We start from the raw sequence: 56,173 nt of genomic DNA on the forward strand, positions 1-56,173 counted from the left end.
GTCGCCGGCGGTCCTTGCCCGCCGTCCGCTGTGCGGCAATAATCGACGGCGTTTTACCCCCATACCGACAACAACATCCGGAGACTGCTTTCATGAACGCCCCGCAAGCGCCCTTCCCGCACCTGTTCGCCCCGCTCGACCTCGGTTTCACGACGCTGAAGAACCGCGTGCTGATGGGCTCGATGCATACCGGCATCGGCGAAGGTAGCGCCGGGTTTGCGCGGCTCGCCGCCTTCTATGCCGAGCGCGCGCGCGGCGGCGTCGCGCTGATCGTCACCGGCGGCATCGCGCCGAATGCCGAAGGCTCGATCATGGCCGGCGCGGCCGTGCTCGACAGCGAAGCACAGCTGGCCGAGCACCGCCTGCTCACCGACGCGGTGCACGCCGAGGGCGGCAAGATCGCGCTGCAGATCCTGCACGTCGGCCGTTACGCGACGCATCGCGGCGCGGTCGCGCCCTCCCCCCTGCAGGCACCGATCTCGCCGGTACGACCACGCGAACTGTCGGCCGACGACATCGAGCGCACGCTCGCCGACTACGCGCGCTGCGCCGCGCTGGCCCGCAGCGCGGGTTACGACGGGGTCGAGGTGATGGGCTCGGAAGGCTACCTGATCAACGAGTTCATCGCGCCGCAGACCAACCGGCGCGAGGACGAATGGGGCGGATCGTTCGAGAAGCGCATCCGCTTCGCGGTCGAAGCCGTGCGCCGCGTGCGCGAAGCCACAGGCCCCGACTTCATCCTCATCTTCCGCCTGTCGATGATCGACCTCGTCGAAGGCGGCAGCAGCGCCGACGAGGTCGTCGCGCTGGCGCAGGCGATCGAGGCCGCCGGCGCGAGCATGATCAACAGCGGCATCGGCTGGCACGAGGCACGCATCCCGACCATCGCGACGATGGTGCCGCGCGCAGCCTTCGCCTGGGCGACCGAGCGCGTCAAGCGCGCGACAGGCATCCCGGTGATCGCCAGCAACCGCATCAACACGCCGGAAACCGCCGAGGCCTTGCTCGCTACCGGGAGCGCCGACCTGGTGGCGATGGCGCGTCCCTTCCTCGCCGACCCCGAGTTCGTGAACAAGGCTGCCGCCGGCCGCGCCGACGAGATCAACACCTGCATCGCCTGCAACCAGGCCTGCCTCGACCATATCTTCTCGGGCAAGGTGGCCTCCTGTCTCGTCAATCCGCGCGCCTGCCACGAGACCGAGCTTGCGATCGCGCTGGCCGCCACGCCGAAGCGCATCGCCGTCGTCGGCGCCGGACCGGCGGGAATGGCCTGCGCCGCGACCGCCGCCGAGCGCGGGCACCGCGTCACCCTGTTCGAAGCCGCGGCGAAGATCGGCGGCCAGTTCAGGCTGGCGTGCCGGATACCGGGCAAGGAGGAGTTCGCCGAGACCCTGCGCTACTTCGACCGTCGCCTGGCCAAGGCGGGCGTCGAGCTGCGCCTCGGCACGCGCGCCGAGGCAGCGGCGCTCGCCGGCTTCGACCACGTCGTCCTCGCCAGCGGCATCGTCCCGCGCCGCCTGTCGATTCCGGGCAGCGAGCACCCGTCGGTCATCTCCTACATCGACCTGATCGAGGGGCGCCGGCAGGCGGGCTGTCGCGTCGCGATCATCGGCGCCGGCGGCATCGGCTTCGACGTTGCCGAACTGCTCACCCACGCGCCTGCCGAAGACGACGCGATCGCGCATTTCCAGCGTGAATGGGGGATCGATCCGGACTTCTCGGGCCGCGGCGGACTGGCGCCGGTACAGGCACCCGCCTCGCCACGCACGGTCTGGCTGCTGCAGCGCAAGGCCGCGCGCCCGGGGGCGGGACTGGCCAAGACCACCGGCTGGATCCGCCGCACCGTGCTCGCCAGGCGCGGCGTGCACATGTTCTCGGGGGTGAGCTACGAGCGCATCGACGATGGCGGCCTGCACATCGTCCGCGACGGCAAATCCGAATGCCTGCCGGTCGATACGGTGGTCGTCTGCGCCGGACAGGAGCCCTGTCGCGAGCTCGAAGCGGAACTGCGCGCGGCCGGCGTTCCGCTATCGCTGATCGGCGGCGCCGACGTCGCGGCCGAACTCGACGCCAGGCGCGCGATCGATCAGGGAACGCGGCTCGGCGCGGCGCTGTGAGCGTTGTTTGCGTGAAACTTCCCGGGCCAAAACGAAGTCACTGTCCCGTATCAGCAGCCCGTCATCGCGAGCCCGCAGGGCGTGACGATCCAGAGCGTAGGGCTCGAATCGGATGGCGAAGACGGAACAACGAACTGGATTGCCACGGCGCTGCGCGCCTCGCAATGACGTCAAAGTGGGGCGCTCAGCGCGTCACGGGACGCAGCGGCCGGCCTTCGCCGTCGGGAGTACACCACTCGCTCCACGAACCCGGATAGAGGCGTGCTCCGGAAAGGCCGGCGATTTCCATCGCCAGCAGGTTGTGACAGGCCGAGACGCCCGAGCCGCAGTACATGACGCAGGACTCGACCGGGGCGCCGTCGAGCACGGCGAGGAAATCGACGCGCAGTTCGGCCGCCGGGCGGAAGCGGCCCTCAGCGTCCAGGTTGTCGCCGAAGAAGCGGTTGCGCGCGCCCGGGATGTGGCCGCCGACCGGGTCGATCGTCTCGTTCTCGCCGCGGAAACGGTCGGGCGAACGCGCGTCGATGAGGCGCAGCGTGGGCGCTGCGAGGCCGGTATCGATCGTCACTGCATCGACAACCGCAGCTGCCAGTTCGGCGGGCGGCGGCAACTGCAAGTCGGCGGCCGCTGCCGGCAACGCAGGCGGCAGGCTCGACAGCGGCCCGCGCCAGGCGGCGAAACCGCCGTCGAGGAGCGCGACGCGCCGGTGGCCGAGCCAGCGCAGCAGCCACCACAGACGCGCCGCGATCATGCCGCCGGCGTCGTCTTAGGCGACCACCTGCGTGCGCTCGCCGAGCAGTCCGAGCCGGCCGAGCTTCTCGGCCAGGACGAGCGGGTCGGGCAAGGGATGGCGGCCGTTGCTGCCGTTCAGCGGGCCCGACAGGTCACGGTCGAGATGCAGGAAGAGCGCACCCGGCAGGTGCGCTGCCGCGTAGGCACGCTCGCCGTAATCGGGATCGGCGAGCCGATGCCGGCAATCGACGACCATCCAGTCCGCGTCACCGAGATGCGCGGCGAGCGTCTCTGCGTCGACCAGCGTCGAGAATGCGGACGGCGCGTGCATCGACGCTGTACCGATTGCGCTCAGGAGCCCAGTTCGCTGGCGAGCCACTCGCGCGCCGCGTCGGCGTCGGGGAAGACGCGCAGTTCGGCGTTCGCCGACAGCTTGGTCAGCCAGACGCCCCACACTTCCCAGCGGTGCTCGGAGACGACCGCGATGCGGCGGAAGTCCTTGCCGTGCTGGCGCGAGAAGACGATTTCTTCCCAGGCGACGTCGACGGTGAAGCCGGTCATCCCGCGCAGGTCGAAGTAGAGGTCGACAGGGACCTCGGTGGTGAGCGCCTCGTCGAAGATCGCCTCGAACTGCTTGAAATCGGCGAGTTCGAATTCGCCGAGGACGGTCACTTCAACGCGATGCGGCTGGCGGTCGGTCAGGATCATCATGCTTCTCCACGCAGGTTGATGAGCAAGTGTAGCACCGGCGCGCGCGCCGGGTCCCGGCCCGCCCGCGCTCAGCCCAGCGCGCGCTTCAGCTCGCGGCGGTAGAAGTCGTGGAAGTGCTCCATCCCGTCTTCAAGCGGCGACTGGTAGGGGCCGACCTCGTTCTTGCCGGCCTGCATCAGCGCGCGCCGGCCGCGGTCCATGCGCTCGCCGATCTCGTCGTCCTCGATCGCGGTCTCCATGTACGCAGCCTGCTGCGCCTCGACGAACTCGCGGTTGTTGGCGACGATCTCTTCCGGATAGTAGAACTCGACGATGTTGAGCGTGCGCTCGGGCGACTGCGGGATCAGCGACGAGACCACCAGCGTCTTCGGGTACCACTCGACCATCACGTTCGGGAACAGCGTCAGCCACACCGCGCCCTGCTCGGGCAGTCCTTCCGGGTGCGCGTTGCGCACCGCCTGCTGCCAGCGCTCATAGACCGGAGAACCGGTGCGCTCAAAGCGCGTCAGCCCGACCCGCTGCACCGAGAAGCGCTCGGCGAACTGCCAGCTCAGGTCGTCGCAGGTGACGAAGTTGCCGAGGCCGGGGTGGAAGGGCGCGACGTGGTAGTCCTCGAGGTAGACCTCGATGAAGGTCTTCCAGTTGTAATTGCACTCGTGGGCGACGACGCGGTCGAGCTTGTAGCCCGAGAAATCGAAGGCGTCGGTGCCGAGCGCAGCGAGGTCCTCGGCCGGCGAACGCGGGCCGGTGAACAGCAGGCCGTTCCAGCTCTGCAGGGGCTGCCGGTCGAGCGACAGGCAGGGCTTTTCCTTGAAGCGCGGCGCGCCGACGAGTTCGCCGTCGGTGCCATAGACCCAGCGGTGCACCGGGCAGACGATGCGCTTCATCTTGCCGGCGCCCTGCAGCATGATCGCCTGCCGGTGGCGGCAGACGTTCGACATCTGCCAGATGCCGTCCTCGCGGCGCAGGATCAGGCGTGCGTGGTCGACCGCCTCCAGCGAGCGGTAGTCGCCGCACTCGGGAACCATCAGTTCGTGGCCGACGTAACCGGGGCCGCCGGCGAAGAAGGCTTGCTGCTCAAGCGCCAGGATGTCGGCGTCGAAATACCAGCCCGCGGGCAGCGGACCACTGGCTGCCGCCAGTTCGGCGGCAACGGCGTTGTCGGACATGCAACTTCTCCATCAATGAAAACGCCCGTAAGTCGCGCAGCGGGAAGGGAGCAGGCGGCTTGCGGGCGCAAATCCGGCGCGCGCGATGCGCGCGGAACGGCGCGATTTTAGCCCCCTTTGCATTTGACCAGAAGCCCCCTTTCCGCTATTTTGTCGCGTTTCTTCCGATTGTTCAGCCATGTCGCAATCCGCATCCGCCGCCACGGCAGTCGCCGACGACGGTCCCAGCTTCGAGGCGGCACTCGCCGAGCTCGAGGCGATCGTCGAACGCATGGAAGGCGGTCAATTGCCGCTTGAAGAATCCCTGACCGCCTACCGGCGCGGTGCCGAACTGCTGCAGCGCTGCCAGCGCCAGCTCGCCGACGCCGAGCGGCGCATCCAGATCCTCGACAACGGTACGCTGCGCGAATTCGGCGCGGCGACGGGAGACGCCTGATGAGCACCCACACCGCGGCCACTGCCGCCCCACCCGCAGCCATTCCCTTCGGCGAGTGGATGCACGATGTCCAGGCGCGCATCGAAGTCGCGCTCGACCGCTTCCTGCCCGCGGCCGACGCGATTCCCGATCGCCTGCACCAGGCCATGCGCTACGTCACCCTCGGTGGCGGCAAGCGCGTGCGGCCGCTGCTCGCCTTCGCCGCCGGCGAACTCACCGGTGCGGCGCCCGAACAGCTCGAGGTCGCCGCTGCTGCGGTCGAGCTGATCCACGTCTATTCGCTGGTCCATGACGACCTGCCGTGCATGGACGACGACGTGCTGCGCCGCGGCCGTCCGACCTGCCACGTCGAGTTCGACGAACCGACTGCACTGCTGGTCGGCGACAGCCTGCAAACCCTCGCCTTCGGCCTCTTGGCCGGCGAATCGACCGGCGGCGCAAGTTCGCCGCTGCTCGCGCTCGCGCCCGCGCGCCAGCTCGAGATGGTCCGCCTGCTGGCGCACGCCAGCGGCTCGCTCGGCATGGCCGGCGGCCAGGCAATCGACCTCGCCTCGGTCGGCAAGCCCTTGAACCAGCCCGAGCTCGAACTGATGCACGCCTTGAAGACCGGCGCGCTGATCCGCGCCGCGACCCTGCTCGGCGCGCTCTGCGGCGAAGCGATGGACGACACGGCGCGCGCCGCGCTCGACCGCTTTGCACGTCGCGCCGGCCTGCTCTTCCAGGTCGTAGACGACATCCTCGACTGCACCGCGAGCACCGCGACGCTCGGCAAGACTGCCGGCAAGGACGCCGCCGCCGACAAGCCGACCTACGTCAGCCTGCTCGGCCTCAATGGCGCGCGCGAGTTCGCCGAGCGTCTGCGCAATGAGGCCCTCGAGGCGCTGTCGATGTTCGGCAGCCGCGCCGACCGCCTGATCGCACTCACCGATTTCATCACCCACCGCAAGTTTTAGCCTGCAAGGGCGATGCCCCCGGGAACTGCCATGTCCAACACGACGAACCCCTATCCGCTGCTCGACGCCATCGACGACCCGTCCGCACTGCGCAAGCTCGACCGGCGAGCCTTGCCGCAACTGGCCAACGAGTTGCGCACCTTCCTCATCAACTCGGTCTCCAAGACCGGCGGTCACCTCTCGTCGAACCTCGGCACCGTCGAACTGACGATCGCGCTGCATTACGTCTTCGACACCCCCTACGACCGCATCGTCTGGGACGTCGGTCACCAGACCTACGCGCACAAGACGCTGACCGGCCGCCGCGAGCGCATGGACACCCTGCGCATCCACCGCGGCATCTCCGGCTTCCCCAAGCGCAGCGAGAGCGAGTACGACACATTCGGCGTCGGCCACTCCTCGACTTCGATCTCGGCCGCCGTCGGCATGGCCGTCGCCGCGCGCATGAAGGGCGAGTCCAGGAAGACCGTCGCCGTCATCGGTGACGGCGCGATGTCGGCCGGCCAGCCGTTCGAGGCGCTGAACAATGGCGGCGTGCACGACGCCGACCTGCTCGTCGTCCTCAACGACAACGACATGTCGATCTCGCCACCGGTCGGTGCGCTCAACCGCTACCTCGCGCGCCTCTTCTCCGGCAGCACCTTCAACGCGGCGCGCCGCGCCGGCGAGAAGATGCTCGGCGTCGCCCCGTCGCTGCTCGAATTCGCGCGCCGCGCCGAGGAGCACGTCAAGGGCATGCTCACACCCGGCACGCTGTTCGAGGAATTCGGCTTCAACTACATTGGCCCGATCGACGGTCACGACCTCGACTCGCTGATCCCGACCCTGCAGAACCTGAAGAACCTGCGCGGGCCGCAGTTCCTGCACATCATCACCAAGAAGGGACAGGGCTACCAGCAGGCCGAGGCCAACCCGATCCTCTACCACGGCGTGTCGAAGTTCGAGCCTGCCGTCGGCATCCAGCAGGGCAAGGGCGGTGGCAAGCTGACCTACACGCAGGTCTTCGGCGACTGGCTGTGCGACATGGCTGCCGCCGACCCGCGCCTCGTCGCGATCACGCCGGCGATGGGTGAAGGTTCGGGCATGATCCGCTTCTCCGAACGCTACCCGGAGCGCTACTTCGACGTCGGCATCGCCGAGCAGCACGCCGCCACCTTCGCCGCCGGCCTCGCCTGCGAAGGTCTGAAGCCGGTGCTCGCGATCTACTCGACCTTCCTGCAACGTGCCTACGACCAGGTGCTGCACGACATCGCGCTGCAAAACCTGCCGGTGGTGATGGCGCTCGACCGCGGCGGCCTGGTCGGCGCCGACGGCCCGACGCACCACGGCTCGTTCGACCTGTCCTTCCTCACCTGCATCCCGAACATGGTGATCATGGCGCCGGCCGACGAGAACGAATGCCGGCAGATGCTCTCCACCGCCTTCGCCTATGACGGCCCGACCGCGGTCCGCTACCCGCGTGGCTCGGGCATGGGCGTCGCCGTCGCCAAGGAACTGACGACGCTGCCGATCGGCAAGGGCGAGATCCGCCGCCGCGGCAGCAAGGTCGCGCTGCTCGCCTTCGGCAGCATGCTGAAGCCGGCGCTCGACGCCGGCGCCGAACTCGACGCGACGGTCGCCAACATGCGCTTCGTCAAGCCGATCGACCGCGAACTGATCCTCGAACTCGCTGCCCAACACACGCTGCTGGTGAGCATCGAGGAAAACGCGCTGGTCGGCGGTGCCGGCTCTGAAGTCGCGCGCGTGCTCGAGGAAGCCGGCAGCCAGACCCCGTTGCTGCGTCTCGGCCTGCCCGACCGCTTCATCGACCACGGCGAACAGGCGATCCTGCTCGCCGAACTCGGCCTCGACGGCGCCGGAATCGCTGCCTCGGTGCGCGAGCGCCTCGGCGCCGTGCTGCGCGCGGTGGCCTGAGCAGCGCGCCTCATCCAACAGGAAAAACCATGACCAAAGACGCGAACCAAGCTGTACCGCCCGGCGCTCCCGCCATGCCCGATGTCCAGAGTTCGGCCGACACGCGGCAGATCGCGATCAACAAGGTCGGCATCAAGTCGATCCGCCACCCGGTCAAGGTTCAGGACAAGTCCGGTGGCGTGCAGCACACCATCGCCGTGTTCAACATGTACGTCGGCCTGCCGCACAACTTCAAGGGAACGCACATGTCGCGTTTCGTCGAGATCCTCAACACGCACGAGCGTGAGATCTCGGTCGAAAGCTTCCCGTCGATGCTGCGCAACATGGTCGAGCGCCTCGAAGCCGAGAGCGGCCACATCGAGATGAGCTTCCCGTACTTCATCAACAAGGCCGCGCCGGTCTCCGGCGTCGAGAGCCTGATGGACTACGACGTGACCTTGATCGGCGACATCTGCGACGGCGAGATCACCTCGACCATCCGCGTCGTCGTCCCGGTGACCAGCCTGTGCCCGTGCTCGAAGAAGATCTCGGAGCGTGGCGCGCACAACCAGCGCTCGCACGTCACCGTCACGCTGACCGCCCGCGACCATGTCTGGATCGAGGAGATCGTCGCCCTGGTCGAAAGCGAGGCCTCGTGCGAACTGTTCGGCCTCCTGAAGCGCCCCGACGAGAAATACGTCACCGAACGCGCCTACGACAACCCGAAGTTCGTCGAAGACATGGTCCGCGACGTCGCCGCCCGCCTCAACGCCGAGCCGCGCGTGAAGACCTACGTCGTCGAGTCGGAGAACTTCGAGTCGATCCACAACCACTCGGCGTACGCGCTGATCGAGAAGACGGCCTGATCACCCTGACGACCTGAGCTTCAGCCGGCCCCTGCATGGCCGGCTTGAAAACTGTTTCAGCTCTCGCTGGCACCCACTGCCAGCAGAAGGCGTCATCAGCTTCCCGCGACGTCAGCCGCCGCAGCCGCGCCGATGCAGCGCTGGCTTCAGCGAACAGCGACCCGCAATCGCTCGGTGGCTGCCCCTGCTAAGCCCTTGCGCCCCTCTCTGGGGCGGGATTCACGATCTTTGCAAAGTCGAGCTTGTAGCGCGCCACCTCGTAGGTTTTGCCATCGGCCGCAGTTGTTCGGAAAAACCGAACAACTGAATCCTTGGACCTTGCGGACGACGAGCTTTCCCTTGATGCGCGCGGACTTGCCGGAATGCTCGCGTGGCAACGTCCGGCAAAGATAATTTTACGCTTGAATCACAAAGCTTTCGCCAGCGGCAGTTCAGCCTGGTGCGCCTCGATTTTCCGAATCAGTGCCTCGGGCACGCCGGCGGCTACAAACTGGCCGTGCCAGACTTCCAGGACCCGCCTTCCGGTGCTCCGCACCTCCTCGATCACGTCCTCGCGCACTCGATCGACGAGGCCGATTCGGGCGAATAGCGTAGCGAAGGTGTCGAGCGTGATCACCTTGAAGAGCTTCGCTCCGGCCATGTTGAGCGCCACGGAAATGTCATGCGACGTATAGGCCACCGTCGACACCAGATCGTAGGCAGGCGCCAGGCGGGGGCGCAGTGGATTGTCGTAGATCAGCGACCAGTTCTTGATGTGGGCGTCGCCGTTGCCCATCAAAACGTTGAGCACCAGCCGCCGCGCCATCTCCTTTACATCGGGCAGCCCGCCGGCGTAGAGGAGCAGGGTCCGTCCAATCATTTCGTAATTGACCCTTCCGTACTTCTGATGGGTACGCAGATTGAACACCTGGGCGAAGTCTTCGACGTGGATGCGCCCATGGTTCGCTCGGTCGAAGCGGCGGATCGCGTAGAACGGCTCTCCCTGTCGATAGCCCGCCATGTCGGGCAAGCCATGAATCCTGTCCGGCAGCAGTAGTTGGACCTCGGGCACGTCGATCCCGGCGGCGCGGGCGGTTTCCATGGTGGCCGCCTCGACCATCGGCAAGGCTGGAAAGTCGTTCGACGGCGGTTTGACGATGTAGTTGCCGAGCATCTTGCCCCCGGCCACGGTGAAGCGCTCGCCTTGGCGCAGCATAGAAAACTTCATCTGCATTCCGCCCAAGGAGAACTTCAGCTCATGAAGGTCTTCAGCGGTCGGTGCCACGGCGGCGCTCCGACGACGCTTAAGGCGCTCGGGAGTATCGGCCGAACTCAGGATGACGGCACCGGGTAGATCATGCCCAAGCGCGGAGAGCAGCAGAAACTCTCGGTCCTCATGCACCTTGAGACGCTGGGCGATGCTCCGGCGCAGGGCGCCCTCGGGAAGAAGATTGGAGAAGAACGAGGGTACCTTTACCGACGCAGACTTGTGCCGGTCGTCCAGGAGAAGCGCACGCGTTGCCTCTTCATCGCCGGGTCGCGCCAGCGACAGGGAAAGAAGCGGGCGTTCCTCGCCGTATTCGATGTAGCCTTCGTCGATGACGAAAAAGGTCTTCTCGTCCGGGTAGTGCGTCAGATAGCCGACCAGCACATCGTTCAGCAAGACCTCGAGGGTGCTCACCCTGTTCATCGCTCGTCGATCAGATCGCTGAACTCGGTGAGCAGATCGACGGGCTTGGCCACCGTCGGCAGCGACGCACTCCTCGCCATCGCCTGTCCGATCGGGACGAGGGCGACTTCCAGGCCAAGAGACGCCGCGTAGGAGACGAAGGTATCGAGCGTGACGTCGCCGCCGTTCTCGATCTTCGAGACGGTCGCCTGGCGCATGCCAAAGACATTCCCCTGAGCGATGCCGGACTGCTCGCGCCGACGCCGCAACTGCTTGCCGAGACGCGCCAGACTCTCCGGGTTTTTGATTCGTTTTTGTGTATCGCTCATAGCCGACTATTCGCTATCGAGTATAAACTTTCAGTACCGAATACTACTCTGAAATATACGCCACTACGTATGAAATTCACAATGTTATGCGCGAGACGTGCGGACTCCGGGCTGGATCGTCGACTTCCGGACGAAAAAAAGGCAGCGCCCGAAGACGCTGCCCTTCCTCATCCCTTGCCGCCGCAGGCGGCGGCAAGTGCCGGTCAAGCCTTGCGGGCGACCAGCTTTTCCTTGATGCGCGCGGACTTGCCCGAACGCTCGCGGAGGTAGTACAGCTTGGCGCGACGGACGTCGCCACGACGCTTGACTTCGATCGCTGCGAGCAGCGGCGAGTAGGTCTGGAAGGTTCGCTCGACGCCTTCGCCCGAGGAGATCTTGCGGACGATGAAGCTCGAGTTGAGGCCGCGGTTGCGCTTGGCGATGACGACGCCTTCGTAGGCCTGCAGACGCTCGCGCGTGCCTTCCTTGACCTTCACCTGGACGACGACGGTGTCGCCGGGGGCGAATTCGGGGATCGTCTTGCCCAGGCGGGCGATTTCTTCCTGTTCGAGTTGCTGGATCAGATTCATTGGTGATGCTCCTTTATGGTTGTCTGACCGCATTGCTCCCGCCACTGCACCGGGAGTTGCGAAATCTCCTGAAAAGGCCAGGAGTTACTCACTGCGCTCCCGGAAAACCGGGAGGTGCTGCTTCACGACTGCTCCTGAAAGCGTCTCAGGAGCTGCGTTTCCTCTTTCGACAGCGCACGCCCAGCCAGCAGCTCGGGACGACGTTGCCAGGTACGCCCCAGCGCCTGTTGCAGGCGCCAGCGGCGGATTTCTTCATGGTGCCCCGACAGCAACACGTCGGGGACGCGCATTCCTGCATATTCCTCTGGCCGCGTGTAGTGCGGACAGTCGAGCAAGCCCGTGACGAACGAATCCTGCTGCGCCGAACCGGCGTCGTTCAAGGCGCCAGGCAGCTGCCGGACCATCGCGTCGATCAGCGCCATCGCCGGGATTTCGCCCCCGGAAAGGACGAAATCGCCGATCGAGATTTCCTCATCGACGCAGCGCGCCAGCAGGCGCTCGTCGATTCCTTCGTAACGCCCGCACAACAACACCAGCCCCACCCCTGCCTGCGCCGTCTCCGTCAGTTCGACGACCCGACGATGCGTCAGCGGCGCGCCCTGCGGTGACAGGTAGATCACCCGGCTGCCGGCAAAACCTGCCGCGGCCTGCCCCGCCTTGGCCGCGCCGATCGAAGCTTCCAGCGGCGCCGGCAACATCACCATCCCCGGACCACCGCCGTACGGCCGGTCATCGACCGTGCGCCGCTCGTCGCTGGTGAAATCGCGCGGATTCCACGGGGAGAACTGCCACAGCCCCTGCTCGTACGCCCGCCGCGTCACGCCGTACTGGGTGAGCGAGGCGAACATTTCGGGGAACAGCGTCACCACATCGACGCGCAAGGGCGTCCGTACGACTGCTTCCTCCATCTGCTGCGCCGCGGGCGCTAGCGTCACCAGTCGGCTTCCCAGTCGACCACGATCCGTCCCGCGGCGACATCGACGTCGAGGACGACGGCGGCGACGAAGGGCAGCAGGCGTTCGGGCGCATCACCGTCACCGACGCGCAGGACGTCGTTGGCACCGGTTTCGATCAGACCGAGGACCCGACCGAGCACCTCGTCGTGCGTGTTCACCACCTGCAGGCCGACCAGGTCGGCCCAGTAATACTCGTTGGTACGCGCTGCCGGCATCGCCGAACGCGGCACGCCGACCAGCATCCCCTTCATCGCTTCGGCCGCAGTGCGGTCGCCGACACCGTCGAGCTGGGCCACCAGCGAGTCGCCCTGCAGGCGCCCCTTCACCAGCTTCGCCTCGCGCCAGGATGCGTGGGGCTCGCCTTCGCGGCCGACCCACCAGGCGGGCAGCTTCGCCCAGGCCGCGGGATCGTCGGCGAACGGGTGGATGCGCAGCGAACCGGCGATCCCCCAGGCGTCGACGACCTTGCCGAGGACGATGAAGCGCTCGGCCTCTTCGCTGGCGGGATTGTCTAGCGACGACATGAGCAAGCCGACCTGGGCAACAGGCACGACGAGTTGGTGCGTGAGGACGCGAGAATGGACGCTAATCGACGCAAAACGCGGACGATCAGGCGGCAGCCTTGGCGCCGGCTTGCTTGACCAGACGGGCAACCGTCGGCGACAGTTGTGCGCCCTGTCCGACCCAGTAGTTCAGGCGGTCGGCGGCGATGCGCAGGCTTTCCTCGGAGGCGGCAGCGACCGGGTTGTAGAAGCCGATGCGCTCGATGAAGCGGCCATCGCGGCGGGTACGCGAATCCGCAACCACGAGGTTATAGAACGGGCGCTTCTTGGCGCCGCCGCGAGCCAGTCGAATGACTACCATGACACTCTCTTCCGGGATAAGAAAAAGGGCAAGATTATAACAAGAAACCACGGGAAAACAAGCCGATATTCCGTGCCCGACGCGGGCGGCGGGGTGCGGCGCGATGCCGGGGCTGCCGCGCTGCGGCAAAGCCGCCCACCGGCGCCGCTATAATTCGCCCTGCCCGAGTTCCTGCTGCGGCAAGTCGTCGCGCGCTGCGTCCACAGGTGGCCGGAACCAAGGCCCGACGACGGACTCTCAGTGCCTTGCCCTTGCGGCGAACGTCGCGCCTCCCCCAACACTCCCTGCCTTCACCGGACACTTCCCCGATGACCCGATTCGCTTCCTACGCGTCTTCCTTCAGCCTGATCGCGCTGATCTTCCTCTGCCTAGCCTGGGAGTTGCGCCTGGCGCCGCTGGCCCCGGGAGGCACCTGGATGGCCCTGAAGGCCTTGCCGCTGCTGCTGCCGCTGTTCGGAATCCTGAAGGGGCGCCGCTACACCTACCAGTGGTCGACCATGCTGATCCTCGCCTACTTCGCCGAAGGCATCGTGCGCGCGACGACCGAGCACGGCCTGTCGCAGGCACTGGCGGTCGCCGAGACGCTGCTCTCGCTTGTATTCTTCGTTGCCGCGGTCGCCTACGCCTACCGCACCCGGCCGTCGCGGCAGACGGCATGAATCATGCCGTCCCCGGCTGTCAGACGCCCTGCGGGTTCACGCGTTCGAGCGACGAGCGCAGCTTGTTCAACGCGTTCAGGTAGGACTTGGCCGAGGCGATGACGATGTCGGTGTCGGCACCGGCACCGTTGACGATGCGGCCGTCCTTTGCCAGGCGGACGGTGACTTCGCCCTGCGCGTCGGTGCCGGTGGTGATCGCATTGACCGAGTAGAGCAGCAGTTGCGCGCCGCTGCCGGCGACCTGCTCGATCGCGCGGAAAGTGGCGTCGACCGGACCGCTGCCGGTGGACTGCGCCTTCCTCTCGACGCCGTCGACGGTGAGCGTGATCTGCGCCAGCGGCGTCTCGCCGGTTTCGGAGCAGACGTGCGAGTAGACGAGCTTGTAGTGCTCGTTCTCGGCGGTGACACCCTCGTCGGAGACGAGTGCCTGCAGGTCCTCGTCGAAGATCTCGGTCTTCTTGTCGGCGAGTTCCTTGAAGCGCGCGAAGGCGGCGTTGAGCGCCTCGTCGCCGGCCAGCTCGATGCCGAGTTCGGCGAGCCGCGTCTTGAACGCGTTGCGCCCGGAGAGCTTGCCGAGCACCAGCTTGTTCTGCGCCCAGCCGACGTCCTGCGCGCGCATGATCTCGTAGGTCTCGCGGTGCTTCAAGACGCCGTCCTGGTGGATCCCCGACTCGTGCGCGAAGGCGTTGGCGCCGACGATCGCCTTGTTCGGCTGGACCGGGTAGCCGGTGATCTGCGAGACCAGCTTCGACGCCGGGACGATCTGCGTCGTGTCGATGCGCGTGTCGACGGTGAATACGTCGGGTCGCGTCTTCACCGCCATCACCACTTCCTCGAGCGCGGCGTTCCCGGCGCGCTCGCCGAGACCGTTGATCGTGCATTCGACCTGGCGCGCGCCGGCCATCACCGCGGCCAGCGAGTTGGCCACCGCCATGCCGAGGTCGTTGTGGCAGTGGGTCGACCAGATCACCTTGTCGGCGCCGGGAACGCGCTCGATCAGCGTGCGCATGCGCTCGCCCCACAGCGCCGGGATCATGTAGCCGACCGTGTCGGGGACGTTGAGCGTGGTGGCGCCGGCCTTGATCACCGCCTCGAACACGCGGCAGAGGAAATCGATCTCGGAACGGCCCGCGTCCTCGGCCGAGAACTCGACGTCGTCGGTGTATTCGCGCGCAAACCTGATCGCCCGTACCGCCGCCTCGACCACCTCGTCGGGGCTCATGCGCAGCTTCTTCTCCATGTGGATCGGGCTGGTCGCGATGAAGGTGTGGATGCGCTTCCTCGGCGCCGGCTGGATCGCCTCGCCGGCACGGCGGATGTCGTTCTCGTTGGCGCGCGCCAGCGAACAGACGGTCGAATCCTTGATCACCTCGGCGATGCCGCGGATCGCCGCGAAGTCGCCGGGCGATGCTGCCGCGAAGCCGGCTTCGATCACGTCGACGCGCATGCGCTCGAGCTGGCGGGCGACGCGCAGCTTCTCGTCGCGGGTCATCGATGCCCCCGGGCTCTGCTCGCCGTCGCGTAAGGTGGTATCGAAAATGACCAGACGTTCTTTCATGGCGGACTCCGCAAGGCTGAATCGCCCGACTATAAACAGTTCGCAATCGCAGTGTCAATTTACGACGGGGACGCGCAGCTCAACGCAGGTCCTGGTCGTCGGCGTCCTTGCCCACGGGGCCCGAGCGGCACACCAGGGGGAAGAGCAAGGGCAGCAGCAGCAGCGTGAATACCGTCGCCGAGACGATGCCGCCGACGATGACGACGGCGAAGGGTCGCTGCGTCTCCGAGCCGATTCCGTGCGACAGCGCCGCCGGCAGCAGGCCGAGACCGGCCATCAGCGCGGTCATCAGGATCGGCCGCAGGCGGGTGACGGCGCCCTCGCGCACGGCCTCGGCGAGCGGCTTGCCGTCGCGCACGCCTTCGAGGAACTGCTCGACCATGATCACGCCGTTCTGCACCGAGATCCCGGCGACGGCGATGAAGCCCACCGCGGCCGACACCGACAGGTGCAGGCCGGCCAAGGCCAGCCCGGCGATGCCGCCGATCCAGGTGAAGGGCGCCATGAACAGCACCAGCAGCGCGAAGCGCATCGACTTGAAGGCCCAGAAGAGCAGCACGAAGATGCCGAGCGTCGATAGCGGGACGATCACCATCAGCCGCTTCAAGGCGCGCTGCTGGTTCTCGAACTGGCCGCCCCAGGTCATGCGGTAGCCGGCCGGCAGATGCACCTGCTGCTTGACCTTGGTCATCGCCTCGGCGACGAAGCTGCCCTGGTCGCGACCGAGCAGGTTGGCCTTGACCGCGACTTAGCGACCGCCCGACTCGCGACCGATGCGCGCCGGCCCCTGCCTGACCTCGATCGCAGCGATCTCGGCAAGCGGGATGCTGCCGCCGCCGGGCAGCGCGACCGGCAGTTCGCCGACGTCGTCGACGGCGTCGCGGAAAGGCCGCTGCAGGCGGACGGTGATGTCGAAGCGGCGGTCGCCCTCGCTGAAGCTGCTCACCGCGGCGCCGGCGAGCGCGGTCTGCACGGTGCTGTTCACGTCGGCCGAACTGATCCCGTAGCGTGCCATGCGCACGGGGTCGAGCGTGACGTCGAGTTCGGTCTGGCCGCTGACGCGGATCGCGGCGACGTCGGCCGAACCACGGATCCCGCGCAGGACGCCGACCACCTGCTCGGCCTTGTCTTCGAGGATGTCGAGGTCGGAACCGAAGATCTTGATCGCGATCTCCCCCTTGACCCCGGAAATCGACTCCTCGACATTGTCGGCGATGACCTGCGAGAAATTGGTCGGGACGCCGGGGATGACGCGGATCTTCCGCGTCATGTCGGCGATCAGTTGCTCCTTGTCGGCGAAGCGCCACTCGCCGCGCGGCTTCAGGTCGGCGAGGATCTCCATGTTGTTCGGCCCCTTCGGGTCAGTGCCGTCGTCGGGGCGGCCGACGTGGGTGATCAGCTTGTTCACCTCCGGATAGCCGAGCATGATGCGGCGGATCTCGCGCTCGACCTCCTTGGTCTGGTCGAGGTTGGTCGCCGGCGGCAGCGTCACCGTCAGCCAGATGTTGCCCTCGTCGAGCTTGGGCAGGAACTCGCTGCCGAGCGTCGTCGCCAGACCGAGCGAGAGTGCGAGCGTGGCGAGCGAGCCGGCGACCAGCGCGCGACGATGGCCCTCGATGCGGACGAGCAGATCACGATAGCGCTGCTGCCAGCGCGCCATCCACGCACTGTGCTTCTCGGCGAGGTCGCCGTTCCTGATGTAGTAGGAGACCAGCGCCGGGGTCAGCGTCAGCGTCAGCAATATCGCACCGAGGATCGCGAACGACAGCGTGTAGGCCATCGGCGAGAAGATCTTGCCCTCGACGCGCTCGAAGGTGAAGATCGGCAGGAAGGCCAGGATGATGATCGCCTTCGAGAAGAGGATCGGGTGCCCCATCTCGATCGCGGTGCGCTTCAGGGTGAGCATCCGCCACTGCAGGCTCTGATGCTGCGGATTCCCGTGCGCGAGCGCGAGCTTGACCATCAGCGCCTCGACCAGGACGACGGCGCCGTCGACGATGATGCCGAAGTCGATGGCGCCGAGCGATATCAGGTTGGCGGCGACGCCGCGGCTGTTCATGATGACGAAGGCGATCAGGAGCGCCAGCGGGATCACCACCGCGACCGCCACCGCGGCGAACCACGAGCGCAGGAAGACGAGCAGGATGGCGACGATGAGGACCGCGCCGACGACGAGGTTCTCGACCACCGTATGCACCGTGTGCGCAACGAGTTCGGTGCGGTCGTAGATGGGCAGCAGGCGAACCCCGGCCGGCAGTTGCGTGCCGAGCGCCTCGATCTCGCGCTTGAGTTCGGCAACCACCTTCGACGCGTTCTGCCCCTTGGTCATCTGCACGATGCCGACGACGATGTCGTCACGCTCGTTGAAGGCGACGATCCCGGAGCGCTGGCGTGCGCCGATGACGACTTCGGCGACGTCGCCGACCAGCACCGGCTTGCCGTCGTAGACGGTGACGGTGATGCGCGCGATCGCGTCGACGCTGCCGAGCAGGCCGATCGAGCGCACCACCAGTCCTTCGTCGCCGCGGCGGATGATGCCGCCACCGGCGTTGGCGTTGTTGGCCGAGATCGCCTGCGCCAACTGGTCGATGCTGACGCCGAACTTGCGCAGCCGGGCCGGATCGACGCGCACCTGGTATTCCTTGACCGCGCCGCCGAAGCTGACGACGTCGGCGACACCGCCGACGCGACGCAAGGCCGGGCGGATCACCCAGTCCTGCAGCGCGCGCGCCTCGTGGGCCGGCATGCCCTCGGGCACTTCCAGCGCGTAACGGTAGATTTCACCGACCGCGGTGGTCAGCGGCGCCAGCGTCGGCTGCACGCCGGGCGGCAGCGTGACGTTGCCGAGCTTCTCCAGCGTCTGCTGGCGCGCGAAATAGTCGTCGGTGTTGTCGGCGAAGGTCAGCGTGACGATAGACAGCCCTGTCATCGACACCGAGCGCAGCTGCGTCATGCGCGGGACACCGCTCATCTCGCGCTCGATCGGCAGGCTGATGCTGCGCTCGACCTCGGCCGGCGCCAGCCCCGGAGCCTGCGTGACGACGTTGACCTGCACATCCTGCACGTCGGGGAAGGCCTCGATCGGCAGGTTCCCGACCGCGTACCAGCCGGCGGCGATCAGCGCGCAGACCGCGGCGAGGATGAAGACCCGCTGCTGCAGCGCGAAGGTGACGAGGCGCTCGATCATCGTGCTGTTCGCCTCAGTTGCCGGACAGTTCGGCGTTGAGCAGCAGCGCACCGGTGGTGACGACGCGCTCGCCGGCACTCAGCCCCTCGCCGACGAAGCTCGCCTCGTGCCCGCGCCAGGAAAGCCTGACCTGGCGCTTCTCGATCACGCCGGCTTCCTTTTCGACGAAGACGAAGTCGTTAACGCCCTCGGTGACGATCGACTTGTTCGGGACCCGCGGCAGGTGCCTGCCTTCGCTCTCCAGCGTCACGCGCGCGAACATCTCGGGCTTCAAGAGGCGTTCGGGATTCTCCACCGCGCAGCGCACCGGCACCCGCCGCGACTGTGGGTCGACGACGTCGCCGACGGCGAGGACGCGACCGGGGAAGCTCTTCTGCGGCCAGGCATCGACCTCGATGCCGACCGACTGGCCGACGCGCACCCTGGCCAGATCCTTCTCCGGCAGTTCGGCGATCACCCACAGTCGCGAGGGGTCGCTGACGACGAAGAGCGGCTTGTCCTGGTCGGGACGCACCTCCATGCCGGGGTTGGCCTGGCGCTCGGTGACGATTCCCGCCAGGGGTGAGTTCAACGCGAATCCGCCCTGCGCGGCCAGCGGGCGCAGGTTGCGCAGCCGCGCATGCGCGCGCTCCGACTCGGCGCCGGCGGCGGCCAGCTCGTTCTCGGCGGACTCGACCTCCTTGCGCGCGATCGCGTCGTGCTCGAAGAGCAGGCGGGCGCGCTCGAACGCCGCCCGGCGCAGGCGCAGTTCGGCGTCCGCCTTGTGGAGGTCGGCGTAATCGGGAATGTCGAGAACGGCGAGCCGCGCGCCGGCGGCGACGGCATCGCCGGCCTGCACCGGCAGCGCCAGGATGCGCCCGGCCGCCGGCGCGAAGACGCGCGCGGTGACATTGTCGTCGTAGGCGACGCGGGCGTTGAGCGCCTCGATCAGCGGGGCAGGCAAGGCCGCGACCGCCTCGATGTGCAGGTAGGAAAGCTGCGGCGCACCGGGCTGGATGCGCAACGTCCGCCCGCCCTCGACCTGGATCGCGGGCGGCGGCGCCGCTTCGACCGCGGCCGGAGGGCTGACGTGGGTTTGCCAGAGATAGGCTGCTGCGGCGAGCAAGGCGACGGCCGCGGCTGCGAGGGCGAGGTTGTTCCTGGTGTTCATCGGCGGTTCGTTCCCGTTCTTCGCTGATGCGCAGGCTCACTGCGCGCTCGCTGCGCGCCAGGCGGCGAGCGCGCGGGCATGGTCGGCGCGGGCGTTGGCGGCTTCCAGCTGGACCTGCTGCCAGGTGCGGCGCGCGTCGAGCAGTTCGAGCAGGCTGCTCGCGCCGCGCGCATAGGCGAACTCGGCCGCGCGGAGGACGCGCTCGGCATCGGCGAGCAGCCCGCCTTCGAGGCGCAGGCGACGTTCGCGACTGGCGGCGAGGTCCGCTGCCGCCTGCTCGATCTCGCCCTGCGCCTGCGCCCGGGTCTGCCCGAGGGATTCCCGTGCCATCTGCAAATCGGCCTCGGCACGCGCGATCTCGCCCTCGTACTCATGGTTCACGAACAGCGGCGCGCTGACGCCGACGCCGAAGCTGTTGCCGGGCAGGTTCTGCTGGTTGCGCTCGAACTGCAGGCCGAGGCTGAGGTCGCGCGTCTTCAGCGAGCGCGCCAGATCGCGGGCCTTCCCGGCGGCTTCGAGACGTGCCAGCGCGGCGCGGACGTCGGCACGCTGCGCCGGATCGGCGCTGCCGGCATCGGCGCCCTCGCCCGGCGCAGGCCACCCGTCGCTGGCGACGAGGCGCGCGGCATTCCCCTCCTCGCCAATCAGGTAGGCGAGCGCGACCCGCGCCCGCATGCTCGCGGCCTGGGCCTGGCGCGCATCGTTCTCGACACGCTGCTGCTCGACGCGCAGGCGCGACAGGTCGGCGCCGGAGATGTCGCCGGCACGATGGCGCAGCTCGCTCGTCGCCACGCTCCTGCGGTAGAGCGCGGCGGTGTCGGCGGCGATCCCTTCGGCTTCCTGGGCGAACAGCAACCCGTAGTAAGCGCTGGTCAGCGCTTGCAGTTGCTGGCGCGCGACATCGTCGCGATCGTCCCGCACCGCCTGCAGCATCGCGTCGGCGGCCTGCCGGCGCAGTTCACGCTTGCCGCCACGCTCGAACACCTGCTCCACGCGCAGGATGCTGTCCATCCGTTTGTCGCGCAGCGAGCCCGCGCCGAAGCCTTCCTGCGGGCTGATCGAAGCGAGGTTGAGCGAGGCCTGTGGATTCGGCGCCCTGTCCGCGCTGCGCAGATCCGCCTCGGCACCGCTGACAGCCGCCTCGGCAAGGCGCAACTCGCGGCTGCGCTCACGCCAGCGGCGTTCGGCCTCGGCGAACGAAAGGAGCAGTTCGCTCCGCCCGCCGGGCACCTCACTCGCGACAGAAGCTGCCGCAAGCGCCGGCAAGCCCGGCCCAGCCGCGGCGCCGGCAGCAAGCTGGCAGCAACACAACAGTGAGGTCATCGCCAGGCTGCGCCGAAGCTGCATTGCGTCCTTTCCCGATTGATGTCGGGTTCATGGCGAAGGTCGCCAAGCCCAACGCTGGTATTCTAGGCAGCCTCGCTGACCGATGACTGACGATGCACCTGCTTCTCATTGAAGACGATAGCATGCTGGCCGACGGACTGCTGCGCGCACTGCGCCAGTCCGCGTACGTCGTCGACTGGGTCAGCGACGGCAGACAGGCCGACCAATGGCTCACCGGCCAGGACTACGACCTCGTCATCCTCGACCTGGGACTGCCCGGGCTTGAGGGCGGGGAGGTGCTGCGCCGGCTGCGCGAGCGCCGGCAACGGCTACCGGTGCTGATCCTGTCGGCGCGCGAGGCACTCGAGGAACGCGTGCGCCTGCTCGATCTGGGCGCCGACGATTATCTGGTCAAGCCGGTCGCGCTCTCGGAACTCGAGGCGCGGGTGCGCGCGCTGATCCGCCGCGGTCGCGCGACGCCCGAGCCGATACTGACGATCGGGGCGCTGCGCGTGGACACCGTCGGCAAGCGCGCCTGGCTCGCCGACACCCCGCTCGACCTGACGGCGGGCGAATGGGCTGCGCTCGAATTTCTCGCGGCCCGCCCCAACCGCGTCGTCAGCAAGGAACAGATCATCGCCTCGCTCTACGGTTGGGACGAGGAAATCACTCCGAACGCCGTCGAGAAGTCGATCTCGCGCCTGCGCGCCAAGCTCGAACCGGCCGGCGTCGTCATCCGCGCCGTGCGCGGCCTCGGCTACTACCTCGAAGCCGGCAATGGCCCGACCGCCTAGCCTGCGCCGACAGTTGCTGCTGCGCTTGTTGCCGGCGATGCTGCTGCTGATCGTCGCCGGCGCCTTGGTCGCCTACTCGGTGGCGCTGCGCAGTGCCGTTCACGCCTACGACCGGGCGCTGCTCGACAGCGCGCTGGCGCTCGCCGGCCAGATCCGCGTCGTCGACGGCAAGCCGAGCCTGATCCTGCCGCACGCGGCGCAGGAAATCCTGCTCACCGACAAGGACGACGAGATCTTCTTCCGCGTGCTCGGCGCCGACGGGCAGGACATTGCCGGCAACGACAAGCTGCTGCCGCCCGCAGTCGCGCCGGGAGCCGAGCAGCGCGTCTATTACGACGCGGCGATCGACGGCCGCCCCCTGCGCGTCGCCGCGCTGTTCACCGAACGCGAGGGCATTCCGCTGACCGTGCTCGTCGCCGAGACACTGATCAAGCGCAACAATCTGGCGTGGGAAGTGCAACTCGGCATGCTGCTGCCGGAACTCGCGCTGGTGATTGCGACGCTGGCGCTGGTCTGGTTCGGCGTCCGCTCGGGATTGCGTCCGCTCGACGAGCTGCGCCGCCAGCTCTCGCGCCGCTCGCCGACCGACCTGCGCCCGATCGAGGACGGACCTTTTTCCGAGGAAATCGCCCCGCTCGTCGCCGAACTCGACGCACTCCTGCAGCGCCTCGACGACTCGCTCGACGCGCAGAGACACTTCGTCTCCGACGCCGCGCATCAACTGCGCACGCCGATCGCCGCACTGCAGGCGCAGATCGAACTGGCGCTGCGCACGACCGAGGGCGAGCAGACGGCAGCGCTGGCAACCGCGCTGGCGGCGGTACAGCGGCTGGCGCACCTGGTACGGCAGCTGCTCGCGCTGGCGCGCGCCGAACCGGGCGCGCAGGCCGCGACGACGTCGGTCGAGCTCGACGAGTGCGTGCGCCAGGTCGCCGAAACGATGCTGCCGCGCGCCTTCGCCGCGGGCATCGACCTCGGCTTCGCGCTGCAAGCGGCGCGTGTCAGCGGCTCGCGCCTGCTGCTCGAGGAAGCGATCGCCAACCTGATCGACAACGCGATCCGCTACACGCCCGCGCCGGGCACGGTCAATGTCAGCGTCGGCAGCGAAGCCGGCAGCGTCGTCCTGCGCGTCGAGGACAGCGGACCGGGGATTCCGCCCGCAGCGCGCCAGCAGGTGTTCGAGCGCTTCTTCCGGCTGCCGGGAAACCAGCGTGAAGGATGCGGCCTCGGCCTGGCGATCGTGCGCCGGATCGCTGCGCAGCACGGCGCAACGGTCAGCATCGGCGAATCGGCCGAGCTAGGCGGGACCGCGGTCGAAATGCGCTTCCCGCCTCCCGTGGCCCCGGCGAGCGACTGAGCGGTGCGCCCCGGTGCTGCGGCTCAGGACCTGGCCGGGGTCTTCCTGCGCGCGAGGCGAATCGCCGCCTGAACGTAGCCGGAGAGCGAATACGCGACGAAGAGCAGGAGCAGCGCCACCGGCGTGTCGTAGGCGATGATCGCCATCGCAAACGCCATCGCGACGACGGCGACGAAGGGGACGCTGCGGCGCAGGTTGATGTCCTTGAAGCTGTAGAAGCGGACATTGGTGACCATCGTGCAGCCGGCGTAGATCAACACCGCGCAGGCGATCCAGCGCACGTCGAAGGCGGCGATGCCGTTGTCGATCGCCACCCAGACGCAGCCGGCGACCAGCGCTGCCGCCGCCGGACTCGGCAGCCCCTGGAAGTAGCGCTTGTCGGCCACTTCGAGCGTGGTGTTGAAGCGCGCCAGCCTGAGCGCGGCGCCGACGCAGTAGATGAAGGCGGCGATCCAGCCGATGCGGCCCATGTCCTTCAAGGCCCATTCGTACATCACCAGCGCCGGCGCAGCGCCGAAGGAGACCATGTCGGAGAGCGAGTCGTACTCGGCGCCGAAGGCGCTCTGCGTGCGCGTCAGGCGGGCAACGCGACCGTCGAGTCCGTCGAGGACCATGGCGACGAAGATCGCAACCGCTGCCTGCTCGAAGTTCCCCTTCATCGCCTGGACGACGGCGAAGAAACCGCAGAACAACGACGCGGTCGTGAACAGGTTGGGGAGGACGTAGATGCCGCGGCGACGCAGTTCGGGATTGAAGAGTGTCTTGCGGGGTTTGATGTCGGGCATGTTCAGGCGGATTCGGCCAAATCGGTCAGCGGGCAAGCATACACCTTTTCGCCGCGGCTTGCGGCAAGCGGCCAGCGCGCCGGACGGAGCAGGCTGCAAACGACAGCGGGCACGACCTGACGGCCGTGCCCGCATGGGACAGTATGAATCATGCTGCCCTTTAAACTCCGGGACAGTATTATTCATACCGTCCCCAGGAAATGTAATGCTTAGTTCTTCGACTGATCGACCAGCTTGTTCTTCTTGATCCACGGCATCATGTCGCGCAGCTTCTCGCCGACCTGCTCGATCGGGTGCGCGGCGTTGAGGCGACGGTAAGCGGTCATGCTCGGGTAGTTGGTCTTGCCCTCGAGGATGAACATCTTCGCGTACTCGCCGGTCTGGATGCGCTTCAGGGCCTTGCGCATCGCTTCGCGCGAAGCGTCGTTGATGACCTCGTGGCCGGTGACGTACTCGCCGTACTCGGCATTGTTCGAGACCGAGTAGTTCATGTTGGCGATGCCGCCTTCGTACATCAGGTCGACGATCAGCTTCAGCTCGTGCAGGCACTCGAAGTAGGCCATCTCCGGCGCGTAGCCGGCTTCGACCAGGGTCTCGAAGCCCATCTTGACGAGTTCGACGGCGCCACCACAGAGGACGGCCTGTTCGCCGAAGAGGTCGGTTTCGGTCTCTTCACGGAAGTTGGTCTCGATGACGCCACCCTTGGTGCCGCCGTTGGCCGCCGCGTACGACAGCGCCAGGTCCTTGGCCTTGCCCGACTGGTCCTGGTAGACGGCGATCAGCGTCGGCACGCCGCCACCCTTCAGGTACTCGGAGCGCACCGTGTGGCCGGGGCCCTTCGGCGCGATCATGATCACGTCGAGGTCGGCACGCGGGACGATCTGGTTGTAGTGCACGTTGAAGCCGTGCGCGAAGGCGAGCGCAGCGCCCTTCTTCATGTTCGGCTCGATGTCGTTCTTATACACGTCGGGCTGCGACTCGTCGGGCAGCAGGATCATGACGACGTCGGCTTCCTTGACGGCTGCGGCGACTTCCTTGACGTTGTGGCCGGCGGCTTCAGCCTTCTTCCACGAAGCGCCGTCGCGGCGCAGGCCTACCGTCACATTGACGCCGGATTCCTTGAGGTTCTGCGCGTGGGCGTGGCCTTGCGAGCCGTAGCCGACGATGGTGACCTGCTTGCCCTTGATCAGCGAGAGGTCGGCGTCCTTGTCGTAATAAACTTTCATGGTGTTCCTTTCTGGTGCGTGAGCACGTGAATGAGCGAGCGGGAGGAGCGCGCGCGACGGCCGGCAGCGGCCGCCACGTCGACTCAAACCTTGAGGATGCGGTCGCCGCGGCCGATGCCGCTGACGCCGGTACGAACGGTTTCGAGGATGAGGCTACCGTCGAGCGCCTGGATGAAGGCGTCGAGCTTGCCTCCGGCACCGGTGAGTTCGATCACGTAGGTCGATTCGGTGACGTCGATGATGCGGCCGCGGAAGATGTCCGCCATGCGCTTCATCTCCTCGCGGTCCTTGCCGGCGGCGCGGACCTTGATCAGCATCAGCTCGCGCTCGATGTGCGCGGCTTCCGACAGGTCGACGACTTTGACGACGTCGATGAGCTTGTTCAACTGCTTGGTGATCTGTTCGAGGATTTCCTCGGAACCCGTGGTGACGATCGTCATCCGCGACAGCGAAGCGTCTTCGGTCGGCGCGACGGTCAGCGACTCGATGTTGTAGCCGCGTGCGGAGAACAGACCGGCGACGCGCGACAGCGCGCCGGCTTCGTTTTCCAGGAGGATCGAAATGATGTGTCGCATGTGCTCGCCCCTTACAGATCTTCAGCCAGAATCATTTCCGACAGGCCCTTGCCGGCCGCCACCATCGGGAAGACGTTGGCCGCAGGATCGGTCTGGAAATCGATGAAGACCAGTTCGTCCTTGTGCTCGATGAATGCCTTCCTGAGCGCCGGCTCGACGTCCTCGGGCTTCTCGACGCGGATGCCGATGTGGCCGTAGGCCTCGGCGAGCTTGACGAAGTCGGGCAGCGAGTCCATGTACGAACCCGAGTAGCGGCTGCTGTAGAACATTTCCTGCCACTGCCGCACCATGCCGAGGTAGCGGTTGTTGAGGCTGATGATCTTGATCGGCAGGCGGAACTGCTTGGCCGTCGACAACTCCTGGATGTTCATCTGGATCGAGCCCTCGCCGGTGACGCAGACCACCTGCTTGTCCGGATTGGCCAGTTTGGCGCCCATCGCGTAGGGCAGGCCGACGCCCATGGTGCCGAGGCCGCCCGAGTTGAGCCAGCGGCGCGGCTCCGTGAAGCCGTAGTACTGCGCGGCCCACATCTGGTGCTGGCCGACGTCGGAAGTGACGATCGCCTCGCCGCCGGTGATCTCGCGCAGCTTCTCGATCACGTACTGCGGCATGATGTGCTCGCCCTTGGTCGAGTACTTCATGCAGTCCTTCGCACGCCACTCGGCGATGCGCTCCCACCATTCGGCGAGCGCCTTCTCGTCGGGCTTGGCGTTGTCGGCTTCGAGCAGGCGCAGCATCTCCTCGAGCACGTCGGGAACGTTGCCGACGATCGGCACGTCGACCTTGACGCGCTTGGAGATCGACGAGGGGTCGATGTCGATGTGGATGATCTTGCGCGGTACCTCGCCGAAGTGGTCGGGGTTGCCGATGACGCGGTCGTCGAAGCGCGCACCGATGGCGAGCAGGACGTCACAGTTCTGCATCGACAGGTTGGCCTCGACCGTGCCGTGCATCCCGGGCATGCCGAGGAACTGGCGGTCGTTGGCCGGATAGGCACCGAGGCCCATCAGCGTGTTGGTGATCGGGAAACCGAGACGGCGCACGAGCTTGGTCAACTGCTCGGAACCGTTCGAGAGGATGACGCCGCCGCCCGTGTACACCATCGGCCGCTTGGCTTCGAGCAGCAGTTGCACCGCCTTGCGGATCTGCCCGAGGTGCCCCTTGACCACCGTGTTGTACGAGCGCATCTGGATCGTCTTCGGGTACTCGAACTCGCACTTCGCCGCGGTCACGTCCTTCGGGATATCGACGACCACCGGTCCGGGACGGCCGGTATTGGCGATGTAGAAAGCCTTCTTCATGGTCGACGCGAGATCACGCACGTCCTTGACCAGGAAGTTGTGCTTGACGCAGGGGCGCGTGATGCCGACCGTGTCGCATTCCTGGAACGCGTCCGAGCCGATGTAGTCGGTCGGCACCTGGCCGGTGATCACCACCAGCGGGATCGAGTCCATGTACGCGGTGGCGATGCCGGTGACGGCGTTGGTCGCGCCGGGGCCGGAAGTCACCAGCGCGACGCCGACCTTGTGCGAGGAACGCGCAAAACCGTCGGCAGCATGCACGGCAGCCTGTTCATGGCGGACCAGAACATGCTTGACCTTGTCCTGCTTGAACAACTCGTCGTAAATATGGAGAACTGAACCGCCCGGATAGCCGAAAACGTACTCGACCTTTTCTTCCTGGAGGGACCTGATTACAATCTCCGCACCGGTCATCATCATAGCCGTCGCCCTAGCAAGCTGAGTGCTCGAAAAAGCCGCTTACGTTAATGCCTGAGCACCGTTTGGTCAAGGTGCACGCCACCAGAGGAGGCGCAAAACAGGCCGCGACCGCCGGTTTCTCAAAGGAATCCCCCCCTGGCCAGCCAACGCGAACTGTCCGATTTTCTTGCCGCCAGCGAACGCCGCGCCTTCAAGCAGGCGATGTTCGCCGTGCATAACGAGGAAGCCGCGCTCGACATCGTCCAGGATTCCATGATGAAGCTGGCCGAGAACTACGGTGAGCGGCCTGCGACCGAGTTGCCGATGCTCTTCCAGCGCATCCTGCAGAACACGATCCGCGACTTCTACCGGCGCAGCAAGGTGCGCTCCTTATGGACGACGCTGTTCTCGGCGCTGTCGCCGAACGACGACGACGACGAGCACGACCCGCTTGAAACGCTGCAGACGCAGGCCGGCAGCGAGTCGCGCGAGACCCCGCACGCGCGCTTCGAGCAGGCGCAGGTCCTCGAACTGATCGAAAAAGAAATCATGGCGCTGCCGCCCCGTCAACGCGAAGCCTTCCTCATGCGTTACTGGGAGGAAATGGACGTTGCCGAAACCGCCCAGGCGATGGGCTGCTCGGAAGGCAGCGTCAAGACGCATTGCTCGCGCGCCACGCACACGCTGGCGGCGGCGCTCGCAGCAAAGGGAGTGAGCTTATGAACGAATCCGAAGAACTGCAGTTCGCCCGGCAGCTCAGGCTGCGCCTGAACCGCGGACTGCACGAACTACCCCCGGAAACCGGCGAATGTCTGCGTGCGGCGCGAGAGCGCGCGCTGGAACGGCAGCGCGTAATCGTTCGCCACTCCAGGCTGGCCTCGGTCGGCGATTACTTCCACTCGCACTTCGATCGTTTCCATATCGACCAGATCCTGATCGCCGTCCTGCTCGCGCTCGGCATCGCGCTGACCACCTACTGGAACGCCGAGCAAAGCGTCGCCGAGATGGAAGAGATCGACAGCGCGCTGCTCGCCGACGACCTTCCCGTCGAGGCGCTCACTGACCAAGGCTTCGCCACATGGTTAAAAGACTCCTCCACGGAGCAATAGCGCTGGGTCTGTGTTCTGTCGTCTGGGCGGCGCCCGCCGGCGGCGTCGCGCCTGGCGTCGTCGCCACGCCACCGCAACCGAAGTGGAGCGAACTGAGCGTCGAGCAGCAAAAGATCCTGGTGCCGCTGGCCAGTGACTGGAACAACATGGAAAACTATCGGCGCAAGAAGTGGCTGGGAATTGCTCAGCGCTTCGCGACGATGAAGCCCGAAGAACAGGCGCGCGTCCAGGTACAGATGTACCGTTGGGCACGCCTGACGCCGCAGCAAAGACAGGCCGCGCGTGAGAGATACCAGACGGTGACCCGGCTGCCACCCGAACAGAAGCAGGAACTGAAGGAAAAGTGGGAGGCCTACTCGAACCTCCCCGAAGACGAGAAACGCCGTCTGCAGCAGCAGGCGGCACAAGCCGCGCGGCCGGCCGCAACTCAGCGGACGAGTCGGCACGCGCCACCGGCGGGCGTGCAGCTCCCGACGCCCCTGCCGGCGCCCGCGTCAGCCGCCGCGGCCAAACCCGCCAGCGACCCCCCGCCTGCCTCGACGATGGCGGCCCCACCTGCTGCTTCCGAGCAGACTCCTACACTTCCGTGATGATCGATAAAGACGAAGCAGCCCCGGGCATCGCCCGGCGCCTGGCCAGCATGGCCTATGAACTGATGCTCTTGCTCGCGGTACTGCTCTTCCTGCTGGTGCTACCGCAATGGGCGTTTGCCACCTTCGCGCAGCACGCGCCGTCGCCGGCGATCGTGCGCGCGCACTTCTTCCTCACCCTGCTGCTCTATTTCGGCTGGTGCTGGACGCACGGCGGCCAGACCCTGGCGATGAAGACCTGGCGCCTGCAACTGTGCGACGCGAGCGGCGGCCCGGTCCGCTGGGGGCAGGTGCTGCTGCGCTACACGCTCTGCTATCCGAGCCTCTTGCTCGGCGGAATCGGCATCCTCTGGGCCCTGTTCGACCGCGACCGCCAGTTCCTGCACGACCGCATCGCCGGCACGCGCATAAGGGTCAAAGTGTGACGGGGACAATATGAAACATACTGTCCCCAGGTAACTTTTAGCGCCGCTCGACCCAGGCGATCATCGCCATCGCTGCGAGCAGGAAGATCGCCGACGGGGCGACGGCGCTGGCGAACGGCGGCCAATTGTTGATCACACCGAGGCTCGAGAAGAGGCCGTTGAGCATGTGAAAGAGGATCCCGATCATCACCCCGGAGAAGATCTTCAGGCTGACGCCGCCGACGCGGTCGTGACGGTAGCCGAAGGGCAGCGCCAGCGCGACCATGACGAAGGCGGCGAGCGGATAGACGAGCTTCTTCCACAGCGCGATTTCGTAGCGCTCGGTCTTCTGGCGGTTGTCCGCCAGATGCCCGATGTACGCGGTGAGGTTCGTGAGCGACATGCGCTCGGGAACGACCAGCAGTACCGAGAGGATGTCGGGATTGAGCGCCGAGCGCCACAGCATCTCGGGCTTCCTCTCGACCTGCGCCCGGTCGCCGTCGAGCAGGGTCTGCACGACGCCGGAGAGGCGCCAGGTGGAATCACCCGCATACTCGCCTGACTGCGCCTCGCTCACCGCGCGCAGCCTGGCCTGCTCGTCGAAGTCGTAGATGCGGATCTTGCTCAGGCGCGCGTCGGGGGATACGGAGCCGACATTGACGAAGGTCCGCTCGTCCTTCACCCAGAGGCCGGTGCGAAAGTCCTGCGCGACGACGCGGCCGACCGATTTCAGCCGCTGCTGGTTGGCGGCGCGCTCGGCCGGGGGCGCGACGAATTCGCCGATGACGAAGGTGGCGACCGCGGCTATCGCCGCGACGACGAACAGGCTGCCGAGCAGCCCGCGCGTCGACAAACCGGAGACGCGCAGCACGGTGATCTCGGAATGCCGCGCCAGCGTGGACAGCCCGTAGAGCGTGCCGATCAGCACCGCCACCGGCATCAGTTCATAGGTCCGCCCGGGCAGGCGCAGGAGAACGTAGAGCACCGCGTGCCGCAATTCGTAACCGCCACGACCGACGTCCTTCAACTCGGCGATCATGTCGAAGAAGCCGAACAGGGCGAGGAAGGCGACGAGGACGAGGAGGACCGCCCCGCTCGTCTCGCGCAGCAGGTAACGCTGATAGATCTTCATCGGCGCAGGATCGAAGTGACGGCGATGCGCCGGTAAAAGAGTATCGGCAACAGCGCCAGCATCAGGAGGTGCACCGAGAGCGTGCCGAGCACGAACGACAGCTTGCCCTGCGCCACCCAGGCCTGGCTGATCGACAAGAGGTTGCTGTAGATCATGTAAAGACACAGCGCCAGGAACAGGTTGGCCGAGCGACCGACGCGCGGATTGACGAAGGACAGGGGAATCGCCAGCAGGATCAGGACGACCGTCGACAGCGGGATGCCGATCCGCCAGAGCAGTTCGGCCTGGTTGTCAGGCTGCGGATTGCGAATCAGGTCGCGCGTGGACAGGTAGCGCGGCGTGCGCTCGATGCCCTGCGCCTCCCGCGTTTCGATGCGCAGCGCGTAGCGGTCGAATTCGAGGATGCGGAACTCGGCCGTCCCGGGCTCCACCTCGTAGCGGCGCCCGTTCTCGAGCACCATGAAGCGATCGCCGTTGGCCGCGGTCTCCTGACGCCCGGTCGCCGCCATGGTCACGCCGAGACGCTGGTTCTGCAGCGAACTGACGAAGACGTTGCGGACCAGGCTCGCGTCATCGGCGACAGCCTCGACGAAGATCACCCGCTCGGCGTTCCTGGCTTCCTGGAAAGCACCTGGCGAGACCTGCGAGACATCGGCACGCGCGCTCAGCTTCTGGCGGAACTCGGCGCTCTGCGACAGTGCCCACGGCGACAGGAAGAAGGAGAGCACGGCGATCGCGAACAGCAGCGGCGCAGCGAAGACGAGCACCGGCCGCACCCACGCGGTCAGCGACAGCCCGGAGGAAAACCAGACCACCATCTCCGAATCGCGATAGCAGCGCGAGAGCGTCAGCAGGATGGCGACGAACATCGCCAGCGACAGCAGGATCGGCAGGTAGTTGAGCGCCGTAAAGCCGAGCAGCGCGACCACCGCCCCGGGAGACACCTTGCCTGCGGCCGCCTCGGCCAGCAGGCGGATCAACTGGGTCGTCGCCATGATGGCGAACAGCGCGACGAACACGCCCGCCGCCGAGTGTGTCAGCTCGCGCCGGACGGCGCGATGAAAGATCATCTTTTGACTTTAGCGAAATACAGCAGTGATAATTGTTTGCAGGAAACTTCACTGACGGAGGGTCGGGGCGTGAAATTTAGCATAAAAAGCGGCAGTCCGGAGAAGCAGCGCAGCGCCTGCGTCGTCGTCGGCGTCTTCGAATCGCGCAAACTCTCCGCCCCCGCCCAGGCGCTCGACAAGGCCGCTGGCGAGTACCTCGAGAAGGTCCTCCGCGGCGGCGACATGGACGGTAAGGCCGGTTCGACGCTGATGCTGCACCAAGTTCCGGGAACACTGTGCGAGCGCGTGCTGCTCGTCGGTCTCGGCAAGGAAAAGGAGTTCCGCGCCAGGGAGTACGCCCGAGCGATCCGCTGCGCAGTGAAGACACTCAATGACAGCGGCGCCACCGATGCAGTCCTCTACCTCACCCTGCTCGACCTCAGGAAACGCAGCCTGGCCTGGCGGATCCGGCAGGCGACGATCGTCGCGCGGGAGACGATCTACCGTTTCGACCGCTTCAAGAGCAAGCAGGACGAAGCCCGTCATCGCCTGCGCAGGATCGGCTTTGCCGTGGACAAGCGTGCCGACGTCGCTGCGGCCGAAGTCGCGCTGGCGCAGGGGATCGGCATCGGCGAAGGCATTGCGCTGACGCGCGACCTCGGCAACCTGCCGGCCAACCATTGCACGCCGGCGCACCTCGCCGCCACCGCGCAGGCGCTGGCGCAGGAATACGGATTCGACTGCGAGGTGCTCGAAGCCCCCGAGATGGAAGCGCTCGGGATGAATGCACTGCTGGCGGTCGGCCGCGGCTCGCGGCAGGCGCCGAAGCTGATCGTCGCGCACTACCGTGGCGGCAAGGAAGGAGAAGCGCCGCTGGTCCTCGTCGGCAAGGGAATCACCTTCGACAGCGGCGGCATCTCGCTCAAGCCGGGCGCCGACATGGACGAGATGAAGTACGACATGTGCGGGGCCGCGACCGTGCTCGGCGTGCTCAAGGCCTGCGCGGCACTGCAGCTGCCGCTCAACCTCTCGGTGATCGTCCCGACCGCCGAGAACATGCCGAGCGGCGACGCGACCCGCCCCGGCGACATCGTCACCTCGCTGTCCGGGCAGACGATCGAGATCCTCAACACCGATGCCGAAGGCCGGCTGATCCTCTGCGACGCGCTCACCTACGCCGAACGCTTCGCACCGAAGACAGTCATCGACGTCGCCACGCTCACCGGCGCCTGCGTCGTCGCCCTGGGCCACGTCGCCAGCGGCCTGTTTGCCAACGACGAGGCGCTTGCGCACGAACTCCTCGCTGCCGGCGAGGCTGCGAACGACCGCGCCTGGCAGTTGCCGCTGTGGGACGACTACCAGGAACTGCTGAAGAGCCCCTTCGCGGACATGGCCAACATCGGCGGCCGCTGGGGCGGCGCCATCACCGCGGCCTGCTTCCTCTCGCGCTTCACGAAGAAATACGAGTGGGCCCACCTCGACATCGCCGGCACCGCCTGGAAGAGCGGCGCCGACAAGGGTGCCACCGGGCGGCCGGTCTCGCTGCTAGCGCACTACCTCCTGCAGCACGCCGGGCTTGCCCTTTGACGGACGGGCACCGCATCGACACAGGTAGAGGCAGACGCCAGTGACGCAGGTCTTCTTCTACCACAACGCCAGCGATCCCATCGCCGCGGCGGCGAGCCTGATCGGCAAGGCCTTCGCGAAGAAGAAGCCGCTGCTCATCCACGCGCCCGACGCAGCGATCGCCGACGCGCTCGACCGGGCCTTGTGGCTGCACCCGCCTGGCAGCTTCGTCGCGCACGTGCGCGCCGACTCGCCGCTCGCTGGCGAGACGGCGGTGCTGATCACGGACAATCTCGACGCGCCGCCGCAGTGCGAGCGCCTGTTCAACCTCGGCGCCGACATCCCCGCCGGCGCCGGGCGCTTCGCCTCGATCATCGAAGTCGTCGGTGACGATCCGGAGGTCAGGGCGCGCGGCCGTGAGCGCGTCCGCCGCTACCGCGAGCTCGGCTTCGCGGTGTCGTTCTTCGACCTGGCCGGCCGCGGCTGAAGCTGCCGCCGGGGCGGCTCCGGTATAATCGCGGGTTTTCGCGCCGGCAGCGCCATCGCCGCGCCCGGCTGCCTGCCCCCCTCTTTTCTCTTCCGCCATCATGACCCTCGCCAAAAGTTTCGAACCGGCCGACATCGAGCGCCGCTGGTATCCCCAGTGGGAAGCCGCCGGACACTTCAAGGCCGGCCTCGACACCGCCAAGCAGGACGCCTTCTGCATCCTTCTGCCGCCGCCCAACGTCACCGGCACCCTGCACATGGGCCACGGTTTCAACCAAGCGATCATGGACGCGCTGACGCGCTACCACCGCATGCGCGGCGACAACACGCTGTGGCAGCCGGGCACCGACCACGCCGGCATCGCGACGCAGATCGTCGTCGAGCGCCAGCTGGACGCGCAGGGCGTCTCGCGCCACGACTTGGGCCGCGAGAAGTTCCTCGAAAAGGTCTGGGAGTGGAAGGAATATTCGGGCAACACCATCACGCGCCAGATGCGCCGCCTCGGCACCAGCCCCGACTGGTCGCGCGAGCGCTTCACGATGGACGCGGGCCTCTCCAAGATCGTCACCGAGACCTTCGTCCGCCTCTACGAGGAAGGGCTGATCTACCGCGGCAAGCGCCTGGTCAACTGGGACCCGAAGCTGCACACGGCGGTTTCCGACCTCGAAGTGGTGAGCGAGGAAGAAGACGGTTTCCTGTGGCACATCCGCTACCCGCTCGCCGACGGATCGGGGTCGCTGACCGTCGCCACGACGCGTCCGGAGACCATGCTCGGCGACACCGCGGTGATGGTGCATCCCGAGGATGCGCGCTACCAGCACCTGATCGGCAAGACGGTGAAGCTGCCGCTCACCGATCGCGAAATCCCGATCATCGCCGACGCCTACGTCGACCTCGAATTCGGCACCGGCTGCGTCAAGGTGACGCCGGCGCACGACTTCAACGACTACGCGGTCGGCCAGCGCCATCAGCTGCCGATCATCTCGATCCTGACGCTCGACGCGAAGATCAACGACAACGCGCCCGGGAAGTACCGCGGCATGGACCGCTTCGCCGCGCGCACGACCATCGTCGCCGACCTCGAAGCCCTGGGACTGCTGGAGAAGACCGACAAGCACAAGCTCAAGGTGCCGCGCGGCGACCGTACCGGCGTCGTCATCGAGCCGATGCTCACCGACCAGTGGTTCGTCGCCATGAGCAAGCCGGGAGTGGGTCCAAATTCGGACGGCAAGTCGATCACCGAGAAGGCGCTCGAATGCGTCGCCTCGGGAGAGATCCGCTTCATTCCCGAGAACTGGGTCAACACCTACAACCAGTGGCTCAACAACATCCAGGACTGGTGCATCTCGCGCCAGCTCTGGTGGGGACACCAGATCCCCGCGTGGTACGACGAGAACGGCAATGTTTACGTGGCGCACGACGAGGCCGAGGCGCGCGCGCAGGCCGACCGCGCCGGTTACGCGGGTCCGCTGACGCGCGACCCCGACGTGCTCGACACCTGGTACTCGTCGGCGCTGTGGCCGTTCTCGACGCTCGACTGGACCCCGGAGTGGCCGGAGAAGTCGAACCCGGCGCTCGACCTCTACCTGCCGTCTTCGGTGCTGGTCACCGGCTTCGACATCATCTTCTTCTGGGTGGCGCGCATGGTGATGATGACCAAGCACATCACCGGCAAGATCCCCTTCCGCGACGTCTATGTGCACGGCCTGATCCGCGATGCCGAAGGCCAGAAGATGAGCAAGTCGAAGGGCAACGTGCTCGACCCGATCGACCTGATCGACGGCATCGGCATCGAGGAACTGGTGCAGAAGCGCACCACCGGCCTGATGAACCCGAAGCAGGCGGTGCAGATCGAGCAGCGCACGCGCGAGGAATTCCCGCAGGGGATCCCGGCCTTCGGCGTGGACGCCCTGCGCTTCACTTTCCTGTCGCTGGCCAGCCCCGGTCGCGACATCAAGTTCGACCTGGCGCGCTGCGAGGGCTACCGCAACTTCTGCAACAAGCTGTGGAACGCGACGCGCTTCGCGCTGATGCACTGCGAGGGGCAGGATCTGGGCTTCGACAGTAACGCAGCCTTCACCCTCTCCGCCGCCGACCGCTGGATCGAGAGCCGCTTCCAGCGCTGCGCCGCAGCGGTCGAGAAGCACTACGCCGACTACCGCTTCGACCTGCTCGCCCGCGAGATCTACGAGTTCGTCTGGGACGAGTTCTGCGACTGGTACGTCGAACTCGCCAAGGTGCAGATCCAGTCGGGCGACGAGGCGGCCGCGCGCGGCGCACGGCGCACGCTGATCGGCGTGCTCGAAGCGGCGCTGCGCCTCGCGCACCCCTTGATCCCGTTCATCACCGAGGAACTGTGGCAGACGGTGGCACCGATCGCCGGCCGCCAGGGCGAGAGCTCGGTGATGCTTGCCGCCTATCCGCAGGCGGACGCGGCGAAGATCGACGATGAGGCCGAGGCGGACATCGCCGAACTGAAGGCACTGGTCTATGCCTGCCGCAACCTGCGCGGCGAGATGGGGATTTCGCCGGCACAGAAGACGCCGCTCGTCGCCAGCGGTGACGCCACGCGCCTGGCCGCCTTCACTCCGTGGATGCAGGCGCTCGGCAAGCTCTCGGAAGTCAGCATCGTCGAGTCGCTGCCCGAGGACGCCGCGGCACCGGTCGCCGTCGCCGGCGAGACGCGGCTGATGCTCAAGGTCGAGATCGACGTCGCCGCCGAGCGCGAGCGCCTGCAGAAGGAGATCACCCGCCTCGAAGGCGAGATCGCCAAGGCCGAGAAGAAGCTGGCCGACGAGCGCTTCGTCGCGCGCGCGCCGGAGAAGGTCGTCGACCAGGAGCGGCGCCGGCTCGCCGACTTCTCGGCGACGCTCGACAAGCTGCGCCCGCAGCTCGCGCGCTTATAAAAGGCAGGGGACAGTATGGCTCATACTGCCCCCTTACTTACGAAGCGGGGGACGGCATGAATAATGCCGTCCCCCGCTTTTTATTGCCTACAGCTCCCTATTTACGCCTGAAACGGAAGACGAAGACGCCGTCTTCCTCGCCGCTGTCGAGCAGCGCGTTGCCGGTCTGCCTGGCGAAGGCTTCGAAATCGCGCGGCGCGCCGGGGTCGGTCGCGCGCACGCGCAGGATCTGTCCCGAATCCATCTCCGCCAGCGCTTTCTTGGTGCGCAGGATCGGCAAGGGACATTTCAGGGTGGTGACGTCGAGGTCGCGATCGAATTCCATGATGGGTGGGGTGTATCCTGAGCAGTTGATGCAATAAAGCGCCGGGGAACGCGGCGGGTCGGGCAGGCGCTACTTGTTGCGGCTCTTCGCCTCTTCGGCCTGCAGGCGGCGCAATTCTCGCAGACGCGCGTCGACCACGGAAAGTTCGAAGAAATTGCCGTCGGCAGCGCCTTGCGCGATCTGCAGTTGCTCGACCGCGCGACCGAGGTCGCCCTGCAGGGCATGGAACTCGGCGAGCGCGCGGTGTTGCTGCAGGCGCTTGCCCTGCGCCGCGAAGTTCTGCGCCTGCAACTGGTAGAGCCTGAAGTCTCCCGGATGGAGCTGCAGCTGCGCTTCGAGGAAGCGCAGCGCCGCCGCGTGCTGCTTGCCGGCGAACAAGGTGTCGGCGTAGGCGTAAGCGAGCGCGCGCGCCTGCGGGAAACGCTGCTGGGCGTCACGGTAGATCGCCAGCGCGCCGGCACCGTCGCCGGCCGCGCTGCGGATCTCGCCGGCCAGCCCGGCGAGCAGCGGCGAGGCGACCCGCTGCTCGCGGGCAAGGCGCAGCGTCCTGTCCATTTCCCGCTGCGCGCCGGCGACGTCACGGTCGCGCAGCAAGGCGCGCGCCAGCCCGTAACGCGCCGCCAGTTCGGACGAGAACTTGCGTTCGGCCAGCTGCGACTCGAAATCGCTCACCGCCTCGCGCACCGTTCCCTGCTGTGCGCGCAGCTTGGCGCGAACGAGCTGGAAATCGGCGCTGTCGACCACCTGCCGGTAGGGCGCATTCTGCGCACGATTCTCCATGTCGGAGAGGCGCTCGAGCGTGAGCGGGTGCGAGCGCAGATAGACCGGCGCGTTGCTCTCGTAGAGCCGCCCGGCCTTCTGCAGGCGGGCGAAGAAATCCCCCATCCCGCGCACGTCGAAGCCGGCCTTTTCCAGCGCCTGATAGCCGAAACGGTCGGCCTCGCGTTCGAAGTCCCGGGTATAGGCGAGTTGCGCCTGCACCGCCCCGGCCTGCGACGCGGCGATCGCCGCGCCTCCCGCGTTCGCGTTCGAACGCGCGGCCAGGATGCCGACCGCCATCGCGATCAGGCTGGCGATCGAATCCTGCTTCTGCCGCGCGATCTGCCGCGCGAGATGGCTCTGCGTGACGTGCGCGATCTCGTGGGCGAGCACGCCGGCGAGTTCCGATTCGCTCTGCGCGGTGAGGATGGTCCCGGTATTGACGCCGATGAAGCCGCCGAACATCGCAAAGGCGTTGACCATGTTGTCCCTGAGCGCGAAGAACAGGAACTCACCCATCGGATTCGTGCTGGCGGCGACCAGGCGGCTGCCCAGGCGATTGAGATAGTCGCTGATTTCCGCGTCGTCGAGGTAGCTCGGCTCGTTCAGCCTGATGTCGTTCATGATGCCGACGCCGATGCGTCTTTCGAGCTGCGGCGAGAGATCGGCGCGCGCCGACTCGCCGAGATCGGGCAGTTCGTCGGCAGCCTGGGCAACGAGCAGCGAGCCGCCGGCGAGCAGCCCGGCCAGGGCGAGCGCGAGGGCTCTCCCGTGAAGGATCCGTGCGCGCCATGAACGCTTGCTGGTCATCCTCGCATGATACCGGACTCGCCCGCTGCTGACGCCCCGGCGGTGCCCTGCTTCTGTTTCCAATCGTTTCCGCCAGCCCCGACGCGCACGCGAAAAAAAACCCGCCTTGCAGCGGGTTTTGCGGGCCTGGAAAAAGATCAGGCGCGCTGAATGTTCGAGGCTTGCTTGCCCTTGGGGCCTTGCGTCACGTCGAAGGAAACCTTCTCGCCCTCTTTGAGGGTCTTGAATCCGCTCATGGTGATCGCGGAGAAGTGCGCGAACAGGTCTTCGCTCCCATCATCCGGCGTGATGAAACCGAAACCCTTGGCGTCGTTGAACCACTTGACAGTACCAGTTGCCATATTGCTACTTCCTTGAAAAAAGACTGAACCCGGGCATCGCCCGACTCGCATGTTTTGGCTTCAACGACGCCCCGCGCGGCATCCGGAAAGAGAAACCCGAAGACCCGTTCCAAACCAGAACATGACTGGCTTTGTACGCCATTTCGGTGGCATGCGTCAAGCATTTTCTGAAAAATCCCGATTTTTTCTCCGCGACGGCCGCGAGCGTGCGCTTCGGCGCCGCAGCGGGCGGTTGCGGATTCACGAAGAGCCGCTAGAATCCGCGCATGGTCAAACAGCATCAACATGATTCTTCCCAGCTCGCCACCGAGCGTACCCGTCTGGCGCCGCCGCCCTTCTACAAGGTGCTGCTGCTCAACGACGACTTCACGCCGATGGACTTCGTCATCCTCGTCCTGATGAAATTTTTCACAAAAGACCGCGAACAAGCGACTCGAATCATGCTCAAAGTCCATAACGAAGGACGCGGCGTGTGCGGGATCTATGCGAAGGATGTCGCAGCGACCAAGGTCGAACAGGTCAGCGCCTTTGCCCGCGCCCACCAGCATCCGCTGGCTTGCGTCATGGAGGAGAACTGAATGATTGCCCAGGAACTGGAAGTCAGCCTGCACATGGCTTTTGTCGAGGCAAGACAGAAGCGACACGAGTTCATCACCGTCGAGCACCTGCTGCTCGCGCTGCTCGACAACCCTTCGGCGGCGGAGGCCTTGCGCGCCTGCGGCGCCGACATCGACAAGATGCGCACCGACCTCAACACCTTCATCGTCGACCATACGCCGACCGTCGAAGGTGATAGCGAGATCGACACGCAGCCGACGCTCGGTTTCCAGCGAGTCATCCAGCGCGCGATCCTGCACGTCCAGTCGTCGGGAAAGAAGGCGGTCAATGGCGCCAACGTCCTCGTCGCCATCTTCGGCGAGAAGGATTCGCACGCGGTCTACTTCCTGCAGAAACAGGAGGTGACGCGGCTCGACGTGGTCAATTTCATCGCCCACGGCGTCAGCAAGGTGCAGCCGAAGGCGCCGCGCCAGGAGCGCGAGGGCGAGGAAGAACGCGAGGCCGAGAGCGCAACCGGCGGCGGCCCGCTCGAACAGTACACGGTGGACCTCAACGCGCTGGCGCAGCAGGGCCGCATCGATCCGCTGATCGGCCGCGACCGCGAGCTCGAGCGCGTCATCCAGACCCTGTGCCGGCGGCGCAAGAACAACCCGCTGCTGGTCGGCGAGGCCGGTGTCGGCAAGACCGCGATCGCCGAAGGGCTGGCGCGGCGCATCGTCGAGGGCGAGATCCCCGAGGTGCTGGCCAACGCCCGCGTCTTCGCGCTCGACATGGGCGCGTTGCTCGCCGGCACCAAGTACCGCGGTGATTTCGAACAGCGCCTGAAGGCCGTCATCAAGCAGCTCACCGAGACGCCGAACGCGATCCTGTTCATCGACGAGATCCACACGCTGATCGGCGCCGGCTCGGCGTCGGGTGGGACGCTCGACGCGTCGAACCTGCTGAAGCCCGCCCTCTCCAACGGCCAGATCAAGTGCATCGGCGCGACGACCTACACGGAGTACCGCGGCGTGTTCGAGAAGGACCACGCGCTGTCGCGGCGTTTCCAGAAGATCGACGTCGGCGAGCCGTCGATCGCCGAAACCGTCGAAATCCTGAAGGGGCTGAAGACCCGCTTCGAGTCCCACCACAGCATCAAGTACTCGGCGGCGGCAATCACCTCGGCGGTCGAACTGTCGGCGCGCTTCATCACCGACCGGCACCTGCCCGACAAGGCCATCGACGTGATCGACGAAGCCGGCGCGGCGCAGCGCGTCCTGCCCAAGTCGAGGCAGAAGAAGATGATCGGCAAGCAGGACATCGAGGAAATCGTCGCCCGCATCGCGCGCATCCCCTCGGCGCACGTGTCGACCGACGACCGCAGCTCGCTGAAGAACCTCGACCGCGACCTGAAGGCAGTCGTCTTCGGCCAGGACCCGGCGATCGACGCGCTGGCCCGTGCGATCAAGATGGCGCGCTCCGGCCTCGGCAACCCGGACAAACCGATCGGCAGCTTCCTCTTCTCGGGCCCGACCGGCGTCGGCAAGACCGAGGTCGCACGCCAGCTCGCCTACTCGCTCGGCAACGAGCTGATCCGCTTCGACATGTCGGAGTACATGGAACGGCACGCGGTGTCGCGCCTGATCGGTGCGCCGCCCGGCTACGTCGGCTTCGATCAGGGCGGCCTGCTCACCGAGGCGGTGACCAAGAAGCCCTACGCGGTGCTGCTGCTCGACGAGATCGAGAAGGCGCACCCCGACGTCTACAACATCCTGCTGCAGGTGATGGACCACGGCACGCTGACCGACAACAACGGACGCAAGGCGGACTTCCGCAACGTGATCATCATCATGACCACCAACGCCGGACAGGAAGCGATCCAGAAGACGAGCATGGGCTTCACCAGTGCCAAGCAGGCCGGTGACGAGATGGTCGACATCAAGCGCCTGTTCTCGCCGGAATTCCGCAACCGCCTCGACGCGATCATCTCGTTCCGCGCGCTCGACCACGACATCATCCTGCGCGTCGTCGACAAGTTCCTGATGCAGCTCGAAGAGCAACTGCACGAGAAGAAGGTCGAGGTGGTGTTCACCGAGGCGCTGAAGGCCTTCCTCGCCAGCAAGGGCTTCGACCCGCTGATGGGCGCGCGGCCGATGGCGCGGCTGATCCAGGACTCGATCCGTGCGGCGCTCGCCGACGAGCTGCTGTTCGGCCGCCTGGCAAACGGCGGCCAGGTGACGGTCGATGCCGACGACGAAGGCAAGGTGAAGCTCGTCTTCGCCGAAGAGACGGAGGCGGTCGCATGAGCTACCACACCGCCGACCTGCTCGACGCCAACGAGGAGCTTCTCGCCGACGGCTCGCTGCGCGTGGCCTCGCCGATCCTGCGCGCCTATGGCGGGCGCCCCGCCTTTGCCGGACGCATCGTCACCCTGCGCTGCTTCGAGGACAACTCGAAGGTTCGCGAGATCGTCTCGGCGCCCGGCAAGGGGCAGGTGCTCGTCATCGACGGCGCCGGCTCGCTGCGGCGCGCGCTGCTCGGCGACCAGCTCGCCGAACTCGCGCACAGGAACGGCTGGGAAGGCGTGGTCGTCAACGGCTGCATCCGCGACTCGGCGGCGATCGCCGCCATCGACCTCGGCGTGCGCGCGCTGGCCACCCATCCGCTGAAGACGGTGAAGAGAGGACAGGGCGAGATCGGCGTGCCGCTCGCCTTCGCCGGCATCGCCTTCCTTCCCGGCGAATGGCTGTGCGCCGACGAGGACGGAATCATCGTCTGCCCCGACGCGCTCGCCTGAGCTTCACCGACGCCCCCCTGCCGAGCCGGCGCCTTGTGTTCAGGGCGCCGGCTTTTTTTCGTCCGCACGACCCCAAAAAATATCTTTTGTCTTATATAAGACTGTTGACTGAGCAAAACGAACGCCTCTATACTCAGGCCATCGACGTAAGGCCCGATCGGCCAACGGCAAGGGGGCTACCTCTCCCAGCGCGCCGGCAGCGTCGAACCGAATTCTTCGACCTACGCTTGCTAGAGGATTAAAAATGAGCACTCGCGAACAACAAATCGCCGCACTGGAAAAAGACTGGGCCGAGAACCCGCGCTGGAAGGGCATCAAGCGCGGCTACACCGCCGCCGAAGTGGTCCGCCTGCGCGGCTCCTTCCCGATCGAATACACGGTTGCCCGCCGCGGCGCCGAGAAGCTGTGGAACCTGGTCAACAACGAGCCCTACATCAACTGTCTCGGCGCGCTGACCGGCGGCCAGGCGATGCAGCAGGTCAAGGCCGGCGTCAAGGCCATCTACCTGTCCGGCTGGCAAGTCGCTGCCGACAACAACTCGTACGCGTCGATGTACCCCGACCAGTCGCTGTACCCGGTCGACTCGGTGCCGAAGGTTGTCGAGCGCATCAACAACTCGTTCCGTCGTGCCGACGAGATCCAGTACTCGAAGGGGATCGAGGCCGGTGACGCCGGTTACATCGACTACTTCGCGCCGATCGTCGCCGATGCCGAAGCCGGTTTCGGCGGCGTGCTGAACGCCTTCGAACTGATGAAGGCGATGATCCGCGCCGGCGCCGGCGGCGTGCACTTCGAGGACCAGCTGGCCTCGGTCAAGAAGTGCGGCCACATGGGCGGCAAGGTGCTGGTCCCGACGCAGGAAGCCGTGCAGAAGCTGATCGCCGCGCGTTTCGCCGCCGACGTCTGCGGCGTGCCGACCCTGGTCATCGCGCGTACCGACGCCGAAGCTGCCGACCTCCTGACCTCCGACTGCGACGAGCGTGACCTTCCCTTCGTCACCGGCGAGCGCACCGCCGAAGGCTTCTACAAAACGCGCAAGGGCATCGACCAGGCCATCGCCCGTGCCATCGCCTACGCCGAATACGCCGACCTCGTCTGGTGCGAAACCGGCACGCCGGATCTGGAATTCGCGCGCAAGTTCGCCGAAGCCGTCCATGCCAAGCACCCGGGCAAGCTCCTGGCCTACAACTGCTCGCCGTCGTTCAACTGGAAGAAGAACCTCGACGACGCGACCATCGCCAAGTTCCAGCGCGAACTCGGCGCCATGGGCTACAAGTACCAGTTCATCACTTTGGCCGGCATCCACTCGATGTGGTACAACATGTTCGACCTGGCGCAGGACTACGTCGCGCGCGGCATGTCGGCCTACGTCGAGAAGGTCCAGGAGCCCGAGTTCGCCGCTCGCGAGCGTGGCTACACCTTCGTCTCGCACCAGCAGGAAGTCGGCACCGGTTACTTCGATGAAGTCACCACCGTCATCCAGGGCGGTACGTCGAGCGTCACCGCGCTGACCGGCTCGACCGAAGAAGAGCAGTTCCACTAAGCCGGCCCGCGGCCTTCCGGGAAGAACGAGGCGCCGGTGCTCCCACCGGCGCCTTTTTCATGGATGCGAGCGCAGACGCAGAAAACGCCGGCGCACGGCCTTGGCGTTCAGCCGCCGTTCAGCGCCCAGTAGCCCGGCTGGCCATAGCGCTCCTTCAGCAGGTCGATGAACAGACGCACACGCAGAGGCAAATGTCGGCGTTGCGGGAACACCGCGTAGATGCCCATCGGGGCCGCCTGCCAGGCATCGAGTACCGAGGCGAGCCGCCCTTCGTCCAGGTCCCGCCCGACCTCCCACAACGAACGCCAGGCGAGCCCCTTGCCGTCAAGTGCCCACTCATGCAGCACCGCGCCATCGTTGCATGCGAAACGACCACCGACCTTGCGCGTCTCCACAGCGCCGCTCTCAGGATCGCGGAACACCCAGCCGCGCTGCTGGACGAGCGACAGGCACTCGTGCTGCGCCAGATCGGCCGGCGTACGCGGCACCCCGCGTGCGACCAGATACGCCGGGCTGGCCACCACCATGCGCCGCATCTCGGCGAGGCGCACGCTGACCAGACTCGAATCCTGCAGCTCGCCGATGCGCACCGCGCAGTCGATGTTCTCGTTCACCAGATCGACGAGGCGGTCGGACAGATCGAGACTCACCGTCACCTCCGGGTTGGCCTGCATGAACGCACCGACGAGCGGCGCGACGTGGCGACGGCCGAACCCCGCCGGCGCCGAAACACGCAACTGGCCGCTGGCCTTGACGCCGCCCAGCGATACCGCCGCCTCGGCGTTGGCGAGGTCGTTGAGCACACGCTGGCAGTCTTCCAAGAAGGCCTGCCCTTCGAAGGTGAGCGTCAGCTTGCGCGTTGTCCGCAGCATCAGCTTGACGCCAAGCCGCGCCTCCAGCGCGTCGAGGCGGCGACCGATGATCGCCGGGGTGACGCCTTCCGCCCGCGCGGCAGCGGAGAGGCTGCCGCGCGTGGCGACACTGACGAAGGCGCCGATTTGCTTGAAGGCATCCATATTTATGACTTTTTGTACAAGATGATTCGCCGTTAAAGCGACTTATGTTTTACATTGAGCAACAATACACTGATAACGCACTATCCGGGAGTGCCTGCTGGCCGGCACGGCACTGAATCCTTCCGCCACTGCCTGCGCACCCCCATCGCCACCTCTGTCGCCACCGCCACACCTGACCCCATGACCGAACGCCTCGCCCCCTGCTGCCGCGCCAAGGCCCGGAACACGCCTCCGGCGAGGCTCGCTGCCGTGCGCCGGACAGGCCGGGCCACGAGCGCTGCCCGCGCCAAGGAACGCTGACATGGATCTCCCGCAGATGCTCCTCGTTTCAGGCGGCGCCTTCCTCGCCGGCGGAATGAATGCGATGGCCGGCGGCGGCACCTTCTTTTCCTTCCCCGCCCTGCTCGCCGCCGGCGTGCCGCCGGTGACGGCCAACGCCAGCAACACCGTTGGCCTGTGTCCGGCCAGCCTCGTCAGCGCTTGGGCCTACCGGCGCGAGGCACTGCGCCACGGCCGCTGGGCGCTGCTGCTCGTCGTGCTTTCGCTATTCGGCGGCATCGCCGGCGGCTTGCTGCTGCTGGCGACCTCGAACGCCGCATTCGCGCAGCTGATTCCATGGCTGCTGTTCGTCGCCACCGCGCTGTTCGCGCTCAGCGCTCAGGTCGCGACCGGCCTCGCGCACCTGCGCCGGCGTCTGGGGCAGAGCGAATACGCCGCGCCAGGCGGCGTCGGCGGCGCCCTCTTCCAGTTCGCCGTCGCCGTCTACGGCGGTTTCTTCGGTGCCGGCATGGGCATCCTGACGCTCGCCGCCCTGTCGATCCAGGGCTTCGAAGACATCCAGGAAATCAACGCGCTGAAGAACCTGAGCTCGGGCGTCATATACGCCGTCTCGTCGACCACCTTCATCATCGCCGGCGCGATCAGCTGGCCACACACGCTGGTGATGCTGGTCGCGGCGGTCGCCGGAGGCTGGGCCGGCACCGCCTTCGCCCGCCGCCTCCCTGCACGGTGGCTGCGCCGGCTCGTCGTCGCCGTCGGCAGCGTGCTGACCGTGATCTATTTCATCAAGACCTATTTCTGAACACATCAACCCAAGGAGCCCCCATGAGCCTCAATCTGCCCGCAGGCGTCGAGATCAACGCCCCGCTGCATCCCCGTTTCGAAGAAATCCTGACCCACGATGCACTGGCTTTCGTCGCCAAGCTGCACCGCGCCTTCGAGGGCCGTCGCCAGGAACTGCTCGCCGCGCGCGTCGCCCGCCAGGCACGCATCGACGCCGGCGAGATGCCCGACTTCCTGCCCGAGACCGCGCACGTCCGCGCCGGCGACTGGAAGGTCGCGCCGCTGCCGAAGGCGCTCGAATGCCGCCGCGTCGAGATCACCGGTCCGGTCGAAGCGAAGATGATCATCAACGCGCTCAACTCGGGGGCCGACTCGTACATGACCGACTTCGAGGACTCCAACTCGCCGAACTGGGAAAACCAGATCCAGGGTCAGGTCAACCTGTACGACGCGATCCGCCGCCAGCTCTCCTTCAGGAACGAAGCCGGCAAGGAATACAAGCTCAACGACAAGATCGCGACGCTGCAGATCCGTCCGCGCGGCTGGCACCTCGACGAGAAGCACGTCACCGTCGACGGCCAGCGCGTCTCCGGCGGCATCTTCGACTTCGGCCTCGTCTTCTTCCACAACGCCAAGGAACAGATCGCGCGCGGCGCCGGCCCGTTCTACTACCTGCCCAAGATGGAAAGCCACCTCGAAGCGCGTCTGTGGAACGACATCTTCGTGATGGCGCAGGAGCACGTCGGCCTGCCGCAAGGCACGATCAAGGCGACCGTGCTGATCGAAACCATCCTCGCCACCTTCGAGATGGAAGAGATCCTCTATGAACTGCGCGAGCACTCGGCCGGCCTCAACGCCGGGCGCTGGGACTACATCTTCTCGTGCATCAAGAAGTTCAAGAAGAACAAGGACTTCTGCCTGGCACAGCGGAGCGCGATCACGATGGAAGTGCCGTTCATGCGCGGCTATGCGCTGGCGCTGGTGCAGGCCTGCCACAAGCGCGGCGCACCGGCGATGGGCGGCATGTCGGCGCTGATCCCGATCAAGAACGACCCGGTCGCCAACGAGAAGGCGCTCGCCGGCATCCGCCACGACAAGACGCGCGACGCCAACGACGGCTTCGACGGCGGCTGGGTCGCGCACCCGGGCCTGGTCGGCATCGCCATGGAAGAGTTCGTCAAGGTGCTCGGCGACCGTCCGAACCAGTGGGAAAAGCAGGTCGAAGGCAAGTTCGGACCCGAGCAGTGGCTCGACTTCCAGCCGACGACGCCGATCACCGAAGCGGGGCTCAGGAACAACATCAACGTCGGCATCCACTACCTCGGTTCCTGGCTCGCCGGCAACGGCTGCGTGCCGATCCACAACCTGATGGAAGACGCGGCTACCGCCGAGATCTCGCGCTCGCAGGTGTGGCAGTGGGTCGTCTCGCCGAAGGGCATCCTCGACGACGGCCGCAAGGTCACCGTCGACATGGTGCGACCGATGATCGCCGAGGAACTGGCCAAGGTGAAGGCCACCGTCAGCGCCCAGGGCGAGGACACCGCGACCTACGACCAGGCTGCCGAAATCTTCGACCGCATGTCGCTGACCCCGGACTATCCGGAGTTCCTGACGCTGCCGCTGTACGAGGCGATGGCGTAAGCGAAGCGGGCGCAGCGCGCCGGATCCATCCGGTGCGCTGCGCGCCCGTGGCCACGCGACAAGATGATCGCCGCCCTCGCCCTCTTCCTCGCCTGCCAGCTGATCGGCGAAACGCTGGTCGTCCTGCTCGGGCTGCCGGTGCCCGGACCGGTGCTCGGCATGCTGCTGCTGCTCGCCTGGCTGCTGCTGCGCGGCGGCCCCAGCGACAGCGAAAGGCAGACCGCCGGCGGGCTGCTGCAGCACCTGTCGCTGCTCTTCGTCCCGGCCGGCACCGGCGTCCTGCTGCACATCGATCGCCTGGCCGACGAGGCCTTGCCGATCGCCGTCGCGCTGGTCGTCAGCACCCTGCTTGGGCTGGCTGCCGCGGGTCTGACGCTGTCCTGGCTCTCGCGGCGGCACTCTCGGGGTGAACGATGAGCAGCGCGCTGATCGAACGCCCTGCCCTCGAGATCTGGGCCTACCTCGCGGCACAACCCCTGCTCTGGCTGAGCGCGACCTTGATCGCCTACGCGCTCGGCTTCGCCTTGCAGCGCCGCGCGCGTGGCAACCCGGCGGTCAATCCGGTACTGATCGCGGTGGCGCTGCTCGCCGGCCTCCTGGTCGCCACCGGCACCCCTTACCGGAACTACTTCGACGGCGCCCAGTTCGTGCATTTCCTGCTCGGACCGGCGACCGTCGCGCTGGCGATCCCGCTGCACGGGCAGTTGCGCCGCATCGTCGCCAACGCCGGACCGATCTTCGTCGCGCTGGTGGTCGGGTCGGTCGTCGCCGCCGGGTCGGCGTGCCTGATCGCCGCCGTACTCGGCGCGAGCCCGGCGACGATCGCCTCGCTGGCACCGAAGTCGGTGACGACGCCGATCGCGATGGGCATCTCGGAAGCGATCGGTGGCCTGGCATCGCTCACTGCGGTGATCGTCATCCTCACCGGCATCTTCGGTGCGATCGTCGGCAGCAGCCTGCTCGGGCGCCTCGGCGTCAGGGACGACGCCAGCGTCGGTTTCGCACTGGGTCTCGCTGCACACGGCGTCGGCTCGGCACGCGCGCTGCAGATCAGCCAGGAAGCCGGCGCCTTCGCGGCACTGGCGATGGGATTGAACGGGCTGTTCACCGCGCTGACACTACCCTGGCTGGTGGCGCCGCTGCAGACCCTGCTCGGCGCCGGCTGAGAGGATCGCCGACAGATCAGCGGCAGCGGCTCAAAGGGTCAACCAGCCGCGCGCCTCGGGCTGGAACAGGATGGCGTCGATGCGCCAGCGGCCATCCGCAGAGGCAGCCCCCTCGATGCCGACTTCGTCACCGACGCGACGGCCGAACAGCGCCACGCCGACCGGGCTGAAGATCGACCAGCTGCCTTCGTCGGGATCGCTGTCCTCGGGATAGACCAGCGTCAGTTCGCAGCTGCGGCTGCCGTCGGCGGCGACAAGGCGAACGGTCGAGTTCATGGTCACCAGGTCGGGCGGCACCGACTGCGGCGGCAACTCCAGCGACTGACGTACGCGGCGCAGCACTTCGCGCACGCCGGGAACGGCGTCGCCGGTGCGCGCGCAGGCACGCTCGATCAGCGGCAGCAGCCGCTCGCGGTCGAGACTGTTGATGAACACTGCCGCGGCGGCGGCCTCCTGCTTGCTGACATTCATTTCCTTCTCCCTTGCCTGCGACAGCCCATGCCGGCTGCCGCGAACCTGCCCCGTGCGGGGCGATCTCTTGGGCCGGCGGCGGCGCCGGCATCCTGTGCCCGGCGCCGGCCGATCCGGGGATCAGCGCAAACGCCGGGCAGGAGAGAGGCAGATGGCAGCAGGGCGACCACCCGACGGCAGGTACGCCGTACGGCGCAGGCGCGCAGACAGACAGGGAGCAGAAGGAATCATCGCGAAAGGAACGGGGGCGAGCCAGAAGCGGGCGCCGGATTGCTCCGGCGCCCAGCTGCTTACATGCGCTCGATCATCGCCTCGCCGAAGGCGGAACACGACACTTCGGTGGCACCTTCCATCAGGCGCGCGAAGTCGTAGGTGACGACCTTGTCGGCGATCGCCGCTTCCATGCCCTTGACGATCAGGTCGGCAGCTTCCAGCCAGCCCAGATGGCGCAGCATCATCTCGGCCGAGAGGATGATCGAGCCCGGGTTGACCTTGTCGAGACCCGCGTACTTCGGCGCCGTACCGTGCGTTGCCTCGAAGCAGGCGTACTGGTCGGAGATGTTGGCACCTGGGGCGATGCCGATGCCGCCGACCTGAGCGGCGAGCGCGTCGGAGATGTAGTCGCCGTTCAGGTTGCAGCAGGCGATCACGTCGTACTCGGCCGGGCGCAGCAGGATCTGCTGCAGGAAGGCGTCGGCGATGGCGTCCTTGATCACGATCTCGCGACCGGTCTTCGGATTCTTGAACGAACACCACGGTCCGCCGTCGATCGGCTGCGCGCCGAACTCTTCCTGCGCCAGCTTGTAGCCGACGTCACGGAAGAGGCCTTCGGTGAACTTCATGATGTTGCCCTTGTGCACCAGCGTCACGCTCTTGCGGTCGTTGGCGATCGCGTAGTTGATCGCGGCGCGGATCAGGCGCGACGAGCCTTCGATCGACACCGGCTTGACGCCGACGCCACAGTGCTCGGGGAAGCGGATCTTCTTGACGCCCATCTCGTCCTGCAGGAACTTGATGACCTTCTTCGCCTGTTCCGAATCGGCCGACCATTCGATGCCCGCGTAGATGTCCTCGGTGTTTTCACGGAAGATCACCATGTCGGTCTTGGTCGGATCCTTCAGTGGCGAGGGAACCCCCTTGAAGTAACGCACCGGGCGCAGGCACTGGTAGAGGTCGAGTTCCTGGCGCAGGGCGACGTTGAGCGAGCGGATGCCGCCGCCGACCGGCGTCGTCATCGGGCCCTTGATCGACACCGAATATTCCTTCAGCGCGGCGAAGGTTTCCTGCGGGATCCACTGGTCGGCGCCGTACAACTGCACCGACTTCTCGCCCGCATAGACTTCCATCCAGTGGATCTTCTTCTGGCCGCCGTAGGCCTTGGCTACGGCCGCATCGACGACCTTGATCATCACCGGCGTGACGTCGACACCGATGCCGTCGCCCTCGATGAAGGGGATGATCGGATTGTCCGGCGTGGGCTGCCCGGGAACGATTTTCTGCCCGCCCTGCGGGACCTTGATCAGAGAGGTGACGCTCATGTCGACTCCATGCGAGGTTGATTGTGTCAGTTTGCCGCTGTACGCCGCAGCCCATCCCGGCCGGCACTGTGTGTCTGCCAACTCCAGAGACAAGCAGCAAGCTCACTGGTTCGCGCCAACGGCGGCCGGATGAACTCCTGCGGCGACTGCCGGCGCGGGTAAGCGCCGAAAACGACGGTGCGAAGCTGAGGATGGCTTCGGGCCTGAGATTATGGGGCCAAAAGGCCGGCTTCGCCAGCGTCAGGACGGCCATTTCTGCGCCTTCCACTGCTGCCGCCGGCGCCCCGTGGCGCCGATGCTACAATCCGCGCAGCCCAACTGACCGAAGGCCGCCCCGATGGACATCACCGCTGTCGACAGCCCGCTCGCCCGCCGCATGGCGGAAGCCATCATCGTCGGTTTCAACCGCCACTACGGACTGATTCGCGAATACGCGCGCGCCGCCAAGGGACTGTTCGAGCAGGCCGACTGGCGGGGCGTCCAGGCCCGGGTGCGCGAGCGCATCCGCTCCTACGACGACCGCGTGTACGAGACGGCCGAGCTGCTGCGCGACACCTTCGGCGCCGACGCGCTCGACGACGACGTCTGGCCGCAGTTGAAGCTCTTCTACATCGGGCTCTTGATCAATCACAAGCAGCCCGAGCTCGCCGAGACCTTCTTCAACTCGGTCAGCTCGAAGCTGCTCGACCGCAAGTACTTCAACAACGACTACGTCTTCGCGCGGCCGACCGTGTCGACCGAATACATCGAGTCGGACCCGCCCACCTATTCGACCTACTACCCGATGCAGCAAGGGCTGCGCAGTGCGATCCGCCAGATCCTGCTCGACGTCGGCTGGTCGCTGCCCTACGAGGACCTCGACCGCGACGTCGCCTGCATCATCCGCAGCATCCGGCGGCACCTGAAGGAGTGGCCGAAGCCCGAGGTCAACGCGCAGATCCAGGTGCTGTCGCCCTTCTACCGCAACAAGGCCGCCTACATCATCGGCAAGGTGGTCAACGGCCACCAGGAATACCCCTTCGCAGTCCCCGTCCTGCACAACGACAAGGGCGCGCTGGTGATCGACACCATCCTGCTCGACTCCTGGCGCATCGGCCTGCTCTTCTCGCTGTCGCGCGCCTACTTCATGGTCGACATGGAGGTGCCCTCGGGCTACGTCAAGTTCCTGCGCAGCATCATGCCGACCAAGACGCGCTCCGAGCTCTACACCATGCTCGGGCTCGGCAAGCAGGGCAAGATCCTCTTCTACCGCGACCTCGTCCAACACCTGCGTCATTCGCAGGACCAGTTCATCATCGCGCCGGGGATCCGCGGCCTGGTGATGCTGGTGTTCACCCTGCCGTCCTACCCCTACGTGTTCAAGCTGATCAAGGACGTCTTCGGCAGCAGCAAGGAGATCGACCGCGCCACCGTGCAGGCCAAGTACCTGATGGTCAAGCAGGTCGACCGCGTCGGGCGCATGGCCGACACGCTCGAGTTCTCGCACGTCGCGCTGCCGAAGGCGCGCTTCTCGGAAGAACTGCTCGAGGAACTGCGCACGCTGGCGCCGTCGATGATCGACGAGGAAGCCGACAAGATCATCATCAAGCACCTCTACATCGAGCGGCGCATGATCCCGCTCAACATCTACCTCGACCGGGCAGCCCCCGAGCAGATCGACGCCATCGTCGGCGAATACGGCACCGCCATCCGCCAGCTGGCCACCGCCAACATCTTCCCGGGCGACATGCTGTGGAAGAACTTCGGCGTCACCCGCTACGGCCGCGTCGTCTTCTACGACTACGACGAGATCGAGTACATGACCGACTGCAACTTCCGCGAGATTCCCGAGGCACCGTACCCGGAAATGGAAATGTCGGGCGAGCCGTGGTACTCGGTCGCCAGGAACGACGTCTTTCCCGAGGAATTTTCTGCATTCCTGCTCGGCAATCCGCGCGTGCGCAAGGCCTTCCTGGCGCAACACCGCGACCTGCTGAGCCCGCGCTTCTGGCAGGAGAAACAGCGCCGCATCCGCGAAGGCCACCTCGAGGACTTCTTCCCCTACCCGGAGTCGATCCGCTTCTGCAATGTCTTCGGGAGCGCCTGAGACAGGTGATGCAGGCGAAAAAAATCCCGCCGGGGCAGTGAGCCGCGGCGGGATTTTTGGAAACTGCTCTGCAAGCTGCTCCGGAATCTGTGCCCTGGACAGGCGATCCCGAAGCCTCCAGCTTACTTCAGCTTCGTTTCCTTGTAGTTCACGTGCTTGCGCGCCTTGGGATCGTACTTCTTGATCTCCAGCTTTTCCGGCGTGGTGCGCTTGTTCTTGGTGGTGGTGTAGAAATGACCGGTACCGGCGGTCGATTCGAGCTTGATCTTTTCACGCATGGTCGAGGCTCCTCAGTGGCGTTCAGATTTCGCCGCGAGCGCGCAGATCTGCGAGCGTCTCGTCGATGCCGTTCTTGTCGATCGTGCGCAGCGCCGCAGCGGACACGCGCAAACGGACCCAGCGGTTCTCGCTTTCGACCCAGAAACGGCGATATTGCAGATTCGGGAGGAAGCGGCGCTTCGTCTTGTTGTTGGCATGGGACACATTGTTCCCCACCATCGGGCCCTTGCCCGTTACCTGGCAAACACGCGCCATGATTGTTGCTCCAAAATTGATTCTGGGTAAGAAAGCCGGCGATTTTAGCGCAAAGCGGGGGACGGACTCAAGCGCTTTTTGGAAAAGGACGGAAAAGCTGCGCCCGGCCCCGCGGCAAAGCGCGTCGATCCTTGCCGTCGGCATCCCCTGCGCGCGGCTGCGAAGCCAGTCACCACCGCTCACAACAAGCCGCGCTCGGCGAAGGAGAGCGGCGGCGCCGTACCGGCGACGATGAAGTGGTCGAGCACGCGCACATCGACGAGGCCAAGCGCCTGCTTCAGCTCGCGCGTCAGCGCCTCGTCGGCGCGCGAAGGCTCGGCGACACCCGACGGGTGGTTGTGTGCCAGGATCACCGCCGCCGCATTGCGCACCAGCGCCGTCTTCACGACCTCGCGCGGATAGACCGAGGTCTGCGTCAGCGTCCCGCGAAAGAGCTCCTCGGCGCCGATCAGGCGGTTCTGTGCATCGACCCAGAGCGCGAAGAAGACCTCGTGCGCGAGCCCCGCGAGATGCAGACGCAGGTAGTCGCGCACCGCACCCGGCGAGGAGAAGACGGTATTGCTGCGCATCTCGGCATCGAGCGAGCGCCGCGCCATTTCGAGGACGGCCTGCAACTGCACGTACTTCGCCGGCCCGATGCCCTTGATGGCGGCCAGTTCGTCCTGCGTCGCGGCAAACAGACGTGCCAGGCTGCCGAAGCGTTCGATCAACTCGCGCCCGAGATCGACCGCGCTCTTGCCGGCAACACCGACACGCAGGAAGATCGACAACAACTCGGCGTCCGACAAGGCTGCGGCGCCGCGCGCCAGCAGCCGTTCGCGCGGACGCTCGGGCGCCGGCCAGTCCGTGATGGTCATGGTCTTTTCCCAGTAAAATGCGAGCCTTCCCCATTCTATCCACCGCCCAGGAAAAATGCACATGGAATTAAGCGGCAAGCGTATCGTGCTCGGCGTCACCGGTGGCATCGCCGCCTACAAGGCAGCCGACCTCGTCCGCCAGATCATCCGGCAGGGCGCCTCCTTGCAGGTCGCGATGACCGAAGCGGCGACGCACTTCGTCACGCCGGTCACCTTTCAGGCGCTGTCGGGCCGACCGGTGTATACGGACCAATGGGATGCACGCGTCGCCAACAACATGGCGCACATCGACCTGTCGCGCGGTGCCGATGCCATCCTGGTCGCGCCGGCCTCGGCTGATTTCCTCGCCAAGCTCGCGCACGGGATGGCCGGCGACCTGCTGACGACGCTGGCGCTCGCGCGCAACTGTCCGCTGCTGGTCGCACCGGCGATGAACCGGCAGATGTGGGACCACCCGGCGACGCAGCGCAACGCTGCACAGTTGCGCCGCGACGGCGTCGGCATCCTCGGCCCGGCCGTCGGCGAGCAGGCCTGCGGCGAAAGCGGGCACGGACGGATGCTCGAACCCGATGAAATCGTCGCCGAACTGATCGCCCACTTCCAGCCGAAACACCTCGCCGGCAAGCGGGTGCTGCTCACCGCCGGCCCGACCTTCGAGGCCATCGACCCGGTGCGCGGGATCACCAACCTGTCCTCGGGGCGGATGGGCTACGCGCTCGCCCGTGCCTGTCGCGAAGCCGGCGCCACGGTGACGCTGATCTCCGGTCCCGTCCATCTGCCCTGCCCGCACCAGGTCGTGCGCATCGACGCCGGCAGCGCATTGTCGATGCGCGCCGAGGTGATGCGCCACGTCGAGCACAGCGACATCTTCATCGCCGTCGCCGCGGTCGCCGACTACCGTCCGGAAGTGGTGACCGAACAGAAGATCAAGAAGACGGGCGTGCCGCCGACGATCAAGCTGGTCGAGAACCCCGACATCCTTGCCGAGGTCGCGGCACTGCCGAAGGCACCGTTCTGCGTCGGCTTCGCCGCCGAGAGCGAACATCTCGGCGAACACGCCGAGGCCAAGCGCCTGCGCAAGAAGATTCCCCTGCTCGTCGGCAACCTGGTGCACGAATCGCTCGGTGGCGAGGACGCGGCAGTGACGCTGTTCGACGACGCGGGCCGGCACCCGCTCGCACCGGCGCCGAAACTCGAACTGGCGCGCCAGATCGTCGCGCGCATTGCCCACCTGCTGGAATCACGCTGATGCAAGCCATCGAACTTCGCCTGCTCGACCCGCGCCTGAAGGGCGCGCCGCCCCACTACGCAACGCCGGGATCCGCCGGCCTCGACCTGCGCGCCGCGATCGACGCGCCGCTGGAAATCAAGCCGGGCGAGACCCGGCTGATACCGACCGGGATGGCCATCCACATCGCCGACCCCGCTTACGCCGCGCTGATCCTGCCGCGCTCGGGACTCGGCCACAAGCACGGCATCGTCCTCGGCAACCTCACGGGCCTGATCGATTCAGACTACCAGGGCGAGCTCATGGTGTCGACCTGGAACCGCGGCAGCGAGCCGTTCACGCTCAACCCGCTCGATCGCCTGGCGCAACTCGTCATCGTCCCGGTGATCCAGGCGCAGTTCCGGGTGGTCGACGAATTCACGGCCAGCGAGCGCGGCACGGGGGGATTCGGCAGTACGGGGACAGCATGAGTCATGCTGTCCCCTCTTGATGCTTCTTGTAGAAGAGCCACAGTGCCAGCGCGAGCACCCCGGCAAAGAAGAAGCACGCCCAGTTGGCGATCGACAGGCCGAGGAAGACCCATTCCTTGCTCGAGCAGAAGCCGGTGGCAAGGAAGAAATCGGGCCAGCGCATGCCGAACCAGTCGACCAGTTGCTCGAT

52 protein-coding genes and 3 pseudogenes (1 of these 55 cut by a window edge) are annotated in these 56,173 nt (G+C 66.5%); 26 read left to right on the forward strand and 29 right to left on the reverse strand.

The annotated features are described in order from the left end of the window. Positions 1-92 precede the first annotated feature (92 nt). Entirely contained in the window at positions 93-2,117 is a 2,025-nt protein-coding gene (locus tag CCR84_RS00880; protein ID WP_201209052.1) for an NADPH-dependent 2,4-dienoyl-CoA reductase, read from the forward strand. A gap of 184 nt (positions 2,118-2,301) precedes the next feature. Here the strand turns inward: CCR84_RS00880 and CCR84_RS16850 are convergent. From CCR84_RS16850 to CCR84_RS00895, 3 genes and pseudogenes are all read right to left on the reverse strand, one after another. Beyond that, positions 2,302-3,180: pseudogene (locus CCR84_RS16850) on the reverse strand (sulfurtransferase). Between the two features lie 20 nt (positions 3,181-3,200). Continuing rightward, on the reverse strand, positions 3,201-3,560 hold the full coding sequence (locus CCR84_RS00890; protein ID WP_338052539.1) for a SpoIIAA family protein: 360 nt from the start codon (positions 3,558-3,560) through the stop codon (positions 3,201-3,203). Between the two features lie 68 nt (positions 3,561-3,628). Then, positions 3,629-4,729, reverse strand: coding sequence for an aromatic ring-hydroxylating oxygenase subunit alpha (locus tag CCR84_RS00895; protein WP_201209053.1), 1,101 nt, complete (start codon positions 4,727-4,729; stop codon positions 3,629-3,631). Between the two features lie 178 nt (positions 4,730-4,907). On the opposite strand from CCR84_RS00895, the gene CCR84_RS00900 reads away from it, so the two are divergent. The 4 genes from CCR84_RS00900 to folE2 are packed head-to-tail and all read left to right on the forward strand — an operon-like array spanning position 4,908 to position 8,877. Then, a complete protein-coding gene (locus CCR84_RS00900; RefSeq protein ID WP_201209054.1) occupies positions 4,908-5,165 on the forward strand; it encodes an exodeoxyribonuclease VII small subunit in 258 nt (85 codons plus the stop codon). Next, positions 5,165-6,118 carry a polyprenyl synthetase family protein gene (locus tag CCR84_RS00905; RefSeq protein ID WP_201209055.1) on the forward strand — a complete coding sequence of 318 codons (954 nt, stop codon included), beginning with the start codon at positions 5,165-5,167 and terminating at the stop codon, positions 6,116-6,118. The genes CCR84_RS00900 and CCR84_RS00905 overlap by 1 nt, the downstream gene beginning before the upstream one ends. A gap of 30 nt (positions 6,119-6,148) precedes the next feature. Continuing rightward, complete coding sequence (dxs, locus tag CCR84_RS00910; RefSeq protein WP_201209056.1) at positions 6,149-8,032, forward strand: 1-deoxy-D-xylulose-5-phosphate synthase; 1,884 nt, start codon at positions 6,149-6,151, stop codon at positions 8,030-8,032. Positions 8,033-8,061: 29 nt separating this feature from the next. Further along, a complete protein-coding gene (gene folE2 / locus CCR84_RS00915) occupies positions 8,062-8,877 on the forward strand; it encodes a GTP cyclohydrolase FolE2 (RefSeq protein ID WP_201209057.1) in 816 nt (271 codons plus the stop codon). Between the two features lie 406 nt (positions 8,878-9,283). Here the strand turns inward: folE2 and CCR84_RS00920 are convergent, their stop codons facing one another. From CCR84_RS00920 to rpsP, 6 genes are all read right to left on the reverse strand, one after another. Next, on the reverse strand, positions 9,284-10,537 hold the full coding sequence (locus tag CCR84_RS00920) for a HipA domain-containing protein (protein ID WP_201209058.1): 1,254 nt from the start codon (positions 10,535-10,537) through the stop codon (positions 9,284-9,286). 5 nt (positions 10,538-10,542) lie between these two features. Continuing rightward, on the reverse strand, positions 10,543-10,854 hold the full coding sequence (locus CCR84_RS00925) for a helix-turn-helix domain-containing protein (protein WP_201209059.1): 312 nt from the start codon (positions 10,852-10,854) through the stop codon (positions 10,543-10,545). A gap of 203 nt (positions 10,855-11,057) precedes the next feature. Next, positions 11,058-11,423 carry a 50S ribosomal protein L19 gene (gene rplS / locus CCR84_RS00930; RefSeq protein ID WP_201209060.1) on the reverse strand — a complete coding sequence of 122 codons (366 nt, stop codon included), beginning with the start codon at positions 11,421-11,423 and terminating at the stop codon, positions 11,058-11,060. A gap of 122 nt (positions 11,424-11,545) precedes the next feature. Continuing rightward, the gene (trmD, locus tag CCR84_RS00935) at positions 11,546-12,331 is read right to left on the reverse strand and encodes a tRNA (guanosine(37)-N1)-methyltransferase TrmD (RefSeq protein ID WP_201209116.1); all 786 of its coding nucleotides are present in this window, start codon (positions 12,329-12,331) and stop codon (positions 11,546-11,548) included. 23 nt (positions 12,332-12,354) lie between these two features. Beyond that, the gene (gene rimM / locus CCR84_RS00940) at positions 12,355-12,930 is read right to left on the reverse strand and encodes a ribosome maturation factor RimM (RefSeq protein ID WP_338052540.1); all 576 of its coding nucleotides are present in this window, start codon (positions 12,928-12,930) and stop codon (positions 12,355-12,357) included. Positions 12,931-12,988: 58 nt separating this feature from the next. Continuing rightward, complete coding sequence (gene rpsP, locus CCR84_RS00945) at positions 12,989-13,243, reverse strand: 30S ribosomal protein S16 (protein WP_201209061.1); 255 nt, start codon at positions 13,241-13,243, stop codon at positions 12,989-12,991. Positions 13,244-13,551: 308 nt separating this feature from the next. Here rpsP and CCR84_RS00950 point away from each other — a divergent pair, with 308 nt between their 5' ends. Further along, entirely contained in the window at positions 13,552-13,902 is a 351-nt protein-coding gene (locus CCR84_RS00950) for a DUF2069 domain-containing protein (protein WP_201209062.1), read from the forward strand. Between the two features lie 19 nt (positions 13,903-13,921). Here CCR84_RS00950 and CCR84_RS00955 read toward each other — a convergent pair whose 3' ends face one another. From CCR84_RS00955 to CCR84_RS00970, 4 genes and pseudogenes are all read right to left on the reverse strand, one after another. Continuing rightward, on the reverse strand, positions 13,922-15,460 hold the full coding sequence (locus CCR84_RS00955; RefSeq protein ID WP_201209063.1) for a 2-isopropylmalate synthase: 1,539 nt from the start codon (positions 15,458-15,460) through the stop codon (positions 13,922-13,924). Between the two features lie 79 nt (positions 15,461-15,539). Next, positions 15,540-18,647: pseudogene (locus tag CCR84_RS00960) on the reverse strand (efflux RND transporter permease subunit). A gap of 13 nt (positions 18,648-18,660) precedes the next feature. Beyond that, the gene (locus CCR84_RS00965) at positions 18,661-19,797 is read right to left on the reverse strand and encodes an efflux RND transporter periplasmic adaptor subunit (RefSeq protein ID WP_201209064.1); all 1,137 of its coding nucleotides are present in this window, start codon (positions 19,795-19,797) and stop codon (positions 18,661-18,663) included. Positions 19,798-19,833: 36 nt separating this feature from the next. Beyond that, on the reverse strand, positions 19,834-21,120 hold the full coding sequence (locus CCR84_RS00970) for a TolC family protein (RefSeq protein ID WP_201209065.1): 1,287 nt from the start codon (positions 21,118-21,120) through the stop codon (positions 19,834-19,836). A gap of 116 nt (positions 21,121-21,236) precedes the next feature. Between CCR84_RS00970 and CCR84_RS00975 the strand changes: the two genes are divergently transcribed. Together CCR84_RS00975 and CCR84_RS00980 are read left to right on the forward strand one after the other, a co-directional pair. After that, complete coding sequence (locus tag CCR84_RS00975) at positions 21,237-21,917, forward strand: response regulator (protein WP_201209066.1); 681 nt, start codon at positions 21,237-21,239, stop codon at positions 21,915-21,917. Then, positions 21,901-23,274, forward strand: coding sequence for a sensor histidine kinase (locus CCR84_RS00980; RefSeq protein WP_201209067.1), 1,374 nt, complete (start codon positions 21,901-21,903; stop codon positions 23,272-23,274). The genes CCR84_RS00975 and CCR84_RS00980 overlap by 17 nt, the downstream gene beginning before the upstream one ends. Before the next feature lie 23 nt (positions 23,275-23,297). On the opposite strand, the gene pssA is transcribed toward CCR84_RS00980, so the two are convergent. The 4 genes and pseudogenes from pssA to CCR84_RS01000 all read right to left on the reverse strand — a co-directional run. After that, positions 23,298-24,059 carry a CDP-diacylglycerol--serine O-phosphatidyltransferase gene (gene pssA / locus CCR84_RS00985; RefSeq protein ID WP_201209068.1) on the reverse strand — a complete coding sequence of 254 codons (762 nt, stop codon included), beginning with the start codon at positions 24,057-24,059 and terminating at the stop codon, positions 23,298-23,300. Between the two features lie 209 nt (positions 24,060-24,268). Then, complete coding sequence (ilvC, locus tag CCR84_RS00990) at positions 24,269-25,285, reverse strand: ketol-acid reductoisomerase (RefSeq protein ID WP_201209069.1); 1,017 nt, start codon at positions 25,283-25,285, stop codon at positions 24,269-24,271. 83 nt (positions 25,286-25,368) lie between these two features. Then, positions 25,369-25,860, reverse strand: coding sequence for an acetolactate synthase small subunit (ilvN, locus tag CCR84_RS00995; protein WP_201209070.1), 492 nt, complete (start codon positions 25,858-25,860; stop codon positions 25,369-25,371). Positions 25,861-25,871: 11 nt separating this feature from the next. Further along, a pseudogene (locus tag CCR84_RS01000) lies at positions 25,872-27,605 on the reverse strand (acetolactate synthase 3 catalytic subunit); the annotation flags it as partial. Between the two features lie 111 nt (positions 27,606-27,716). Between CCR84_RS01000 and CCR84_RS01005 the strand changes: the two are divergent. Genes CCR84_RS01005 through CCR84_RS01020 form a run of 4 tightly spaced genes read left to right on the forward strand, consistent with a single transcriptional unit; the run spans position 27,717 to position 29,684 of the window. After that, complete coding sequence (locus tag CCR84_RS01005) at positions 27,717-28,283, forward strand: RNA polymerase sigma factor (protein ID WP_201209118.1); 567 nt, start codon at positions 27,717-27,719, stop codon at positions 28,281-28,283. Continuing rightward, entirely contained in the window at positions 28,280-28,669 is a 390-nt protein-coding gene (locus tag CCR84_RS01010) for a DUF3619 family protein (RefSeq protein WP_201209072.1), read from the forward strand. The genes CCR84_RS01005 and CCR84_RS01010 overlap by 4 nt, the downstream gene beginning before the upstream one ends. Then, positions 28,639-29,259: a DUF3106 domain-containing protein gene (locus CCR84_RS01015; RefSeq protein WP_201209073.1), complete on the forward strand. Its 621-nt coding sequence runs from the start codon at positions 28,639-28,641 to the stop codon at positions 29,257-29,259. The genes CCR84_RS01010 and CCR84_RS01015 overlap by 31 nt, the downstream gene beginning before the upstream one ends. Then, on the forward strand, positions 29,259-29,684 hold the full coding sequence (locus CCR84_RS01020; RefSeq protein ID WP_201209119.1) for an RDD family protein: 426 nt from the start codon (positions 29,259-29,261) through the stop codon (positions 29,682-29,684). The genes CCR84_RS01015 and CCR84_RS01020 overlap by 1 nt, the downstream gene beginning before the upstream one ends. 37 nt (positions 29,685-29,721) lie before the next feature. Here the strand turns inward: CCR84_RS01020 and lptG are convergent, their stop codons facing one another. Beyond that, entirely contained in the window at positions 29,722-30,795 is a 1,074-nt protein-coding gene (gene lptG / locus CCR84_RS01025) for an LPS export ABC transporter permease LptG (protein WP_201209074.1), read from the reverse strand. Continuing rightward, the gene (lptF, locus tag CCR84_RS01030) at positions 30,792-31,865 is read right to left on the reverse strand and encodes an LPS export ABC transporter permease LptF (protein WP_201209075.1); all 1,074 of its coding nucleotides are present in this window, start codon (positions 31,863-31,865) and stop codon (positions 30,792-30,794) included. Before lptF ends, lptG begins: the two co-directional genes overlap by 4 nt. A 69-nt stretch (positions 31,866-31,934) precedes the next feature. Here lptF and CCR84_RS01035 point away from each other — a divergent pair, with 69 nt between their 5' ends. The 3 genes from CCR84_RS01035 (at position 31,935) to CCR84_RS01045 (ending at position 36,802) form a co-directional block, all read left to right on the forward strand. Further along, on the forward strand, positions 31,935-33,431 hold the full coding sequence (locus tag CCR84_RS01035; protein ID WP_201209076.1) for a leucyl aminopeptidase: 1,497 nt from the start codon (positions 31,935-31,937) through the stop codon (positions 33,429-33,431). 40 nt (positions 33,432-33,471) lie between these two features. Continuing rightward, positions 33,472-33,897, forward strand: coding sequence for a DNA polymerase III subunit chi (locus CCR84_RS01040; RefSeq protein ID WP_201209077.1), 426 nt, complete (start codon positions 33,472-33,474; stop codon positions 33,895-33,897). A gap of 100 nt (positions 33,898-33,997) precedes the next feature. Further along, on the forward strand, positions 33,998-36,802 hold the full coding sequence (locus tag CCR84_RS01045; RefSeq protein WP_201209078.1) for a valine--tRNA ligase: 2,805 nt from the start codon (positions 33,998-34,000) through the stop codon (positions 36,800-36,802). 97 nt (positions 36,803-36,899) lie between these two features. Here the strand turns inward: CCR84_RS01045 and CCR84_RS01050 are convergent, their stop codons facing one another. From CCR84_RS01050 to CCR84_RS01060, 3 genes are all read right to left on the reverse strand, one after another. Then, on the reverse strand, positions 36,900-37,127 hold the full coding sequence (locus tag CCR84_RS01050; RefSeq protein ID WP_201209079.1) for a sulfurtransferase TusA family protein: 228 nt from the start codon (positions 37,125-37,127) through the stop codon (positions 36,900-36,902). A gap of 69 nt (positions 37,128-37,196) precedes the next feature. Next, on the reverse strand, positions 37,197-38,696 hold the full coding sequence (locus CCR84_RS01055; protein ID WP_201209080.1) for a M48 family metalloprotease: 1,500 nt from the start codon (positions 38,694-38,696) through the stop codon (positions 37,197-37,199). Between the two features lie 137 nt (positions 38,697-38,833). Further along, positions 38,834-39,037 (reverse strand): cold-shock protein, encoded by a 204-nt coding sequence (locus CCR84_RS01060; RefSeq protein ID WP_201209081.1) that lies wholly within the window; start codon positions 39,035-39,037, stop codon positions 38,834-38,836. Between the two features lie 266 nt (positions 39,038-39,303). Here CCR84_RS01060 and clpS point away from each other — a divergent pair, with 266 nt between their 5' ends. From clpS to aceA, 4 genes are all read left to right on the forward strand, one after another. Further along, positions 39,304-39,615, forward strand: a complete 312-nt coding sequence (gene clpS / locus CCR84_RS01065) for an ATP-dependent Clp protease adapter ClpS (protein WP_201209082.1) — start codon at positions 39,304-39,306, stop codon at positions 39,613-39,615. After that, entirely contained in the window at positions 39,616-41,880 is a 2,265-nt protein-coding gene (gene clpA, locus CCR84_RS01070; protein ID WP_201209083.1) for an ATP-dependent Clp protease ATP-binding subunit ClpA, read from the forward strand. Beyond that, entirely contained in the window at positions 41,877-42,371 is a 495-nt protein-coding gene (gene rraA, locus CCR84_RS01075) for a ribonuclease E activity regulator RraA (protein ID WP_201209084.1), read from the forward strand. Before clpA ends, rraA begins: the two co-directional genes overlap by 4 nt. Positions 42,372-42,615: 244 nt before the next feature. Then, positions 42,616-43,914 (forward strand): isocitrate lyase, encoded by a 1,299-nt coding sequence (gene aceA, locus CCR84_RS01080; protein ID WP_201209085.1) that lies wholly within the window; start codon positions 42,616-42,618, stop codon positions 43,912-43,914. 107 nt (positions 43,915-44,021) lie between these two features. Here the strand turns inward: aceA and CCR84_RS01085 are convergent, their stop codons facing one another. Beyond that, the gene (locus CCR84_RS01085; RefSeq protein WP_201209086.1) at positions 44,022-44,930 is read right to left on the reverse strand and encodes a LysR family transcriptional regulator; all 909 of its coding nucleotides are present in this window, start codon (positions 44,928-44,930) and stop codon (positions 44,022-44,024) included. 301 nt (positions 44,931-45,231) lie between these two features. Between CCR84_RS01085 and CCR84_RS01090 the strand changes: the two genes are divergently transcribed. The 4 genes from CCR84_RS01090 (at position 45,232) to CCR84_RS01105 (ending at position 48,799) form a co-directional block, all read left to right on the forward strand. Next, entirely contained in the window at positions 45,232-46,011 is a 780-nt protein-coding gene (locus tag CCR84_RS01090; RefSeq protein ID WP_201209087.1) for a sulfite exporter TauE/SafE family protein, read from the forward strand. A gap of 23 nt (positions 46,012-46,034) precedes the next feature. After that, positions 46,035-47,633: a malate synthase A gene (gene aceB / locus CCR84_RS01095; protein ID WP_201209088.1), complete on the forward strand. Its 1,599-nt coding sequence runs from the start codon at positions 46,035-46,037 to the stop codon at positions 47,631-47,633. 63 nt (positions 47,634-47,696) lie between these two features. After that, positions 47,697-48,050 (forward strand): CidA/LrgA family protein, encoded by a 354-nt coding sequence (locus tag CCR84_RS01100; RefSeq protein ID WP_201209089.1) that lies wholly within the window; start codon positions 47,697-47,699, stop codon positions 48,048-48,050. Beyond that, positions 48,047-48,799 carry an LrgB family protein gene (locus CCR84_RS01105; protein WP_201209090.1) on the forward strand — a complete coding sequence of 251 codons (753 nt, stop codon included), beginning with the start codon at positions 48,047-48,049 and terminating at the stop codon, positions 48,797-48,799. Before CCR84_RS01100 ends, CCR84_RS01105 begins: the two co-directional genes overlap by 4 nt. 30 nt (positions 48,800-48,829) lie before the next feature. On the opposite strand, the gene CCR84_RS01110 is transcribed toward CCR84_RS01105, so the two are convergent. Both CCR84_RS01110 and icd read right to left on the reverse strand, forming a co-directional pair. Further along, positions 48,830-49,270 (reverse strand): GreA/GreB family elongation factor, encoded by a 441-nt coding sequence (locus tag CCR84_RS01110; RefSeq protein ID WP_201209091.1) that lies wholly within the window; start codon positions 49,268-49,270, stop codon positions 48,830-48,832. 290 nt (positions 49,271-49,560) lie between these two features. Continuing rightward, positions 49,561-50,808, reverse strand: a complete 1,248-nt coding sequence (gene icd / locus CCR84_RS01115) for an NADP-dependent isocitrate dehydrogenase (protein WP_201209092.1) — start codon at positions 50,806-50,808, stop codon at positions 49,561-49,563. Between the two features lie 337 nt (positions 50,809-51,145). Here icd and aceK point away from each other — a divergent pair, with 337 nt between their 5' ends. Then, entirely contained in the window at positions 51,146-52,894 is a 1,749-nt protein-coding gene (aceK, locus tag CCR84_RS01120) for a bifunctional isocitrate dehydrogenase kinase/phosphatase (protein WP_201209093.1), read from the forward strand. Between the two features lie 122 nt (positions 52,895-53,016). Here the strand turns inward: aceK and rpmG are convergent, their stop codons facing one another. From rpmG to radC, 3 genes are all read right to left on the reverse strand, one after another. Continuing rightward, complete coding sequence (gene rpmG, locus CCR84_RS01125; RefSeq protein WP_201209094.1) at positions 53,017-53,172, reverse strand: 50S ribosomal protein L33; 156 nt, start codon at positions 53,170-53,172, stop codon at positions 53,017-53,019. 22 nt (positions 53,173-53,194) lie between these two features. Beyond that, positions 53,195-53,428: a 50S ribosomal protein L28 gene (rpmB, locus tag CCR84_RS01130; RefSeq protein ID WP_201209120.1), complete on the reverse strand. Its 234-nt coding sequence runs from the start codon at positions 53,426-53,428 to the stop codon at positions 53,195-53,197. Positions 53,429-53,607: 179 nt separating this feature from the next. After that, positions 53,608-54,285, reverse strand: a complete 678-nt coding sequence (gene radC / locus CCR84_RS01135; RefSeq protein ID WP_201209095.1) for a RadC family protein — start codon at positions 54,283-54,285, stop codon at positions 53,608-53,610. A 61-nt stretch (positions 54,286-54,346) separates the two neighbouring features. Between radC and coaBC the strand changes: the two genes are divergently transcribed. Both coaBC and dut read left to right on the forward strand, forming a co-directional pair. After that, a complete protein-coding gene (gene coaBC / locus CCR84_RS01140; protein WP_201209096.1) occupies positions 54,347-55,534 on the forward strand; it encodes a bifunctional phosphopantothenoylcysteine decarboxylase/phosphopantothenate--cysteine ligase CoaBC in 1,188 nt (395 codons plus the stop codon). Next, positions 55,534-55,983 carry a dUTP diphosphatase gene (gene dut / locus CCR84_RS01145; protein ID WP_201209097.1) on the forward strand — a complete coding sequence of 150 codons (450 nt, stop codon included), beginning with the start codon at positions 55,534-55,536 and terminating at the stop codon, positions 55,981-55,983. The genes coaBC and dut overlap by 1 nt, the downstream gene beginning before the upstream one ends. A gap of 1 nt (position 55,984) precedes the next feature. On the opposite strand, the gene CCR84_RS01150 is transcribed toward dut, so the two are convergent. After that, on the reverse strand, positions 55,985-56,173 hold the final stretch of the coding sequence (locus CCR84_RS01150) for a disulfide bond formation protein B (protein ID WP_201209098.1). Its footprint extends 309 nt past the window's final position; the window shows 189 of its 498 coding nt (coding positions 310-498); its start codon lies off the right edge, out of view; its stop codon occupies positions 55,985-55,987.

Source organism: Rhodocyclus purpureus (assembly GCF_016653115.1).
GTDB lineage: Bacteria > Pseudomonadota > Gammaproteobacteria > Burkholderiales > Rhodocyclaceae > Rhodocyclus > Rhodocyclus purpureus.

Excerpts from the sequence above, each read along its gene's own strand:
- CCR84_RS00880 (WP_201209052.1), top strand. The coding sequence starts at position 93 with ATGAACGCCCCGCAAGCGCCCTTCCCGCACCTGTTCGCCCCGCTCGAC.
- CCR84_RS00890 (WP_338052539.1), bottom strand. The coding sequence starts at position 3,560 with ATGATGATCCTGACCGACCGCCAGCCGCATCGCGTTGAAGTGACCGTC.
- CCR84_RS00895 (WP_201209053.1), bottom strand. The coding sequence starts at position 4,729 with ATGTCCGACAACGCCGTTGCCGCCGAACTGGCGGCAGCCAGTGGTCCG.
- CCR84_RS00900 (WP_201209054.1), top strand. The coding sequence starts at position 4,908 with ATGTCGCAATCCGCATCCGCCGCCACGGCAGTCGCCGACGACGGTCCC.
- CCR84_RS00905 (WP_201209055.1), top strand. The coding sequence starts at position 5,165 with ATGAGCACCCACACCGCGGCCACTGCCGCCCCACCCGCAGCCATTCCC.
- dxs (WP_201209056.1), top strand. The coding sequence starts at position 6,149 with ATGTCCAACACGACGAACCCCTATCCGCTGCTCGACGCCATCGACGAC.
- folE2 (WP_201209057.1), top strand. The coding sequence starts at position 8,062 with ATGACCAAAGACGCGAACCAAGCTGTACCGCCCGGCGCTCCCGCCATG.
- CCR84_RS00925 (WP_201209059.1), bottom strand. The coding sequence starts at position 10,854 with ATGAGCGATACACAAAAACGAATCAAAAACCCGGAGAGTCTGGCGCGT.
- rplS (WP_201209060.1), bottom strand. The coding sequence starts at position 11,423 with ATGAATCTGATCCAGCAACTCGAACAGGAAGAAATCGCCCGCCTGGGC.
- trmD (WP_201209116.1), bottom strand. The coding sequence starts at position 12,331 with ATGGAGGAAGCAGTCGTACGGACGCCCTTGCGCGTCGATGTGGTGACG.
- rpsP (WP_201209061.1), bottom strand. The coding sequence starts at position 13,243 with ATGGTAGTCATTCGACTGGCTCGCGGCGGCGCCAAGAAGCGCCCGTTC.
- CCR84_RS00950 (WP_201209062.1), top strand. The coding sequence starts at position 13,552 with ATGACCCGATTCGCTTCCTACGCGTCTTCCTTCAGCCTGATCGCGCTG.
- CCR84_RS00955 (WP_201209063.1), bottom strand. The coding sequence starts at position 15,460 with ATGAAAGAACGTCTGGTCATTTTCGATACCACCTTACGCGACGGCGAG.
- CCR84_RS00965 (WP_201209064.1), bottom strand. The coding sequence starts at position 19,797 with ATGAACACCAGGAACAACCTCGCCCTCGCAGCCGCGGCCGTCGCCTTG.
- CCR84_RS00970 (WP_201209065.1), bottom strand. The coding sequence starts at position 21,120 with ATGACCTCACTGTTGTGTTGCTGCCAGCTTGCTGCCGGCGCCGCGGCT.
- CCR84_RS00975 (WP_201209066.1), top strand. The coding sequence starts at position 21,237 with ATGCACCTGCTTCTCATTGAAGACGATAGCATGCTGGCCGACGGACTG.
- CCR84_RS00980 (WP_201209067.1), top strand. The coding sequence starts at position 21,901 with ATGGCCCGACCGCCTAGCCTGCGCCGACAGTTGCTGCTGCGCTTGTTG.
- pssA (WP_201209068.1), bottom strand. The coding sequence starts at position 24,059 with ATGCCCGACATCAAACCCCGCAAGACACTCTTCAATCCCGAACTGCGT.
- ilvC (WP_201209069.1), bottom strand. The coding sequence starts at position 25,285 with ATGAAAGTTTATTACGACAAGGACGCCGACCTCTCGCTGATCAAGGGC.
- ilvN (WP_201209070.1), bottom strand. The coding sequence starts at position 25,860 with ATGCGACACATCATTTCGATCCTCCTGGAAAACGAAGCCGGCGCGCTG.
- CCR84_RS01010 (WP_201209072.1), top strand. The coding sequence starts at position 28,280 with ATGAACGAATCCGAAGAACTGCAGTTCGCCCGGCAGCTCAGGCTGCGC.
- CCR84_RS01015 (WP_201209073.1), top strand. The coding sequence starts at position 28,639 with ATGGTTAAAAGACTCCTCCACGGAGCAATAGCGCTGGGTCTGTGTTCT.
- CCR84_RS01020 (WP_201209119.1), top strand. The coding sequence starts at position 29,259 with ATGATCGATAAAGACGAAGCAGCCCCGGGCATCGCCCGGCGCCTGGCC.
- lptG (WP_201209074.1), bottom strand. The coding sequence starts at position 30,795 with ATGAAGATCTATCAGCGTTACCTGCTGCGCGAGACGAGCGGGGCGGTC.
- lptF (WP_201209075.1), bottom strand. The coding sequence starts at position 31,865 with ATGATCTTTCATCGCGCCGTCCGGCGCGAGCTGACACACTCGGCGGCG.
- CCR84_RS01045 (WP_201209078.1), top strand. The coding sequence starts at position 33,998 with ATGACCCTCGCCAAAAGTTTCGAACCGGCCGACATCGAGCGCCGCTGG.
- CCR84_RS01050 (WP_201209079.1), bottom strand. The coding sequence starts at position 37,127 with ATGGAATTCGATCGCGACCTCGACGTCACCACCCTGAAATGTCCCTTG.
- CCR84_RS01055 (WP_201209080.1), bottom strand. The coding sequence starts at position 38,696 with ATGACCAGCAAGCGTTCATGGCGCGCACGGATCCTTCACGGGAGAGCC.
- CCR84_RS01060 (WP_201209081.1), bottom strand. The coding sequence starts at position 39,037 with ATGGCAACTGGTACTGTCAAGTGGTTCAACGACGCCAAGGGTTTCGGT.
- clpS (WP_201209082.1), top strand. The coding sequence starts at position 39,304 with ATGGTCAAACAGCATCAACATGATTCTTCCCAGCTCGCCACCGAGCGT.
- clpA (WP_201209083.1), top strand. The coding sequence starts at position 39,616 with ATGATTGCCCAGGAACTGGAAGTCAGCCTGCACATGGCTTTTGTCGAG.
- rraA (WP_201209084.1), top strand. The coding sequence starts at position 41,877 with ATGAGCTACCACACCGCCGACCTGCTCGACGCCAACGAGGAGCTTCTC.
- aceA (WP_201209085.1), top strand. The coding sequence starts at position 42,616 with ATGAGCACTCGCGAACAACAAATCGCCGCACTGGAAAAAGACTGGGCC.
- CCR84_RS01085 (WP_201209086.1), bottom strand. The coding sequence starts at position 44,930 with ATGGATGCCTTCAAGCAAATCGGCGCCTTCGTCAGTGTCGCCACGCGC.
- CCR84_RS01090 (WP_201209087.1), top strand. The coding sequence starts at position 45,232 with ATGGATCTCCCGCAGATGCTCCTCGTTTCAGGCGGCGCCTTCCTCGCC.
- aceB (WP_201209088.1), top strand. The coding sequence starts at position 46,035 with ATGAGCCTCAATCTGCCCGCAGGCGTCGAGATCAACGCCCCGCTGCAT.
- CCR84_RS01100 (WP_201209089.1), top strand. The coding sequence starts at position 47,697 with ATGATCGCCGCCCTCGCCCTCTTCCTCGCCTGCCAGCTGATCGGCGAA.
- CCR84_RS01105 (WP_201209090.1), top strand. The coding sequence starts at position 48,047 with ATGAGCAGCGCGCTGATCGAACGCCCTGCCCTCGAGATCTGGGCCTAC.
- CCR84_RS01110 (WP_201209091.1), bottom strand. The coding sequence starts at position 49,270 with ATGAATGTCAGCAAGCAGGAGGCCGCCGCCGCGGCAGTGTTCATCAAC.
- icd (WP_201209092.1), bottom strand. The coding sequence starts at position 50,808 with ATGAGCGTCACCTCTCTGATCAAGGTCCCGCAGGGCGGGCAGAAAATC.
- aceK (WP_201209093.1), top strand. The coding sequence starts at position 51,146 with ATGGACATCACCGCTGTCGACAGCCCGCTCGCCCGCCGCATGGCGGAA.
- rpmG (WP_201209094.1), bottom strand. The coding sequence starts at position 53,172 with ATGCGTGAAAAGATCAAGCTCGAATCGACCGCCGGTACCGGTCATTTC.
- rpmB (WP_201209120.1), bottom strand. The coding sequence starts at position 53,428 with ATGGCGCGTGTTTGCCAGGTAACGGGCAAGGGCCCGATGGTGGGGAAC.
- radC (WP_201209095.1), bottom strand. The coding sequence starts at position 54,285 with ATGACCATCACGGACTGGCCGGCGCCCGAGCGTCCGCGCGAACGGCTG.
- coaBC (WP_201209096.1), top strand. The coding sequence starts at position 54,347 with ATGGAATTAAGCGGCAAGCGTATCGTGCTCGGCGTCACCGGTGGCATC.
- dut (WP_201209097.1), top strand. The coding sequence starts at position 55,534 with ATGCAAGCCATCGAACTTCGCCTGCTCGACCCGCGCCTGAAGGGCGCG.